We start from the raw sequence: 54429 nt of genomic DNA on the forward strand, positions 1-54429 counted from the left end.
ACCCCGCCCCACCCGGACGCAATCGCGGCCAAGGTGACGGGCGAACCCGATCCCTGCGCGCGCCGGGCGACGATCATCGATCAGTACGTCGCGGATCAGGCCCGTTCGCTGGAAACCACGGACCCTGAGCAACTGTCCGCCCTGCGCCGCCTGGCGGTCGACATGTACCAGAACTCCCACGACATGGCCCGCCCGCGCGGCGCGCCCGAGGTCGACTTCCGGGCGCTGTGTGACGCCCGACCGCAAGCGGATCAGGCGCGCCCTCCGGCCCGCTGAGCTCTCTGATCCGGCCTACTGCAGTTGGCGGGTCGTTCCGGCGGCGACTCCACGCCGACAAACTCCGGATAGACCTCGCGCAGCAGGGCCTGCTGCGGCGCGTCCTCGACCCGGATCAGATACCATTCGCCGCCGTCCTCGATGGCGAGGGTCTGCGTGTCCGCCCGGAACCGCCCGGCGCCCTGAATGGTCATCTCGGTCCAGGTCGGGATCAGCAGATAGGTCCGCCCGGCGGTAGGCGTCATCAGCGTCTCCGCAGCGGCCAGATCCATGCCGTAGCCGTCAATGTGAACCCCATCCAGCATCCCGGCCATGGCCTGTCGCATGGCGGGCTTGATCTGGTCGCGCGACATGCCGAAACGGGCCGCTATCGCATCCTGCAGGAGGATCGGGATCACATCGACCGCCCCGACCAGATCGCCCTGCCCGATCAGACCGGTCAACTGGTCGATGCGAACCTGAATCGCCGCCCGGTCTTCGGCCTTGACGGTCTGGGCGCCCACCGGAACGGCGGACAGGCTGATGGACAGCGCCGCGACGAGCAGCATCAAGGTCGAACGGATCATCGGTTTCCCCCGGCGGCGCCTGATCGCCGCCCTGCGGGTCTAACCTAGCATCAGGCTTGGCGACCGACAGGCCCGCGCTGGCTGTTTCATCCCCTTCAATTCCTGACGGCTTTCCCCTATATTGGTCCTGTTCGGCTTCGGCCGGACTATGGCGATAAACGTGCCTGTAATAAGCGGACCGGACCCGGGTGCGATTCCCGGCGGCTCCACCATTCTCTCCCGGTTATCAGCGGGTTAGTGCGGGGCCGACTAGCATCGACGGACGTGTAAAGAGGATTGCTTTCGCTCGTCCTGACCCACCGTATCGGGTCATTTTCTAACTGCGAACGATAACTTCGCTGGGGAATACGCTGTCGCCGCGTAATGCGGTTCCGGTAATTCCGAACTAACTCCTGGGGGTTCAGATCCTCAGGCGGGGCCCGGAGGGCGCCTGGCAACAGAAGCCCTCCACTTCCTCACCGTTTGAGAAGCGCCCTCCTCACTTCAGAGAGATGGCGGGCGCCTGGCAACAGAAGCCCTCCACTTTCCACGCTCTCAAGGCGCCCTCTTTCTTGCAGGAAAGGATGGGCGGGAGCCTGGCAACAGAATCCCTGCGCTTCCCCCTGGATCAGAATAATAGCCGCGCTGGGGATAGAATCCCGCCGCTAACCCTCTTTGCCGTCTTCCGCACGCGCCCGTCGGGGGTTATCACCGCCGCAGGACAGCGAGACCCCGACCTGATGGCTGAAGAAACGCCCCCCGTGGACGACATGCACTACGAGCAGCTGGCGCAAGACGCCCTGCGCGGGGTGATCAAGGCTGCGCTGGACCGGGCCGCGGGGCCGGACGGCATTCCGGGCGCGCACCATTTCTACATCACCTTCAAGACGCGGGCGCCTGGCGTCAGCGTTCCGCCGGACGTGCTGGCCAAATATCCGGATGAGATGACCGTCGTCCTCCAGCATCAGTACTGGGACCTGAAGGTCGAGCCGACGAAGTTCTCGGTCATGCTGAAATTCGGCGGCATGCCCAAGGTGCTGGCCATGCCCTTCACCGCCGTGACCCGCTTCTACGATCCGTCAGTGCAGTTCCTGCTGCAGTTCGAGGCCCCGGCCACGGTCGACGAAATCGCCGCCGAGGTCGCGGCGGCCGAGGCCGAGGAAACCCCGGTCCCCCCGCTGGGCGGCGATGACGCGCCAAAGGTCATCTCGCTGGACCAGTTCCGCAAGAAGTAACCCCTTCCCCTCTCCGCGCGATGGGCTAACGTCCCCTGACTGGAACAGCGGGGGTTGCGCATGCTTCGGGGTTTGATCGTCGTGCTGACGGGCGTTCTGGCCTTCGCCATGCCCGCCGTCGCCCAGACCCGCGCGCCCTCGCCCCCGCCAAGCCGGTTCGACGGCTGGACCGCCGCCATTATCCAGGCCGACTGGCGCGACGGACGCGGCCGGCCGATCCAGGCCTTCGACAACGCCCGCCGCGATCTGGTCCGGGCCTTCCAGCGCACGGGCTTCAGCCGCGCCGACATGGTCGATTTCAGCCTCGAGAAGACCGCGCCTGACGCCGTGCTGCGCGGCGTGCGCGAGGCCGCGGCCCGCACCACCCGCGGCTGCCTGATCTATTTCACCTCGCACGGCGCGCCGGACGGCATGGTCTTCGGCGATGCCCCCCGCATGTCGCCGGACATCATGGCCAACATGGTTCGCAACAGCTGCGGCGAGCGGCCGACGGTGGTGATCGTCTCGGCCTGCTATTCCGGCATTTTTCTCAACGCCCTGCAGGGGCCGAACCGGATGATCCTGACCGCCGCCCGCCGGGATCGCCCGTCATTCGGCTGTGGCGCGGACGAGCGCTATCCGTGGTTCGACGGCTGCATTCTGGAGGCCCTGCCCAACGCGCCCGACTTCCTCGCCCTCGCCGCCGACACCCGCGCCTGCGTCAGCCGCAAGGAGGCCGAGAACGGCGTGGAGCAGCCTTCGGAGCCCCAGCTGTTCGTCGGCTCCAACATGCAACTGCGCCTGCCGACCCTGCGGTTCACCGACAGAACGCTTTAGCGCCCCTCTCCCGTCGGGAGAGGGCTTCTTTGAGCCTACGTCCAAAAACGACGCATCGACCTGCCGGGGTTCGTCACCTCGGGTCTTTGACATCGCCGCACACGCGTAGAAACCCAAACCCATCACCCCGCCTGACGGGAAAAGTGCACCTTTGTGCACTCAAAAAATATTTGAGTGCACTGCTCAGCGGCGCGGGAACACCCGGATCGTGATCCGCTCGCGCTCGCCCTCGCGGCGCTCGACCAGCAGACGTGCGACCTGGCTGTCGTCGTGGAACAGATAGCCCTTGATGGCGTCCAGCAGGGCCTTGGCCAGATTGTCCAGGTCCATCCACGGCGGATCGCCGACGTGCTCCATCACGATCTCGACGACATAGTCGCCCCAGGCCGGACGCGAGGACCACTCCTTGCGCATGAACTCATAGACCAGCGGCTTGTAGTATTTGGCCTGGGTGGTCAGTCCCTCGATGGCGATCTCCACCGCCTCTCCGCTCTCGCGGGCGCGAACCTTTCCCGTGCCGATCCAGCCTGCGGTCATCAGAGCCCGCACTGCGTCGGGGTCGGTCCCATCACGTGGGCGGCGCGGATCAGCACCGGCTCATTGATCTGTTCGTCTGTCGCCGGCAGGGCCTGGATACGCCGGGCCACATCAAGGCCTTCGATCAGATGCCCGAACACGCCGAAACCCTGCCCGTCCGGGTTCCGACCGCCGCCGAAGTCCAGCGAGGGCGTGTCCTGCGTGACCACGAAGAAGCTGGTGGTCGCCGTGTCCGGCCCGTCCCGCGCCATCGACACCGCGCCCGCCGTGTGACGCAGGCCGGTGTCCCGCGTCCGCTCCAGCGGGATCGGCGGCTGGCTGGCGTCGTCCGAGCCGTGGACGGTGGCCGCCTGAATGACGTCGATGGGGTTGGGGTTGGCGTTGGTCGCCGCAACCACGGTGCGGAAGAAGCTTCCGTCCGTATAGGCGCCCCGCAGCGCGGCCTTGATGAAGTTGCAGCCGGTGACCGGCGCATGTTCCAGATCGACGGCGATCGCCATGGTCCCCGCCGTGGTATCCAGACGCACGACATGCGGCGACAGCGGCGCCTGCCGCGCCCCCGCGAGGCCCAGCGCCAGTGCGGCCATTCCATAAACGGCGGCGTTCATGCGGCTCTCCTGTCCTTGTTCCCGCGCCCTCCCGTGCTACACCCCCGCGCATCTTCCCGCCACGCCTGAGAGAGCCCTCCGCGATGAGCAACGTCCGCACCGAAACCGACACCTTCGGCCCCATCGAAGTCGCCGCCGACCGCTACTGGGGCGCCCAGGCGCAGCGCTCGCTGGGCAACTTCAAAATCGGCTGGGAAAAGCAGCCGCTGCCGATCGTCCGGGCTCTGGGCATCGTCAAGCGCGCCGCCGCCGAGACCAATCGCGATCTGGGCAAGCTGTCGCCGGAACTGGCCGACGCCATCATCGCCGCCGCCAATGAGGTGATCGAGGGCAAGCTGAACGACCACTTCCCGCTGGTGGTCTGGCAGACCGGCTCGGGCACCCAGTCGAACATGAACGCCAACGAGGTCATCTCGAACCGCGCCATCGAGATGCTGGGCGGCGAGATGGGGACCAAGAAGCCGGTCCACCCGAACGATCACGTCAACATGAGCCAATCGTCGAACGACACCTATCCGACGGCCATGCACGTCGCCTGCGCCGAGCAGGTGGTCAACGACCTGATCCCCGCCCTGAAGCACCTGCACGCCGCCCTGAAGGCCAAGGCGGACGCCTGGCAGGGCATCATCAAGATCGGCCGCACCCACACCCAGGACGCCACCCCCCTGACCCTCGGTCAGGAGTTCGGCGGCTACGCCCAGCAGGTCGAGAACGGCATCAAACGTATCGAGCAGACCCTGCCGGCCCTGATGGAGCTGGCGCAGGGCGGCACCGCCGTCGGCACCGGCCTGAACGCCCCCATCGGCTTCGCCGAGAAGGTGGCGGAGAACATCGCCGCCATCACCGGCCTGCCCTTCACCACCGCCCCGAACAAGTTCGAGGCCCTGGCCGCCCACGACGCGATGGTGTTCTCGCACGGCGCGATCAACACGGTCGCCGCCTCGCTGTTCAAGATCGCCAACGACATCCGCTTCCTCGGCTCCGGCCCGCGTTCGGGTCTGGGCGAGCTGTCGCTGCCCGAGAACGAGCCGGGCTCGTCGATCATGCCGGGCAAGGTCAACCCGACCCAGTGCGAGGCCCTGACGCAGGTCTGCGTGCAGGTGTTCGGCAACAACGCCGCCCTGACCTTCGCCGGCTCGCAGGGCCACTTCGAGCTGAACGTCTTCAACCCGGTCATGGCCTACAACTTCCTGCAGTCGGTCCGGCTGGTCGCCGACGCCGCCATCAGCTTCACCGACAACTGCGTCGTCGGCATCGAGCCGCGTGAGGACAACATCAAGCGCGGCCTCGAGAACTCGCTGATGCTGGTCACGGCCCTGAACGGCAAGCTGGGCTACGACGCCTGCGCGAAGATCGCCAAGACCGCGCACAAGAACGGCACCACCCTGCGCGAGGAAGCCGTCGGCGGCGGCTACCTGACGAACGAGGAGTTCGACCAGTACGTTCGTCCCGAACTGATGATCTCGCCCTCGTAAGTCGAACGATCAGGACGCCCGATGAAGCTGATTTTGCTGGCGTTCGCGGTCTTCATCGTCTGGATGACCGTCCGGGCGATGAACCGCGAGAAGGCGAGCCGCGACCGGATCAAATCCGTCACCGCCGCCGTCGCCACGGCGCACGGGGTCACCGACCTCTTCGTCTCGCCGGATGACGGCAGCTTCGTCGGCCTCTCGCCCGACGGCGGACAGGTGATCGTCGGCAAGGGTGAGGCGGTGCGGGTCCTCCCGACCGCCTCGCTCCTCGCCGTCGAAGGCGTCCGGGACGAGACGGTTCTGATCCGCGCCGAGCCGGACGGCGATCCTGTCAGTCCCGCCCCCGTCGCCGAGCAGGGTGTCAGCGACAATCCCGAGCGCATTCGCCGGCTGGGCCTGCGCCTGACGACCGGGGATGAGGTGGTCAGCGTCGCGTTCTACGAAGGCGGCCGCCACGGCGTCAGCCCGGATAACGCCCAGTTCCGCAAGGCCGCGGCCCGCACCGAGGCATGGTTCCGCAAACTGTCGACGGCGATGCGGCTGGCGCGCAGCTGATTGGCCAGAACGCCGATTTCAGCTAGTCTGGCCGCCATGGGCAAGGTCGAGTTGAAGATAGAGATCGATCAGTCGCTCCTCGACGAGGCGCGTTCCGTTGATATCGACATCCAGACACTGGCGCTGGACAGTATCCGTCGCGCCGTCGCGATGAGGCAAGCTGCCGAGACCGATGTCGGGGACGCCAAAGCGTGGGCTGAGGAGAACGCCGCAGCATTGGAGATGCATCGCGAACGCATCGCCCGGTTCGGCATCTTTGGCGAAGACCTCCGCAGCTGGTGATCCGCCAGTTCGACATCATCGAGAACCCGTCACCGCGCTCGCGTCAGATCGCACCGTACTTGATGCTGGTCCAGTCTCACCTCTATGACGAAGGCCCGACCGCGGTGGTCGCCCCTTTGCTAGACATGCCGGAACCCGCACGGGTAACGCGCGTCAGCCTGTCCGTTCAGTTCGACGGAAAGCCTTATCTGCTGATGCTTTCGGAACTCGGATCCGTCGAAAGACGCACTCTGGGCCGTTCGCTCGGCTCCCTGCGCGACCGGGAAGATGACATCCGCCGCGCGCTCGACCGGCTGTTCACCGGCTTCTGATCAGCGCTTGTCGCGGATCGTCCGGCCAACAGGCGCCAGAGCCAGCTTGGCCAGTTCCAGATCCTTCAGGGCGAAGGGAATGCCGATGATGGAGATGAACTCGGCCACCGCGATGAGCAAGTGCGACAGGGCGATGTACCAACCCGCCACAAGGAACCAGATCACGTTCAGGACCACGGCGAGCCCGCCCGCGACCGGGTGCGGATTATCCTGCCAGACAACCTCGCGCCCGAACGGCCAGAAGCTGTAGCTGGCGATCCTCCAGGCCGCGAAGGTCCAGGGCAGGCCGACGACGGTCAGGGCCAGCAGGGCGCCGCCCACCAGCCACAACAGACCGGCCAGCCAGCCGCCGAAGAAGAACCAGAGCAGGTTGAGGATCAGACGGATCATGACCTCAACATAGGCGAACGGCCCGCCGGGACCAGCGGGCCGTCCATGAATTCGGGGTAACCCGAACGCGGTCTCAGTGCGGCTTCTCGGTCCAGCGGGCCTTGGCCTCGTCCTTGGTCACGTTCAGATGGACGTGCTCATCCACGTGATCCACCCAGCTGACCGGGATCATGTGGTGCTTGAAGCCGCCGGCGAGATCGAGCTTGGCCAGTTCGATCTGGTCGCCGACGACGTGATCGACCCGACCGACGTGCTCGCCGTCCGAGCCGACGACTTCGAGGTGTTCGCGGATTTGGCTGGCGTCTACCATGGGACTCTCCTCAGACTATGAGGCTGGACAACCATCCTGATCACGGCCGGTTGCATCATGGAGGCGTCATGGGCGAGATCGTGAATTTGAACCGGTTCCGGAAGGACCGGGCCAGGGCCGAGGCGAAGGCGACCGCCGCGACCAACCGCGCCACACATGGCCGCACCAAGGGCGAAAAGACGAAGGCGGACAAGGAACGCACCCGCGCCGAACAGCTTCTGGATGGATCGAAGCTGGAGGACTGAGATGGGCGGCTATGCTCCCCGGACGCGCGCCGGACTGATCGCCCTGATCGCCATGCGTCGGGCGACCGCCGAAAAGATCCACCGCAAGAAGCTGTCGGAAGCGAAGACGCCCGAGCAGGTCGAGACGCTCGTCGAGGCGGATCGGAAGCAGAAGAAGGCGGGCTGGTTCCGGCGCTAGTGTTTGGGCGCGCGGATCAGCAGCGCCTGTCCCGACAGCACCAGCAGCAGACCGATCAGCGCCGGCCAGCCGAAGCGGGCGCTCTCGAAGATCACCGACACCAGCATGGCGATGGGCGGCGTCAGGGCTGAGATGTAACTGGCCATGGCGTAGCCGATCGAGCGCGCGATGGTGAAGTACAAACCGAACGCGATCACCGAGCCGAACAGCGACAGGTAGAGCAGCGAGCCGATGTAGGCGGGCGTGGGGGCGACCGTGAACTCCACGCCTGTCGCGAGGCCGTAGATCACCAGAAGCCCCGTGCCGTAAGCCATGGCCCAGGCGGTCGACGGGATGGCCTGCGAGCCCTTCTGCTGGCCCCGCCACGCGAAAAAATTGCCGAAGGCCGAGGCCGTGGTGGCGATCAGGGCCAGGCCCACGCCGACGGCGGCGCGCTGATCGAAGCCCGCGCCCAGAACCTCGCCGCCGGACAGAACCGCCACTCCGGCGATCCCCAGCAGCGCCCCGCCCCATGACGCAGCCGCCGCCTTCTGGCGCGCGATCAGGCGGAACAGGACCAGGTTGATGAAGGTCAGCGAGGCGAAGGTCACAGCGACGATGGCCGAAGCGACATGCTCCTCGGCCGCGTAGGTGAAGCTGTAGCTGAGCGAAAAGGCGAACGCCCCCTGCCCCAGCGCCGCCAGATGCTGCGCCTTGGTCAGTTTCAGGTTCTGCCGGAAGACCACGCAACCGAGGAACAGTACCGCCGACGCCAGACCAAATCGCCAGACGATGGAGGCGATGTTGGGGACCTCGCCCAGTTGCAGGGTGATGGCGAACCAGGTCGTGCCCCAGATCATCGCGCAGATGATCACGCCGCCGATCCCGAGCAGGGTCGTGCGGCTCAGGCGGGGACGCGAAACAGGCGCTTCGGCGGGATCGGACATCGCCCCGCAATGCCCGCGTGGAAGACGCCGCACAAGCACGGTTCTGGCGAGGCTCGCATAAGGCGCGCTTGTGCGGCGCAGCTTCCGGCCGCGTTCTGCGTTAGGCTGGATGAAACCGGAGATGTCTGATGCGTCGCGCCCTGCTTATCCCGATCCTGCCGCTGGCCCTGATGGCCTGCGCGCCTACGCCGTCAGGCGAGCCGCAAACGCCGCCGCGGGTTGGACACGGCATGACGGTCGTGAACGTCACCGCCACCTATCGCGAACGCATTCTGCTGCCGCCCGGCCATGTGCTGAAAGTTCGGCTTGAAGACGTCAGCCGCGCCGACGCGCCCGCCGAGGTTCTGGCCGAACACGCCGAGCCCCTCAACGGTCGGGCCCCGCCCTATCAGGCGACGCTGGGCTTCCCGTCCAGCCAGATCGACCCTCGACACACCTATACGGTGCGCGCCGAAATCCGTGATCCGTCCGGCGCCCTGCGGTTCACCACCGACACCCGGCACGCGGTCCTGACCCATGGCGCCCCGGCCCGCGCCGACATCGTGCTGGTCGCCGTCCGCTGATCGCCTTACTGAGGACGGATGCTGAAGAAGCGCTCCGTCTCCCTGTCCGGCCACGCCACCTCGGTGGCGCTGGAGGCCGAATTCTGGTTGGTGCTGGATCAGGTGGGCGCCGCGATGGATCTGTCCCATGCCGGTCTCATGAAGCGCATCGACGAGACGCGCGGACGCACGCCGCTGGCCTCCGCCTGCCGACTTCTGGCGCTCGCCTGGGCCGGCGGCGATCACAGCTTTGCGGGTCAGGTTTCGACCGATTGACTTCGCCCATGGCGAGCGCATCGTCGGCCTCTCTTCATGGAGCCCGGCCGTGGCCATCACCTTCGACAAGTCCCTTCTCCCCGCCGCCGTTTTCGGCGGTCTGATCGCTATCGGCATGATCGGCGGCGGCGCCCTGATCGGGTCCGGCGTCGTCAATGCCCAGGTGGGCAATCGGCAGGTTACGGTTCGCGGCGTGGCTGAACGGAACGTAGTCGCCGACCTCGCCGTCCTGACCCTCAGCTTCAAGGCGGCCAACGACGATCTGCCGACGGCCCAAGCCCAGATTGACCGCGATCTGGCCAGCGTGCGCGCTTTCCTGCGTGGACAGGGTTATTCGGACGCACAGATCACCATCGGTCGGATGCAGGTCACCGATACGAAGGCGCGGGAGTACGGCTCGTCCGAGAACACGATCCGCTACATCGTCAGCCAGAGCGTCACCGTGCGGACCAGCGACGTGCAGCGTGTGGCGACCACCGAACGGGCGCTGAATGATCTGGTGCGGCAGGGCGTCCAGCTGGACTTCGCCGCCCCCAACTATGTCTTCACCAAGCTGAACGACGTGAGGCCCTCGATGATCGCGGAAGCGACCGCCTCGGCCCGGTCGGGCGCCGAGCAGTTCGCCCAGGATTCCGGCGCGCCGCTCGGCCCCATCCGTCAGGCGACGCAGGGCTCGTTTGAAATCCTGGCCCGCGAGGACATAGACAACGAGGCCACCTCCCTGAACAAGCGCGTCCGGGTGGTGGCCACCGTCACCTATCAGCTACGCTGATCAGCCCGCCGGAGCCGGCGCCGGGTCCGGATTGGGCGTCGCCGGGCGCTCGATCGGCGGCGGGGCCGGCAAATCCGGCATCTTCGGCGCGTCCGGCAGGTTCAGATTGATGTCGACATCCGTCGCCTTGGGTGTCTCGATCTCTCCGCCGCGGTTCAACACGACAAAGGCTATGACGGCCACCACCACGAGCAGTCCGCCGACCAGGAAGGCGATGACGGCGCCTCCGCCGCGTCGCTGGGGCGGATTGTTGATGGTGGTATGATGCACGACCTCCGGGCGACCGGGGGGCTGATCGGTCATGGCTCAGTTCCCCGGGGTCGCGGGAGCCGAAACCTCCGGCAGGTTCACATCGACACTCACTTCCTTCTTCTCGGCGCCCGGCAGGCCGCCCCGGAAGACGAAGAAGGCGATGACCAGAACCGCGACCAGAAGCCCGCCGATAATGAAGGCGAGACCCGAGTTGCCGCCGCCGCTGCTGTTGGTGTTCTCAGCCATATTGGGTTCCTCCTTGTTGACCCTTATCCCGGTGCAAGGAACGGAGGCCTGACCGTAACGGTTCCGAAGAGGGTCGTTCGCGACGGCTGACAAGAGCGCCCGGTCTCCTTATGTTCTCCCCGGTCCATGACTGATTCAGCTCCTCCCCGCATTTCCGACCTCGCCCGTTCGCAGGGCCCTGGGGGCCTCACGCCCTCGGCGGCTTCCGACTATCTGACGGGGCTGAACCCCGAGCAGCGCGACGCGGTGGAAACCACCGAGGGCCCGTTGCTGGTTCTGGCCGGCGCAGGCACCGGCAAGACGCGGGTGCTGACCACCCGACTGGCGCACATCCTGGCGACGGGCCGAGCCAAGCCGTGGGAACTGCTGGTCGTCACCTTCACCAACAAGGCCGCGCGCGAGATGCGCGAGCGGATCACCCACCTGATCGGGCCGTCGGCCGAGGGCCTGCGCTGGCTCGGCACCTTCCACTCCGTGTCGGCCCAGATCCTGCGACGGCATGCCGAACTGGTCGGGCTGAAGTCGAGCTTCACCATCCTGGATACCGACGATCAGGAGCGGGTGTGCAAACAGCTGCTCGAGGCCGCCAACCTCGACACGAAGCGCTGGACGCCCAAGTCGCTGAACACTCTGATCGACCACTGGAAGAACCGCGGCTGGACCCCGGACAAGCTGCCGCCGTCAGAGGATTTCGCCAACGGCAAGGGTCAGGCCCTGTACGCCGCCTATCAGGCGCGACTGGCCAGCCTGAACGCCTGCGACTTTGGCGACCTGCTGCTGCACAACCTGACCATCCTGTCGAAACACGCGGATATCGCTGAGGAATATCGGCGTCGCTTCCGCTACATTCTGGTGGATGAGTATCAGGACACCAATGTCGCCCAGTACCTGTGGCTGCGCCTGCTGACCTCCTCGACCGGCAACGTCTGCTGCGTCGGCGACGACGACCAGTCGATCTACGGCTGGCGCGGGGCCGAGGTGGACAACATCCTGCGTTTCGAGCGGGACTTCCAGGGCGCCAAGGTGATCCGGCTGGAGCGAAACTACCGCTCGACCCACCACATCCTCGGCGCCGCCTCGGGGCTGATCAAGGCGAACCGGAGTCGCTTGGGCAAGACGCTCTGGACCGAGGACAAGACCGGCGACAAGGTCCGGGTGCGCGGCGTCTGGGACGGTGAGGCCGAGGCCCGGCTGATCGCCGACGAGATCGAGACCGCCCGCAAGCAGGGCGTCTCCTACAGGGACATGGCGGTATTGGTGCGCGCCTCGTTCCAGATGCGGGCGTTCGAGGAGCGGTTCGTCATGCTGGCGATCCCGTACACCGTCATCGGCGGCCCGCGTTTCTTCGAACGGGCCGAAATCCGCGACGCCCATGCCTATCTGCGCCTGATCCTGTCCGAGGATGACGATCTGGCCTTCGAGCGGATCGTCAACGTGCCCAAGCGCGGGCTGGGCGACACCAGCGTGCAGAAGGTGCTGCAGATCGCCCGCGAGAACGGCGTCTCGGCCATGGCCGCCGTCCGTCACCTGATCGGCACGGACGAGCTGCAGGCCCGCACCCGCACCGCCTTCTCCAACTTCATCCGCGACATCGACCGCTGGCGGACGCTGGGCCAGACGACCAGCCACTGGGAGCTGACCGAGGCTGTTCTGGAAGAGAGCGGCTATACCGACATGCAGAAGGCCGACCGGGCGACCGGCCAGACCCGGCTCGACAACCTGAAAGAGCTGACGCAGTCGATGCAGCAGTTCGACGGCCTGACCGCCTATCTGGAGCACGTCTCGCTGGTCATGGACCTGGACCGGGGCGAAAGCGCCGAGTCGGTGCAGATCATGACCCTGCACGGCGCCAAGGGACTGGAGTTCCCGCTGGTCTTCCTGCCGGGCTGGGAGGAAGGCGTTTTCCCCAGCCAACGCAGCATCGACGAGAAGGGCGAAAAGGGGCTCGAGGAAGAACGCCGCCTGGCCTACGTCGGCGTCACACGGGGCAAGGAGGATGTCCGCATTTCCTTCGCCGCCAACCGTCTGGTCTATGGCCGCTGGACCAGCCAGCTGCCCAGCCGCTTTGTCGACGAACTGCCCATCGAGCACGTCGAGCCCCAGTCGGACACCGGCTACTACGGCGCCTCGACCGGCATGAAGGAAGCCAGGAGCCGCTGGGACGAGGCGCCATCGTTCGGGTCCGGCTATTCCTCGCCGGGGTGGAAGCGCGGACAGGCCTTCACCGCCAACCGCGTGCCCAACGCCCAGCCTGCCCGTCAGACCCTGTTGGAAGGCGACGGCCGACTGGTCGCCACCGCGGATCCCAAGGCCGGTTCGGGCTGGACGCGCGGCGACCGGGTCTTCCACCAGAAATTCGGCTACGGCGCCGTGAAGGCCATCGAGGGCAACAAGCTGGTGGTGGCCTTCGACAAGGCGGGCGAGAAGAAGGTCATCGACACCTTCGTGGAGAAGGCGTGATGATACGCGTCGTCACGGCCTCCCTGCTGTAGCGTCGTCACCCGTGATCCGAATTCCGGCGCGCGGCACAAGGCGGCTGGCCGTTTCGGGATTTACCCGCGACAACAGTCATCACCTGTGAGCACGGATGACTCGCCGATGATGAACCGCCGCACCCTGCTCGCCGCCTCGGCCGCCGTCGCGGCCCTGCCCGCCCTGCCCGCCCTCGCGCGCCAGACCGCGTCCGCGGGCTTCGTGCGACGCGAGGGGACGCAGTTCACCCTCGACGGCAAGCCCTACCGCTATGTCGGCGCCAACCTCTGGTACGCGGCCTGGATCGGGCATGAAGGGCGTCTGGCGCGCGAGCTGGACGCGCTGGCGGCCGACGGCGTCACCAATCTGCGCATCGCCGCCTCGGCCGAGTTGTCGCCGCTGAAGAACGCGGTGCGGCCCGCCTTCCACGATCAGGACGACGCCTACAATGAAGCGGGGCTGGACCACGCCATGGCCGAGATCGGCAAGCGCGGCATGAAGGCGGTGCTGTACCTGACCAATTTCTGGGAATGGTCCGGCGGGATGGCGACCTATCTGCTGTGGAGCAACGGCGGGCGGTACGTCGATGCCGACGCCCCATGGCCCGACTTCCCGGAGTTCGTATCGGGTTTCTACCGCAGCCCGGAGGCCGTCGCCCGCTATCACGCCCACCTCCGCAGGATCGTGACCCGGGTGAACTCCGTCACCGGCAAGCCCTACGCCGAGGATCCGGCCATCATGGGCTGGCAACTGGCCAACGAGCCGCGCCCGGGCGGCACGGACGGCACTGTCGATCGCACCCTGCCGGACTTCCATGCCTGGATCAGCGGGACCGCCCGCCTGATCAAGTCGCTGGCGCCGCACCACCTCGTCTCCACCGGCGGCGAGGGCCTCAAGGGCTCGATGGAGCGTCCCGGTCTGGTCCTGTCGTCACAGGCGGACGACACCATCGACTATCACACCGCCCATGTCTGGCCTGGCAACTGGGGCTGGCTGGATCGCACGGACTTGCCCGGCACCCACGCCCGCGCCGTCGCCCTGTCGACCGAGTACGTCGCCCGGCACGTGGAACTGGCCAAACAGGCCGGCAAGCCGCTGGTGGTCGAGGAGTTCGGCTATCCTCGCAACGGCGACGTCTATGATCTGGGCGCCTCCACCTCAATGCGGGACGATCTCTACGCCGCTATTCAGGACGCGGTTCTGGCCAGCGCGCGCGAAGGCGGCCCTCTGGCCGGATCGAACTTCTGGGCGTGGAACGGCGAAGGCCGCGCCCGGCACCCGGACTTCCGCTTCCGCAGCGGCGACACCGCGTTCCTGGGCGATCCCCCGCATGAGCCGCAGGGCTGGTACGGCGTGTTCGATCAGGACGTCTCGACCCGCCGCATCATCCGCGACCACGCCGCGGCGCTGGCCGCCCTCTAGCCGCGCAGGACCGCCAACCGGTCCGGGTTCTTGCGCAGGTATTTGACCGCCTGACGCCGGAGGTTCTCGATCTCCGGCTTCAGATGCGCGCCCATTCCGCCGTCGTCACCGCGCAGCTCGCCGAAGACCGCCAGCGCGAACGCCCAGCTGCGGGGCGACAGATACCCGGCTCCACGGCTGCGCCAGCCCTGACTGAAGGCGTCGCCGTACTGCTCGAAGCTGAAGGCCGAGTTGGCCCCGAACACGCCCAGCCCGGTGAAGGCCACCGTCAGGTCCGTCATCAGCTCATGGGTCTCATCCTCGACCAGATCGGCCTGTCCCGCGAGCAGGTAGTGGGCCAGCTCATGCGCCAGTGTGGCGACGAGGTTGATCGGGTCGTCCAGCAGGTCCGGGGCGTAGGTGATGACCACCCGTCCGTCCGGCTCGACGCGGAAAGTCCCGTTCGGCTCGTCCCCACCGGTGATCGAGACAAACTCCGACACCCGCTCGCCTGTGAACCGGCGCGGCTGGGCCTCCAGTTCGCAGGGCCAGTTGTCGCTGAGCCCCATGATGTCCTTCACGCAGGCGAAGACATGTTCGGCGCGGGCATGACCCGTCGCATCGCTCGGCGGAAAAAAGTCGCGCGTCGGCAGGGCGACCGGCGTTTCCGCCAGCGGCATCTCTTCCGCGAACCGGTCCAGCAGCGTTCGCCATGTCTCGATGTGCCAATCCTCGATGTCCGCATCGAGAAAGCGCTTCGCGCCGAACAGCCCCGCCAGCATCCCCAACCCTTCGTTAAGCCAGAACACCGACTCTGGAGGGGTGCGTGAGTCCCGTCCAGCCAACGATGCGACCGAACCGGCCCCCGCCTGGTGGGAGACGGCGATCTGCGTCGGCCTGATCGCCATGCTGACCGGCGCCCTGATCGGCCCGGTGTTCGCCCCCTTGCAGCAGGAGACGCCGGTTCTGCGTCTGGTCTGGCTGCCCGCCTATGCTGCCATCGGCGGCCTGCTGATCTATCGGATGGACCGGGTCTGGCGGGCGTGGCCGGCGGCGATCCTGATCGCCATGCTGGTCGGCCTGTGCTTCGCCTCGAAATACTGGTCCATCGACTATCACACGACCAGCCGCCGCGTGATCGCCCTGGCCATCAGTTGCGTCTTCGCCCTGTATCTGGGCGCGGCCTTCCGGGGACCGCACCTGCCGCGTCTGCTGATGATCTCCAGCCTCATCATGGCGGTCGGCAGTCTGGTCATGGTCTTCGCCTTCCCCGCCATCGGGGTGCACCACGACGTCAACGCGGGCCTCTGGCGAGGCCTCTGGTACGAGAAGAACCAGATGGGCGCGGTCATGGTGATCGGCGCTACGGCGGCGGCGGCCTGTCTCGCCTCCGACGATCCGCGAAAACTGATGCCCGCGATCTCATTCGTCCTGTCCAGCCTGCTGGTGCTGGCGACCCAGTCCAAGACCTCCCTGCTCTGCCTGATGCTGGGCGTAGGCTGCGTCGGCGGCTTCTGGGCCCTGCGCAAGGGCGGGGCCGCCTTCACCGTGGTCGCGGTCTGGAGCGCCGTGGTTCTGGCGTGTCTGGGCCTGTGGATCTGGGAGACCCATTCGGTCGCGGTGCTGGAGGCGCTGGGCAAGGACCCGTCGCTGACCGGCCGCACCGACATCTGGGCCAGCCTGATGCGCCGCGTGGCCGAGCGCCCGTGGACCGGATACGGCTACGGCGCCTTCTGGGGCCGGATCGGCGAAAGCCCGCCCGCCGACTGGGTGCGCAAGGAAACCGGCTGGATCGTGCCGTCGGCGCACAACGGCTGGATCGACCTGCTGGTGCAACTGGGCTGGCCCGGCGCTATCCTGGTCGGCGGCCAGCTGGCCCTGACCTTCGTGGTCACCCTGTTCCGCAGCGCCGGGTCGGGCGCGCGCGAGGGCTGGTGGGCGCTCGGCTTCCTGCTGGCCTTCTTCATGCTCAGCCTGTCGGAATCGATCCTGCTGACCCATCAGAGCCTGCCGTTCGTCCTGTTCATGGCCGTCATGACCCGCGCCTTCCTGCCATCGTCCACAACAGAGGCGGTCGCGCTTGCTCCAAAGGCGCGTCGGGCCTACCAGACCGGCTCCCGAATCGCCGCACACTCGATGAATGGCCAACTCCGCCGACCTCCTTTCGCTGTTCGATGACGAGCCGACGCAACCGCGTCCGGCCGGGCCCGCTCCTGCGACCCAGCCTGCGCCCGCGTCCGCGCCCGTCGCCGCCTCGCCCGTGACGCCGCCGACGCCCGCGCCGCCCCCCGCGTCTGCACCGGCCGCAAAGCCCGCCGATCCCGTTGTCGCCGCCGCAGCGGCCGCGACCGGCTATTCCGCCTCCTCGATCGAGGTGCTGGAAGGGCTTGAGCCCGTCCGCAAACGCCCCGGCATGTACATCGGCGGCACCGACGAACGCGCCCTGCACCACCTGTTCGCCGAAGTCCTCGACAATGCGATGGACGAGGCCGTGGCCCGCCACGCCAAGCTGATCACGGTCGAGCTGGACGCCGACGGCTTCCTGTCGGTCCGCGACGACGGCCGGGGCATCCCCGTCGATCCGCACCCCAAACACCCCGGCAAGTCGGCGCTGGAAGTCGTCATGACCGTCCTGCACTCGGGCGGCAAGTTCTCGGGCAAGGCCTACGAGACCTCGGGCGGCCTGCACGGCGTCGGCGTCTCGGTCGTCAACGCCCTGTCGGATCATCTGGACGTCACCGTCTGGCGCGACGGCTTCGAATGGAAGCAGTCCTTCTCGCGCGGGCTCGTGCTGGGTCCGATCCAGCAGGTTCAGACCTCGAAGAAGCGCGGCACCCTGATCCGCTTCCACCCCGACCCGGAAATCTTCGGCGTGGGCGCGGCGTTCAAGCCCGCCCGCCTGTTCCGCATGGCCCGGTCGAAGGCCTATCTGTTCCGCGGCGTCGAGATCAAATGGACCTGCGCGCCCGAGCGGATCACCGACGCGACCCCGGCGAGCGCCCTGCTGCACTTCCCCGGCGGTCTGGCGGATGCCCTGGCCGAGCGTATCGGCGAACTTGAGACGGTCACCCCGACCTTCGCGGGCCGGGTCGAACGCAAGGGCGAGACCGGTGCGGTCGAGTGGGCGGTCACCTGGTCGCCCATCGGTTTCGGCGAGGCCGACAGCTTCGTCAGCTCCTACTGCAACACCGTCTCCACGCCCGACGGCGGCACGCACGAGGCGGGCTTCCGCGCCGCGCTGGTCAAGGGTCTGAAGGCCTATGGCGAGCTGACGAACGAGAAGCGCGCGGGCTTGATCACGGCGGAAGACGTCATCGCCAACGCCGGCGCAATGATCTCGGTCTTTATCCGCAATCCCGAGTTCCAGGGCCAGACCAAGGACCGCCTGTCCTCGCCGGAAGGCCAGAAGCTGGTCGAACAGCTGCTGCGCGATCCGCTGGACCACTGGCTGACCGAAAGCCCCAAGCAGGCCAACACCCTGCTGGCCTACATCATCGAGCGCGCCGAGGACCGGCTGAAGCGCCGTAAGGACAAGGAAGTCCAGCGCGCCTCCGCGACCCGGAAGCTGCGCCTGCCGGGCAAGCTGTCCGACTGCTCGCGTCAGGGCGCCAACGGCACCGAACTGTTCATCGTCGAGGGCGACTCGGCCGGCGGCTCGGCCAAACAGGCGCGGGACCGCACGACCCAGGCCATCCTGCCCCTGCGCGGCAAAATTCTTAACGTTGCGTCGGCCACGGCTGACAAGCTGCGGGCCAACGTCGAACTGTCCGATCTGGCGCTGGCGCTGGGCGTTCAGCCCGGCAACCGGTTCAACATCGATGACCTGCGCTACGAGCGCATCGTCATCATGACCGACGCCGACGTGGACGGCGCCCACATCGCGGCCCTGCTGATCACTTTCTTCTATCGCTCCATGCCCGAAGCGATCCGTCAGGGCCGCCTGTTCATGGCCCTGCCGCCGCTCTACCGGATTCAGGCCGGAGCCCTGTCCGAATACGCCCGCGACGACGCCCACCGCGACGAGCTTCTGGCCACCGTGTTCAAGGGCAAGAAGGTGGAAATCGGCCGGTTCAAGGGTCTGGGCGAGATGATGGCCTCCCAGCTGAAGGAAACCACCATGGACCCGAAGAAGCGCACGTTGGCGCGGGTCGAACTGCCCGAGGACGAGTCCGAGATTGAGGATCTGGTCGAGCGCCTGATGGGCAAGAAGGCCGAGGCCCGCTACCAGTTCATCCAGGACAACGCCCGCTTCGCGGTGGCTGACCTTGACGTCTAGCCGCATCAAGCGCCCAAAGGCGGCTTCCTAGCCCTCAGGCGACGCAGGACAGGCGGAACGCTCGCCATAGCGATCGACCATGCCGTGCACGCCGCTACGGGTGATGCGGAGCGCGGTCAGCCGGTCGAACTCGCACTCCGGCATGTCCGCGGCCTCCGGATAGCCCAGCCCTCTGGCGATCAGGGGTATGGTGTTGCTGTGGCCCACCACTAGAACGACGGCGTTGCGGGGCAATGCCCGGACACGCGCGATCACCGCATCCACATGCGCGGCCACGCCGTCTTCAAAGCCGATCACCTCCGGCGTCAGCGAGGCGTAGTGGGCCAGCGGCGCCGCGGTCTCGGCGGTCCGTCTCAGGGGGGTGGTGATGATGTAGCGCGGCTGCGCATTGGCGACATTCAGCATCAGCATGGTCGCCCGCCGCCGCCCGGCCTCGGACAGTGACGGATCGGCCCCGCCCTCCTCAGCCTTCTCGGCATGGCGCACCAGAATGACCGTCTGCGCGGCCGCTTCGGTGGCGGCGAATACAGACATCAGCACGGCGGCCAGAAGCAGCAGACGTTTCATGAGACACTCCCCCATTCCCGTCGAAACTGCGCCGCCCCCATGCGCCTGTCGAGATGTCTCAGTGCTCGGCCCAGTCCCCTGGCGGTTCCAGGAAGGCGCGCTTTCCGCTGACGTCGGCGTAGGTCATGCACAGGTCCTCGAACACCCGGTTCCAGGCGAAGCGCTCGACGGCCTTCTGGCGCGCGGCGGCGCCGATGGCCTCGATGTCGCGCTCGAACAGCGCCTTAATCGCCTCGGCATAGACGCCCGGCTCGGCCGCTGAAGCCAGTTGGCCAACCGAGTTGTCGACCGTCTCCTTCACGCCGCCCGCATCGACGCCGACCACCGGACGACCGCAGGCCATGGCCTCCAGCACGATCAGGCCGAACGGCTCCTTGTCGTTGGCGTGCACGAAGGCGTCGCAGGAGGCGATGATCCTGGCCACGGCCTTCGGATTGGCCTCATACGGCAGGGAGATGACCCGTTCCTCTGCGGGCAGTCCCTGCCCTGCCCCGACCAGCACCAGATGATAGGGATCGCCCAGCTTCTGCACGGCCTCGATCAGGACGCCGATGTTCTTCTCGCGCGCCGGACGTCCGGCGAAGCACAGCAGGCGCGCGGACGCCGGAAGGCCCAACTTCTTCAGCAGCCACTCGCGATCCCGGCGGTCGGGACGGAAGGTGTCGATCTCCACGCCCAGCGGCTGGATGACGATGTCCCGGATGCCCGCCTCTTCCAGACGACGGGCGATATAGCGGCTGGGCGACACGACGCGGTCGAACTGGCCGAACAGACGGGCCCAGCGCTTCTCGACGGGCTTCTTGGCCCATTCGCCGAAATGCAGCGCGGCGAGGCCCGCGGGGTCGGAGTGGCAGAAGCCGACGACCGGGCAGCCGGCGCGTTGCCCGGCCTCCAGCGCGCCCTGCCCCGGCGTATAGGGGTCGCCCGCCTCGATCAGCGAGGGGTTCAGCGACGCCACCCAGGCGGCCCAGCGCCGCACCGAGGTCGGCCAGCGATAGCCGTCGCCGAACGGCAGCTTGGTGGCGTGAAGCTGAATGATGCCGTCGTCACCGGCCTTGTGGTGCTGGCCCGGAACCACCAGCGAATGGGCGACGCCCGGCCGGTTCTCCTCCAGCCAGGCCTTCTTCGACAGGAGGTATCGTTTCACCCCGCCGGACTTGGGGGCGTACAGCATGGTGGTGTCGACGAAGCGAGGGCGTTCATCCTCCCCGGCCAGCTTCGTCGCCTTCAGGGTCCGGGAGACTTCCTCATCCCAGCCCGGAATAAGGCGCAGCTCGCCCTCCTGGACTTCCAGACCCGCCAGACTCATCAGTTCCCGCTCCGTTGCGCTGATACCGGAAGCGCCAACGCGCTGGACCCGCTTCTGGATGCGACGGGCCTTGCGGACGCGGGACATATGAGACTTCACCATACCAGCGCCCGTAGCTCCGCTGGCGATCAAGCTCAAGCGTCGTCTTCAGTCCCCGGATCATCCGCGGTCGGAACACCCCTGCGGGTCAGCGCCTCGCGCAGCAGAATCTCGACCTGGGCGTTGACGGAGCGCAACTCTGCAGATGCAAGCTTCTCGACCGCCGCCATCACGCCCGGGGACGCGCGCATCAGGAAGGGCTTCCTGGGCTTGCCCCCCATGATCAGCCGTACAGGGTGCCGGTGTTGACGACCGGCTGCGCTTCCCGGTCCGCGCACAGCACGACCAGAAGGTTCGAGACCATCGCCGCCTTGCGGTCCTCGTCCAGATCGACCACCCCGCGCTCGCCCAGATCGTTCAGGGCGGCCTCGACCATGCCGACGGCGCCCTTCACGATCAGGCGGCGGGCGGCCAGAACAGCCTCGGCCTGCTGGCGCTTCAGCATCGCGCCGGCGATTTCAGGGGCATAGGCCAGGTGGGCCAGCCGCGCCTCGTCGATGGCGACGCCGGCGACCTTCACCCGCCCAACCAGTTCATCGCGCAGACGGGCGGCGACATCCTCTGCGTCCGACCGCAGGGTCAGCTCCGGCTCGGACTCCTCCTCGCCGTGGTCGTAGGCGTACAGCGAGGTGATGTCGCGCAGGGCCGTGTCCACCTGGATATTCACGAACGCCTGATAGTCATCCACGTCGAACAGGGCCTGCGCCGAGTCCTCGACGCGCCAGACGACGTTCGCCGCGATTTCGATCGGGCTGCCGCGCTTGTCGTTCACCTTCAGCTTGTCGCTGGTCAGGTTGCGAACACGCAGGCTGATTTTCTTGCGCGTATACCAGGGCAGAACCCAGCGCAGGCCCGTCTTGCGATCGGTGCCGCGATATTCGCCGAACAGCAGGATCGCCGAACCCTCATTGGGCTGAAGCGAATAGAGGCCGCACATCAACAGCAGACCGACCGTGGCCAGAGCGATTCCGGCGATCACGAAGACAAGATTCTCGGGATCCTGCGCGATCAGCGCCGGACCGCCGACGGTCAGGGCCAGCCCGATCAGCAGCACCAGCACGCCATTGGCGGTGGCCGCCGGGCGTTCCGTGGATTTCGAATGGGTGGTGGTAGTCATGAGCCCCTCTCCAAAGTCGATATGAAAATGATATCACTTTGATTTCGCATTTGGCAACTGGCCACCGTCCTGAAGCGGGACAGGAAATGCCTTCGGCCTTGCATTCGCCTCAAATTCGAGAAACTTGAGGCACGCTGGTACGGTCCCTGTTAGAGGATCACCTGCGTCTCTGGCGTGTCGTCCACAGGGGTTTCTTTCGAATGCGTATTCTACTCGCGACCGCGGTGGCGATCGCTCCCCTGCTGGCAGCGTCCCAGGCGGCGGCCGACGTCGTGATCAGCACGTCGCGGACCACGCCCATCCGGACCTCGACCGCGACGGGCACGGGTCCCGACAATATCGAGATTTCGAACGCCGGCTCGATCGTGCTGACCACAGGCACGGCCGTCACGATCGATTCCAGCAATAATCTGGTGATTTCGGCCGGCGGCTCGATCAGCATGACCAACGCCGCCAGCGGCGCGACGGGCGTTCTGGTGGATCCGGGTCTGACGACGAACATCCGCGTCGACGGTTCGATCACCCTGACCGATTCCATCACCGACTACCCCGACACCGACAGCGACGGGGACTTCGACGGTCCCTGGGCGACCGGCTCCGACCGGTACGGCATCCGCCTCCAGGCGGGCGGCGACACGACGGGCAACCTGATCATCGGACAGGCGGGCGCGGTCGCGGTCGAAGGCAACAATTCCTACGGTGTCTCGGTCGAAAGCAACCTGGTCGGTCGTCTCGATAATTTCGGCCTGATCCGGATCATGGGCGATAACTCGATCGGCCTGCGCACGCTGGGAACCGTCACCGGCCCGGTCAATCTGCTGGGCACCATCACGGCGCGCGGCGCCGACAGCTCGGCCGTCCTGATCGGCAACGATGTTGATGGTCGCCTGACCTTGCAGGGCAGCATCGACGCGTCCGGCTATCGCTACACCACCCGCGGCAGCGATGAGTTCATCGCGAAGCTCGATGCTGAAGACATGCTCCAGGGCGGCCCGGCCGTGCTGGTCACAGGCAATGTCTCGGGCGGCGTGGTGGTGGATCGCCCGCCGACTGAAGCGGACGCGAACAACGCCGACGAGGACGGCGACGGCATTCCCGACGCCAACGAAACCACGGGCAACATCAACAGCTTCGGCTCGGCCGCGGCGATCCAGGTCGGCTCGACGACCGACTCCATCACCCTGGGCGTCGCGGGCACGGGCACGAACGCCTACGGCTTCATCAACCGCGGCACGGTCACCGGCCAGGGCGTCTATGACGGCATCGCCGCGAACGCCATCGTGTTCGGCGGCAATCCGGGCCAGGCCGTGGTCATTGACGGCGGCGTCCGCAACGAAGGCACCATCGCCAGCCTGGCATATGAGGCCAACGCCACCGCCGTGCGGTTCGGCGAAGGCTCCTCCACCCCGACCTTCTTCAACAACGGCGCGATCACCGCAGGCATGTCCAGCGATGTGGCCGCGACCGGGACGACCATCCAGATCGACGCCGGCGCAAACCTGCCCTCGATCAACAACGACGGCACGCTTCTCGCCTCCACGGGCGGCGGCGTGGCCGATGTCTACGGCATCCGCGACCTCAGCGGCACCTTGACCTCGATCACCAACACCGGCTCGATCCAGGCCGTCTCGAGCGCCAACGAAGATGGTGACCCGATCACCAGCCAGCGCGTCGCGATCGACGTTTCCGCGAACACCACCGGCGTCACCTTTATCCAGGACGGCATCGCCAGCACCCCCACCGACGCTGATCCGGATACGGACGGCGACGGCGTCACCGACACCAATGAGCCGATCACGATCGGCGATGTGCGGTTCGGCTCGGGCGCGGACGTTCTGGATGTCCGCAACGGCTATATCGACGGCGACATCTCGTTTGGCGCGGGCGCCGACGTGCTCAACATTTCCGGCGGCGGTCTGGTCCGCGGCGCCATTTCGAACGCCGACGGCGATCTCGCTGTCAACATCAGCGACGGGGTGCTGGAAACCCGCCAGACGGGCGTTCTGGATGTCTCAAGCCTGAACATCGGCGCCGACGGCAATCTGATCGTCACGATCGACCCGGCGGCGAATAACGCCTCGGGCGGCATGAACGTGTCGGGAACCGCCACCCTGGCCAACGGCGCGGGTCTGGGCGTGCGTTTCAACTCGCTGCTGGACGGCCCCGCCCGCTTTGACCTGATCAACGCGGGCACCCTGAACGCCGGCGCGATCAATATGGACTCGTTCCAGGAAAACTCGCCCTATCTCTACGTCGTTGAAGGCGGCATCGATAACGCGAACAACACCGTCTACGCGGACGTGCGCCAGCGCACGACGCAGGAAGCCGGCCTGATCTCGGTGGAAGCGTCGATGTACGACGCCTTCTACAGCTCGCTGAGCCGCGACGCGGACATGCGCGCCGCCTTCCTGGCCCAACTGGGCCGCGATGAGTTCATCAACCTGTACGAACAGCTCCTGCCCGATCATTCGGGCGGTCCGCTGGTGTCGCTGGCGTCGGGCGTTGACGCCGTGACCCGCGCCCTGACCGGCCGCAACGCCTCGGCCGCGCCGGGCGAGACCAGCGCCTGGGTGCAGGAAATCAACTTCTACGCCGACAAGGAAAAAACGGACTCCTACGGCTTCCGCTCGGAAGGCTTCGGCATCGCGGGCGGCGTTGAGCGCGGCACCGGCCTGGGCGCCCTAGGTCTGTCGGTCGCCTTCACCTCCTCCGACCTCGAGGATCCGGAATCGGAAGCCGAAGAGGTCCTGACCGCCAACTTGCTGGAGCTGGGCCTCTACTGGCGCGCCCAGGGACAGTACTGGACGACCTGGGCCCGTGCGGCCGCCGGTTACGCCACCTTCGAGTCCGAGCGTCGGTTCGTCGGCGCGGGCCTGAACCTGACCAGCACCTCGGACTGGAACGGCTTCACCCTGTCGGCCGCCGCGGGCGCATCCTACGAGCGCAACTTCGGTCGCTTCAGCATCCGCCCCGAAGGCTACATCGAGTACTTCTCGCTCAGCGAGGACGGCCACCTTGAAGAAGGCGGCGGCGACGGCTTCGATCTGGACATCGACGACCGCGACGGTCACCTGTTCTCCGCCACCGCCGCGATCAATATCGGCATGTCGATGGGCCAGAACAGCTGGCTCAAGCCGGAGCTGCGCCTCGGCTGGCGCCAGAACATCTCGGTCGATCCGGGTGAGACCATCGCCCGCTTCCGCTCGGGCGGTCCCGACTTCACCCTGTCGCCCGACACCATCGAAGGTGGCGGTCCGATCGTCGGCTTCCGCCTGAACGTCGGCAACGAACTGGGCATGCTGTCGGTCAGCGCCGACGCCGAAATGCTCGACAACTACGTCCGCTACATGCTGTTCCTGCGAGCCAGCTTCCGGTTCTAGGGCCGGTCAGGCCTCAAACGACAAAAGGGCCGTCGGGATCACCGGCGGCCCTTTTTCTTTTTGCAGAGCCAGCCTAAAAGGCCCCTCGCTTCGCGCGACCGGGCGGCTAGCTCAGCTGGTCAGAGCACCTCGTTTACACCGAGGGGGTCGGGGGTTCGAACCCCTCGCCGCCCACCATATTCCGCTCATCGCCGTCAGACTGTGTTCACCAATCGCGGGTTAACCCTGCGCGGTCGGGAGAATCGCCATGCAGTTCATCAAACGCGCCACCGCCCTGTCCGCCGTTCTGGCCGGGGGACTGATGCTTCAGGGCTGTCTTGTGGGAGCCGTGGTGGACGCCGGGGTGGCCGTCGTCGGGACCAGCGCCAAGGTCGTCGGCGCGGGCGTGGACGCCGTCACCACCTCCGACGAAGAGACCCGCGCCAAGCGCGAACGCGACCAGCGGCGCTGGGAACGCGAGCAACGCCGCTGCGAACAGCGCCAGCGCCGCGGTCAGGACTGCTAGCCGGACCGGCCCCGGGGTCGTAGGCTCCCGCCATGATCCCCATCCTGCTCATTCCCGGCCTGATCTGTACGGCCGAACTGTTCACGCCCCAGCTGCCGGCCCTTTGGTCGCATGGCCCGGTGACCGTGGCTTCCACGCTGGAAGGCGACACCATCGGCGCCATGGCCTCGGCCATCCTGCGCGACGCCCCGCCGACCTTCGCGCTCGGCGGGCTGTCCATGGGGGGCTACATCGCGCTGGAAATCCTGCGACAAGCCCCTGAGCGGGTGGTGAAGCTGGCGCTGCTGGACACCTCGGCGCGACCGGATACCGCCGAACAGACAAGGCTGCGCAAGGGGATGGTCGAAACGGCCCTGAACGGCGGCTACGGCACGGTTCTGGCCATGACGCTGCCGAACCTCGTGCATCCCGATCATCGCGGCCATCAGGCTCTGATCGACACCCTCACCCGAATGGGTCGCGCGGTCGGTCCCGAGGGCTTCGCCCGGCAGCAAGGGGCCATCATGGGCCGGGTCGATTCCCGCCCGTTCCTGTCCGCGATTGCAGTCCGCACACTGGTGCTTGTCGGTGAGCAGGACGCCCTTACCCCGCCGGAAATGGCGCATGAGATGGGCGCGGCGATCCCCGGCGCGAAGACCGTGACCATCCCGAACGCCGGCCACATCTCGACCCTGGAACAGCCGGAGGCCGTCACCACGGCGCTGGTCGAGTGGCTGAAGGCCTAAAGGCTGAGCACGCAACGCTCGTTGATCGTCGGGCGCGCGACCTGGATACGGCACAGCCCGGGCCACTCCGGCTTCAGCTGCGCGGCGAACCAGAGGCACAGGTTCTCCAGCGACGGCAGCTCCAATCCCGCATGCTCATTCAGCATTCCGTGGTCCAGCTTCTCGGCGGCGGCCTTCAGCGCGCGGTCCAGCGCACCCAGATCGGCGACCCAGCCGTGCTCGACGTCCAGCACCTCGGACCGCACCGTCGCCTCGACCGTGAACGAGTGGCCGTGGACGCGGCGATAGATGCTCCCCTCGGGTTCATTGGGGAAGTGGTGGGCCGCGTCGAAGGTGGCCTGCTTGGTGATCTCGAAGACGGGCATTAGCGGACGCCGATGTACTTGTGGGTCTGGACGCTCAGGCGCCATTGGGGGTGGGTCAGGCAGTATTCGATGGCGGCGGCGGTGTTGGCCGCCTGATCCGGGCCATCCATCGGCTGCAGCCAGAAGCGCTCGAAATCGAGTCCCTCGAACCGTTCGGGCATGGCCTTGGCCTGCGGATAGACCAGCTTCAGTTCCTGTCCCTTGATCTGGATCACCTCGGCGTCCGCCTTGGGGCTGATGCAGACCCAGTCGATGCCGTCCGGCGCGGCGAGGGTCCCGTTGCTCTCGATGGCGATCTCGAAGCCGCGCGCGTGAAGCGCGTCAATCAGCGGGGCGTCCAGTTGCAGCAGAGGCTCACCGCCGGTGCAGACGACCAGCTTCGGATCCCCCGCCCGCCCGCGCCACATCCCATCGACGTGGGCGGCCAGCAGGTCAGCCGTGGCGAACTTTCCGCCGCCGTCGCCGTCCGTGCCCACGAAGTCCGTGTCGCAGAAGGTGCAGACGGCGGTGGCGCGATCCCGCTCCAGCCCGTTCCACAGATTGCAGCCGGCGAAGCGCAGGAAGACCGCCGGGCGGCCGGCCTGACCGCCCTCCCCCTGCACCGTCAGAAAGATTTCCTTGGCCGCGTAGCTCATTGACCGGCGACCCACTCCGCATGACCCGCCGCCCGCAGTTCGCAGGCCGGGCAGTCGCCACAGCCATAGCCCCAGTCGTGATGGTGCTCGCGGTCGCCCCGGTAGCAGGTGTGCGACGCCTCGACGATCAGCTCCACCAGCGCCGCCCCGCCGATGCGGTCGGCCAGCGCCCAGGTCTGCGCCTTGGTCAGATGCATCAGGGGCGTGTCGATCACCACCGGCTTGTCCAGCCCCAGGCTGAGCGCCCGCGCCATCGCCTCGATGGTGTCTCGGCGGCAGTCGGGATAGCCCGAGAAGTCAGTCTCGCACATGCCGCCGACCAGCACCTCCAGCCCGCGCCGGTCCGCCAGCGCGGCGGCGCAGGTCAGGAAGACCAGATTGCGCCCCGGCACGAAGGTCGTCGGCAGCCCGCGCGCATCCATCTCTATCGCGCGCTCAGCGGTAAGGGCGCTCTCGGCGATCCTGCCGTAGCCGGTCAGGTCCACCACGTGGTCCGGCCCCAGCCGGTCCGCCCACCCCGGCAGGACCTTCGCCATCCCCTCGCGCACGTTCAGACGCGCTTCCATCTCGACCACATGCCTCTGGCCGTAGTCGAAGCCCACGGTCTCGACCCGGTCGAACCGCTCCAGCGCCCAGGCGAGACAGGTCGCGCTGTCCTGCCCTCCGGAGAACAGGACAAGGGCCGATTTTGCAGGATTTGGGGACAATTCGCTCATGACAAACCTGCGGTCGGCCGGTCGGCCGCGCGCATGGACAAGGGGATGGGGCCTGATTTCGGCGGACGGCCTTCTACACCCGCGCCGGTCCAAGCGCAAAAGTGGCGACAAGAGGGCGAACGATCCGCTCTTAACCCTTCTGCAAACCGTTCTGACGCAATGTCCACCGGTCCCAGTGGAGTGCCGGCCAGTATGCCGACAATCGAAACCCTTACCGAACGCGCCGAGGCGATAACGCCCGAGACGCCGGGCAGCGATGTCTTCGCGCGCTTCGAGCGTGAGCCCGACACCCTGGTGATCCCGGTTGTCGATGGGGACCGCCCGGTCGGACTGATCGAACGGAACGCCTTTCTGCTGAAGATCGCGGGCGCCTTCGGACACGCGCTTTACGCCGGTCGCCCCGTCATTCACGTGATGGACGCCGATCCCGCCGTGGTCGAGGCCGGCGTCGCGATCGACGCCTTCTGCGACATCCTGCTCAAGGGCGGCCCCAGCGCCCTGATGCGCGGTTTCATCGTCACCCGGAACGGCAAGTATCACGGCGTCGGAACCGCCATATCGCTGCTGCAGGCGGTGAACGAGCGCCAGCGCCTCCAGAACATCGAACTGTCCGACACCCGCACGCAGGCGCTCGCCGCCGCCCGGGCCAAGAGCCAGTTCCTCGCCATCATGAGCCATGAGCTGCGCACGCCGATGAACGGCGTGCTGGCCGTGGCCGAACTCCTGCGCCGTCAGCCGCTCAACGCCCAGGCGCACGCCCATGTCGCCACCATCGTGGAGTCGTCCGAAACCCTGCTGCGCATCCTGCAGGACGCGCTGGACCTGTCGCGCGCCGAGGCCGGCGAGCTGGAGCTGAACGCCGAACCGACCCCCCTGCGGGCCATGATGGACGACGTCGAGGCCATGTGGGCGCCGCGCGCCTCGCAGGACAATGTCACCCTGATGGTCAGCTATGAGGGCGACACCGAGCTGGCCGCCGTGCTCGATTCGATCCGGATCAAGCAGGTGTTCAACAACCTGATCGGCAATGCCCTGAAATTCGCCCGTAACGGCGTGGTCGAGGCCGGTCTGAAGGCCACGGCGAGCGGCGAGCGTATCCGGCTTGAAGCGCGCGTGCGCGACGACGGCCCGGGGATCGACGCCAGCCGTGTCGACGCCATCTTCGAACCCTTCGTGCACGGATCAGGGCCGGACGGCGCCGGTCTGGGCCTGTCGATCTGCCGTCAGATCGTGGACCGCATGGACGGTCGCATCTGGGCCGAGAACAATCCCGGCCGCGGCGCCACCTTCGCCTTCGATCTGAACGTCGAGCGCGCCGAGATGGAGGCCGCTCCGGCGTCCAACGTCGAGAGCCTGTCCGAACTGGACCTGCAGGACACCCCTCACATCCTGATCGTGGACGACAATGCGACCAACCGCGTGGTGGCCCAGGCCCTGTGCGAGATGTTCGGCTGCACCTCCGAGACCGCGGAAGACGGCGTCGAGGCGGTCGAGGCCGTTCAGGAACGCCGCTTCGATCTGGTCCTGATGGACATCAAGATGCCCCGCATGGACGGGGTTCAGGCCACCCAGGCCATCCGCGCCCTCGACGGTCCGGTCAGCCGCATCCCCATCGTGGCCCTGACGGCCAACGCCGATCCCGAGGACGCGCGCAAATATCTGACCATCGGCATGGCCGCCGTGGTCGAGAAGCCGATCAAGCCGGAACGCCTGCGCATGGCCATGAACGCCGCGCTGGAACAGGCCGCCATGACCGAAATGGGCGAAGCCCCGGACGCCCGCTCGGTCGCCTGACCGCTTCGCGGCCGCGCGAAACACGCCCTCCCGCTTGCACGGAATCGCTTGCGGGAGAGACATAGGGCCCATGTCCGTCTCCCCGCTCGTCGCCCTGCTGCCGCAACTCGCCTCGGCGTCCGCCCATACGCACGCCCTGGGCTTCACCTTTGACGGCGTCACGGGCGACCGCGTCCGGCTCAAGGTCCCCTGGCGCGAGGATCTGGTCGGCGATCCGGACACGGACGTTCTGGCCGGAGGACTGGTCACCAGCCTGCTGGACCACGCCGGCGGCATGGCTGTCTGGGTCGGTCTGGACCGGTTCGAGCCCATCGCCACCCTCGACCTGCGCGTGGACTACATGCGCGCCGCACGCCCCCGCAGCGGCCTGATCGCGGAGGCACGCTGCTATCGCCTGACCCGGTCCATCGCCTTCGTCCGCGCGTGGGCGTTCGAGGATGACATCGAGGATCCGGTCGCGGCGGCCCAGTCGGCCTACATCCTGAACTCGAGCGACGGGCGCGGCGCCGGGGCCAATCTCAAGCCCCGTCGGGAGACCGACGCATGAGCGACCTTCTCGAGACCCTGCCCTATGCGCGGTTCCTGGGCCTTCTGACCCGGCGCGACGGGGACCTTCTGACCGTCACCATGCCGTTCGCGGACCGACTGATCGGCAACCCCGTCCTGCCAGCCCTGCACGGCGGTTCGACCGCCGCCATGCTGGAACTCACGGCCGTGGCCCAGGTCGCGGTGCTGTATCCGCGCCTTGAACTGCCCCGGCCGATCAATGTGACCGTGACCTATCTCCGCTCTGGACGCCCGCAGGACGTGTATGCCCGCGCCCGGATCAGCAAGGCCGGGCGGCGCGTCGCCCATGTGCAGGCTGAAGCCTGGCAGGACGACCAAGCCAACCCCATCGCCAGCCTGAGCGCACACTTCCTGGTAGCGCAACACGACCTTTAGTTGCGTTAATTGACATCTTATGGTTGTAGCTCTTCGTGGCATTCCGCCACGGAGAGAAACAGCCATGTCCAGACAATCCATCGGTGAAACCCTGGCCGGCCGCCTGTTCGCGGCGGAAGCCGCGATTGATCAGGCGCTGGCGGAAACCGCCTTCCTGGCGGCCGCCCTGCCCGCGGCCCGGGCCGACGCCTTCCTGTCCGCCGTCGCCGGTCAGAAGGTGTTTGACGGCGCCGCCGCCAGCATCAGCTCGCTCGCAGAAGCCCGCTCCCACCTGGTGCAGACCCATACGGCGCTGGCCGCCCTCGCCCGGAAAATGGGCCTTGACGTCCTCGCGGTCGGCCCTCTCGACAAGCCCGGAGAGCAACCCCCGATCGGCGGCGGCGGCGGCGTGCGCCCCGCCGACGCGGCCATGGTGAACAAATCCCTGACAAACAAGGCAAACAAAATCCTACCGAACACCACCGCTCCGTGTTAAGACACCGCTTACCGTGTTTTTTATTGTTTGGAGGGTGTGATGGATAAGGCTCAAGTTATCGCCAGCGTCGCGGGCGACCTGAATGCGACCGAACAGGCTGTCGACGCCGCGATCGCCCAGGCGACCACGCTCGTTCAATCGATGATCGGCGCCCGCACCGCCCTCGGCGTGTCGCCGGTGGCCGGCGCCGAGGCGCAAGCCAAGGCCATGGAAGTCATCGCCGCTCTCAGCGCCGCCCGCTCGGCCATCGTGGCCAGCCACGAAGAGCTCGCCAAGGACCACCGCCGCATGGGTTGGGGCACCTACGCCATCGGCGTTCTGGACAAGCCGGCTGAAACCGGTCCGGAGCAGAAGCCGGTCGGACGCCTCCGCGCGGTTTAATTCGGCGTAATGTCCGCTGCCGGTCATTCCGGTTTGCGCAGACTCGATGCAAAGTCGCCCTCATGCCGAACGGCATGGGGGCGATTTCATGTTTGACACCCTCGCATCGCAAATCGGCTTCGCAATCGCGGTGCTGGTCGCTGCGTTTGCGTTTCTGAAGGGCGACGAGCCGGAGCGTGTGGGCGCGGGCGCCTACATGCTTGGGCTGTTCGCCTCGCAGCTTGTGCAAGACAAGGGCGCCACCGGTGGCGTCCAGTGGCCGCTTATGGCCATTGACGCGGTCTTCCTGGCCGTTTGTGTCGGCCTCGCCTGGAAGAGCCGTCGCGCGTGGCCGATCTGGGTCTGCGCCCTGCAGTCCCTGACCGTCATGAGCCACCTTTTGACCCTCATAGATATTCGCCCGGCGCCCGGCGCCTTCTTCGCGGTCATCAATCTGGCCAGCTACGGTGTCCTCGTTGCGATCGCCGTGGGCACCTTCTGGGCCTGGCAGGAACGCCGCGCCGCCGGTCTGGAGTAGCCACGGGTCGTCCATCATGGCTGAAATTCGGAACCAGACCCTCACCGGCATGCGGCACATCGTGGCCGGTCTGCCGCCTGAGCCGAGCGTCCGCGACTGAGCCGGCCCGGCCGCACCCGGACCCTGCTGGCCGGCCTGCTGATCCTCGGCGGGGGCGGCTTGATCTGGCTGCGAAGCCCCGCTCCCGAGCGGGTTCCGTCCGTACCGACCGCCACCGCCCTGCCCGCCCCCTGTCAGGAGAGCCTGTTCGACGGCCAGACCTATGTGGTTTGCATCCTGCCGCCGACCCGGTACGCGATCTCCATCGTTCATAACGACGGTCAGGCCGACCCGACCGCGACCGTCATGGATGCGGTGCGCGCCCGGACCGCCGCCGGCCGGCCGCCCGTTCTGGCCATGAACGCCGGGATGTATGACCCCGAACTGAACGCCATCGGCCTGCTGATCGAAGGAGGCGTGACCCTGTCGCGGCTCAACCGCAACGACGGGCCGGGGAATTTCCACCTCAAGCCCAACGGCGTCTTCGCCGTCGACCGCGCCGGTCGCGCCCGCGTCGTGGACGCCGCCCGATGGAAGACCGCCCCCGACACCGCCTTCGCCACCCAGTCCGGCCCCCTGCTGGTGATCGACGGAGCCCTGCACCCGGCCTTCTCCGCGGACGGGGCCTCCCGCTATCGCCGCAACGGCGTCGGCGTACAGGCCGACGGGACCGTGGTGGTCGCCATATCGCGCGACCGGGTCAGCTTTGGCGCCTTCGCCCGCCTGTTCCAGGAGGCTCTGGACTGCCCGAACGCCCTGTTCCTGGACGGCGCGGTCTCCACCCTCGCCGGACCCTCGGCCCCCATCGTCGGCGGCGCAGCCCCCGCGGGCCCCGTACTCATGGTTGACGCGAAAGACTCATAGGTGGATATTCCTAGCGATCCACAGGATTCGTTGGCTTGCCGCTTTCCCACACCCAGATCTGGACCGCCATCGACCGTCTGGCGCGTCGCGAGGGCATCAGCGCCTCCGCGCTTGCGAAGCGAGCGGGTCTGGACGCCACCAGCTTCAATCCCTCCAAGCGGTTCGGCCCCGGCCAGCCGCCCCGTCCGCGCTGGCCCTCGACCGAAAGCCTGACCCGCATTCTTGAGGTCACCGGCCTCTCGCTCGGCGACTTCGCCACCTTGGCCCAAGACGCGCCCGAGCGGCTGGAGACCATCCCCCTGCTCGGCATGGCCCAGGCGGGTCAGGACGGCTTCTTCGACGACGCGGGCCTGCCCGTCGGCGAGGGCTGGGAGCAGACCGCGCTGCCCCGCCGGTCGGACAGCCTGCTCAGCCTGCGGATCGTCGGCGACTCGATGGCGCCGCTCTATCGGGCAGGCGACAAGGTGATCGTGGACCGCGAGGCGTCCGATGTCCGACGCGGCGACCGGGTCGTCGTGCGAACCACCGGCGGCGAGACCTTGGCCAAGGAGGTCGCGGCGCTGACCGCGAAATCGGTCACCCTGGCCTCCATCAATCCCGCCTACCCGCCGCGTGCCGTCAACCGCGCCGACATCGTCTGGATGGGCCGTATTCTCTGGGTCAGCCAGTAACGCTCAGGCAGCGAGCCGCCGCCCGGCGAGCGCTAGCGCCGAAGACGCGCTCAAGCAGCGAGCGCCTGCGGCGCGAGCGGTAACGCCCCAAAAGAAAAGAGCCGCCCCTTGCGGAGCGGCCCTCATCTTCATCGGGGGAGGATGGGTTTAATAGGTCGAGACATAGTGGGCGTTCACCCAGCCGCCACCGGCGATCTGGACCCACTCACCCTGCGAGCCGACGGCCGAGAACGGCTGACCGGCCGACAGTCGACCCACGGTGCGATATCGCGTGCCCGGGCCCGAACGGATGTTCAGGTTCGACGTGGCGCGATACTGGGCGCCGCTCTGGGCGGCCTCGGCGCGGGCGCGCTGCTGGTTACAGCCGATGTACGACCCCGCGGCCGCACCGGCGGCGGCGCCGCCGACGGCGCCGAGGGCGCGTTCATTGCTGGAGATCTGGCTACCGGCCAGACCACCCACTACCGCGCCGATCAGGGCGCCGGCGCGCTGGCGACCGCCGGGGGCGTCACAGTTCGTGATGCCGTTGGCCTGCTGGGCCGAGGCGACGGTCGGAAGAGCCATCGGAGCCAGACCACCCAGCATGGCGGCGGCGGCGATAGCGACGGTGAATTTCTTGTTCGACATGGCTCTGCTCCTGTCATCGAGTTGGTCGATGGAGGGAGAATGCCCAACTCAAGCTGAAGGCTCCCGGAGCCCTGTCGTTATATTCGGTTCATCTTCGTTGCCGACCGGCGCTGGCCGATGACCCGCGCGGCGGACGCGGCGTCCGGCACGACCAGATGCGTGCGTCCCGGGAACTGGAAATCCATCACCCGCGCCCACAGGTGCAGATAACGGTCCTCGCTGATGAAGATCGAGACCGCCTCGCGCGTCTGCTTCGGAAAACGGGCGGCGAAGGTGGCCACGTCGTCCACGGTGATGTCCGTCGCCCCTTCCGGCAGCAAAAGGGTCCAGTCCCAGCCGCGGATTTCCGGGCGGGTGTCCAGAATCGCAAGCGCGTCTTCCATCGCCTGCCGGGCCGACCGGCCTGTCAGGTCCAGATGGAACACCTGTTCGGCGTCATCGATACGATACGTCACCGTGCCCTCCTGATCCGACCATCCCTGAAGGCTCCGCCTTAAGGACTCGCGGATGAAGGGATACGGACTATCCCTCAGCCAGAACGCCGTTCGCGCCCGCTTCAATCAGGGCGATGGTCTGCGGCAGGCCGTAGATGGCGGCGAATGAGCCGAAGCGCGGCCCCTGCGACGCGCCCAGCAGCACCTCATACAGCGTCCCGAACCACGCCCGCAGCGGCTCGAAGGCGTGCGCCTTGCCCACAGCATAAACCTCGTTCTGGATCGTCTCGCCGTCCGTCGTGTCCGCCGGAAGCGCCTTCAGCCGTTCCGCCAGATCCAGCAGCGCGGCCTTCTCCTGTTCGGTCGGCAGGCGGTACGACTTCGTCGGCTTCACGAAGTCCTCATAGTAGTTCAGGGCATGGCCCATCAGCCGATCGAGCGTCGGCTCATTTTCCGGCGTCGCCTCGGGCAGATATTTGGCGAAATACGCCCACAGCTGTTCCTTGGACGAGGCGTTGGCCACGCCGACTAGGTTCAGCAGCAGGCTGAACGACACCGGGCTGGCGACCTTCGGCGGGTTGCCCGCGTGGATCGACCAGACGGCGTTGTCGATCTGCTTGGCCGGCTCCTGCGTCTGGAACTGGTCGATGAACGACAGATAGTCGTCGATCGCGCGCGGAATGACGTTGAAGTGCAACGACTTGGCCGACTTCGGCGACTGGAACATGTACCAGCTCAGCGACTCGGGCGTGCCGTAGCGCAGCCACTCGTCCATCGTCAGGCCGTTGCCCTTGGACTTGGAGATCTTCTTGCCTTCGATGTCGAGGAAGAGTTCGTAGTTGAAGCCTTCCGGCGGCGTGCCGCCCAGGGCGCGGCACAGCTTCGACGACTCGCGCACGCTCTCGATCAGGTCCTTGCCCGACATCTCGTAATCGACGTCCAGCGCCACCCAGCGCATGGCCCAGTCGGGCTTCCACTGCAGTTTCACATGACCACCGGTGACCGGCACTTCCGTCCGGTTGCCGGGCTCGCCCGCCGGGTCCTCGAAGGTGATGGTCCCGGTCTCGACGTTGCGCTCCAGCGTCGGCACCTGCAGCACATGGCCGGTGATCGGGCTGACCGGCAGGAAGGGCGAATAGGTCGCGCGCCGCTCCTCGCCCAGCGTCGGCAGCATGATCGCCATGACCGCGTCGAACCGCTCCAGCAGGCGCAGCAGCACTTCGTCAAACCGGCCGGACCGATAGGTCTCGGTCGAGCTCATGAAATCGTAGTCGAAGCCGAAGCTGTCGAGGAAGGCCTGCAGGCGGGCGTTGTTGTGCGCGCCGAAGCTGTCGTGGGTGCCGAACGGATCGCGCACGCGGGTCAGCGACAGGTGCAAGTCCTCGCGCAACATTTCCGGGTTCGGAATGCCCTCCGGCACCTTGCGCAGGCCGTCCATGTCGTCACTGAACGCGATCAGGCGCGTGGGCCAGTGGTCACCGGTCAGGGCGCGGAAGGCGTTGCGCACCATGGTCGTGCGCGCCACCTCGCCGAAAGTGCCCATGTGCGGCAGGCCCGACGGACCATAGCCGGTCTCGAGGATCACGGGACGCTGAAGCGCCGGGAAGGTCGCCAGCGCCTCGTCCGCCTTGCCAGCGTCGATCAGCAGTTTCGCCGCATCCCGCTCGGCGTCGCTCAGCCGCTTCTTCAGAACGTGGTTCAGAAGATTGCGGGCCTGTTCAAACGGCCACGACCTGGCGTCGCGCGCGAGATGTTCGATGTTCTGCAGCATGGGAGGGGCTTTGCCGCCTCAGGGCGCTGCGGTCAACGCTTCCGCACCGTCCCCGCCACCACGGCCGCGCCGGAGGCCACGATCAGCAGGTCCTCGATCAGCCCGCTTTTCGTCTGGCCGATCCGGCGCATGGCCTTTTTGCGGCCCGCCAGTGTCAGATAGGCCAGCGGCACGGCGGTCAAAACCGCGACCAGCCCGCCGGTCCGCTCCCGCCCCTTCGGCGCCAATGCGCTACCGGCGATCCCGGCGCTCATCACCCGCGCCAGCAGGCCCAGAAACACCGTCCGGTCCGGCGCCGACTTCATCTTGTCGCCGTACAGTTCGCCCGCCCCCATCGCCAGCGCCCCCGCCGTGAACAGCGGATGGGTCAGCAGGCGCAGCTTTCCGGGCGTCTTTCGCTTCGCCAGATGGGCGGCGGCGAGAGCGGCCATGGGCGTCATCGACCGGGCGCTGGCGACGGCGCCGATCAGGGCGGAGGGGAGCAGGTCAGGGGTTTTCATACCGCCCCAACCGACGGGAGGCGCGCCGGTTCAATCCGGCAGGACGATCAGCCTTCGGCCTCAGCCTGCGCGTCGCCCGATCCCGCTCCCGGAAGCGCGATGCAGCGCTGGCGCGTGCCGCCGTCTGCGGTCTGTTCGACGCGCGGGGCGACGCTGGCGACGGTCGTGCCGTCCGCCTGATAGGTGGCGAGGAACTGACAGCCGGTCTGCACGTCGGTCAGCACATAGATGCCCGGCTGGTCGGTCGGCATCTTCGTCAGATTGGTCGTCACCACGCCGCGCAGCGCGCCGACGGGATCATTGGCCGCCTGCTGGATCTGGTCGGCGCGGGTGTTGATCTCGTTCGCCGTGGCCGAGGCCTTGGCGGCGGTGTCCTCGATCTCCTGCAGGGTGGAGACCGCTTCATCACAGGCGGCGACGAGACCCAGTAGGGCGGAGACGGCGAGAACGGGGATCAGCTTCATGGGTCCATCCTGCCCGATCCCCGCCTTGTGGTCAGGCTGACACAAGGTCTCAGCCCCCATCCTGTTCCCTGCCTTGACCGCGCCTCAGACGCATGGCCTTTGCGCCGCCTGATGAAGACCGCTGATTTCGACTTCCACCTGCCCGACGACCACATCGCGCTGCGCCCCGCCGAGCCGCGCGATTCCGCCCGCCTGCTGGTGGTGCGTCAGGATGGGCTGGACGACCGGATCATCCGCGATCTGCCCGACTTCCTTCGTCCGGGCGACGCCCTGGTGTTCAACGATACCCGCGTGATCCCTGCCCGCCTGTCCGGCGTGCGCGAGCGGCCCAACCCCGGGGTTGGGGGCGCGGACGGCGGCACCCTGACCGTCGAGGTCGAGGCCACCCTGCACCACCGCGACGCCCCCGACGTCTGGTCCGCCTTCATGAAGCCGGGCAAGCGGATCAAGGCGGGCGACCGCATCGTCTTCTCACCTCCCCTTCCCCTCGAGGGGGAAGGGGTCGGGGGATGGGGTGGAGGCAGTCCGCTTCAAGATGAGGCGCATGAGGCCGCATCGAACCCGACGTCGCAAATCTCCCCCCATCCTGCCACCACCCCCACCCAACCCTCCCCCCTCGAGGGGGAGGGCTTGAACGCGGTCGTGGTTTCAAAAGGCGACGACGGCCTCGTCACCCTGAAATTCGATCTGACCGGCCCGGCGCTGGACGACGCCATCCGCGACGTCGGGGTCATGCCCCTGCCGCCTTACATTGCAGCAAAGCGCCCCGAGGACGACCGCGACCGGTCTGACTACCAGACCGTCTTCGCCGAACACGACGGCTCGGTCGCCGCCCCCACGGCGGGGCTGCACTTCACCCCGGCCCTGCTGGAGGCCCTGAAGGCGCGCGGCGTCTCGAACCACGCCGTGACCCTGCACGTCGGCGCCGGCACCTTCCTGCCGGTCAAGGCGGACGACACCGCCGACCACAAGATGCATTCCGAGTGGGGCGAGGTCTCGCAGGAGATCGCCGACGCCCTGAACGCCGTCCACGCGAGCGGCGGCCGCATCGTCTGCGTCGGCACCACCTCGCTTCGCCTGCTGGAAAGCGCGACCGGCGAGGACGGCGTGGTCCGCTCCTTCCACGGCGACACCGCCATCTTCATCACCCCCGGCTACCGCTTCCGCGCCGTGGATGTGCTGATGACCAATTTCCACCTGCCGAAGTCGACCCTGTTCATGCTGGTCAGCGCCTTCGCGGGGCTGGACACCATGAAGGCCGCCTACGCCCACGCCATCCGCGACGGCTATCGCTTCTATTCCTACGGCGACGGCAGCCTGCTGTTCCGGAGCCCCGAGGCATGACCGCCCTTCCCCGCCCCCTGATCCAGAGCCTGGAGATGCTGGCCGCCACGGCCGAGGCGCTGGATCTCCGCAATGACTGGATCGTCTTCGGCGGCGCCGCCATGGCTCTGTCCGGCGTGACCGATCAGCCGGTCCCCGACATCGATATCCTGACCTCGCAGGAGACCGCCGAGGAGCTGATCGATGCCTTCGGCGGCCAGATCATCACCCCGCCCGCCCCCGACCGCTTCCGCTCGCGCCTGCTGGCCCGGATCGACGGCACGCCAGTCCCCATCGAGATCATGGTCGGGCTGGAGGTGAAGACCGACGACGGCTGGGCCCCGGTCAACTTCCGCACCCGCGTTGACCGCCCGGTTCAGGATCGCCACATCCCGACCCCACGCACCGCCGAACAGGCCGCCATGGCCCGCCGCTTCGGACGCCCCAAGGACCTGCAGCGCGCCGAGGCGCTGGACAAGCTGACCGACTGATGACCTTTCCGTTCGAGATTTCCAAGACTGACGGCCGCGCCCGCACCGGCGTCCTGAAAACCGCGCGCGGCGACATCCGCACCCCCGCCTTCATGCCCGTCGGCACCGCCGCGACGGTGAAGGCCCTGACCGTGGATCAGGTGAAACAGACCGGCGCCGACATCCTGCTGGGCAACACCTATCACCTGATGCTGCGCCCCGGCCCGGAGCGGATGGAGCGCCTCGGTGGCCTCCACAACTTCATGCGCTGGGACAAGCCGATCCTGACCGACTCGGGCGGCTTTCAGGTCATGTCCCTGTCGGGCATTTCGAAGCTGACCGAGGAGGCCGTGACCTTCTCCAGCCACATCGACGGCTCCAAACACGTCCTGACGCCGGAACGCTCCATCGAGATCCAGGCCGACCGTCTGGGCTCCGACATCGTCATGCAGCTGGACGAATGCGTCGCATGGCCCGCCGAGGAGAAGCGCGCCCGCGAGGGAATGGAGCTGTCCGCCCGCTGGGCCCTGCGCTCCAAAAACGCTTTCGCCACGCGCGACACACAGGCCCTGTTCGGCATCCAGCAAGGCTCGACTTACGAGAACCTGCGCAAGGAATCTTCCGAGCGGCTGCAGGAGATCGGCTTCGACGGCTACGCCATCGGCGGTCTGGCCGTCGGCGAAGGCCATCAGGCCATGTGCGAGGTGCTGGACTACGCGCCGGAGTTCCTGCCCAAGGACCGCCCCCGCTATCTGATGGGCGTCGGCAAGCCGATTGATCTCGTGGAGGCCGTGTGGCGCGGCGTCGACATGTTCGATTGCGTCCTGCCCACCCGCGCCGGTCGCCACGGTCAGGCGTGGACCTGGAACGGTCCGATCAACCTGAAGAACGCCCGCTTCGCCGAGGATCAGGATCCGCTCGATCCGGAAGTCCCCTGCCCGGCGTCGCAGGACTATTCAAAGGCTTACCTGCACCACCTGATCCGCGCCGACGAAATTCTCGGCAAGATCCTGCTCAGCTGGCACAACATCGCCTTCTTCCAGGCCCTGACCGCCGCCATGCGCGAGGCCATCTCGGAAGGTCGCTTCGACCAGTTCCGCAAGGACTTCCACGCGCGGCACACCTCGAACTGAGGGTGTGAGGCATCGGGTGTCGGGGGCGACCGCGGTGCCGCAATACGCACACCCAACACCCTACCTGCGCGGCCTGAACCAGGCCGGGGCCGCCGGCGGGGCGCAGTTGTGCTGCATCCCCACGCCCTTCAGGAAAGCCCGGCGCATCCGCCCGGCCTGCACCGCCGACTTCACCCGCAATTCGGCGCGCTTGGCCCCGGTCAGCCGCCGGACCCATGACCGCTGGGGAATGAAGTCCGTGGTCGCGTCCCGGATCGCGTCCAGAGCCTCTTCCACGACCTCCTCGGTCACGATCTCGGTCAGATTGGGCTGGTCCGGCCGACGCGGCTCATCACTGTCCGGCCCCAGCGCCTCGTTCAGCCGCGCGATCTCGGCCCCGATGGTGGAGCACTGGTTCAGATTGCGCAGGTCATAGGGATTGGCCTCCGCCTGCAGCAGCACGGTCGGGATGTACTCCCGGCGCAGGTTGAAATCGGCCAGCGGCGCTGTCGCCGCATTCCCGAACCCGTCCCCGAACTGCCGCGCCCCCTGCATGGCCGCATCGCCCGCATTGCAGGCGGTCAAAGCCAGAACAGGAGCGAGGACAGGGAGAAGCAGGTACAGACGGCGCATGCCGCCTATCAATCACGCCGCACGGCGCGATGAAAGCCTGCACTGTGGGGGAGAACCGATGGTACGTCCTCTCGGGCTCGAACCGAGGACCCTCTGATTAAAAGTCAGATGCTCTAACCAACTGAGCTAAGGACGCACATCGTGTCACCGGGCCGCGTCTGCGAATCCGGAGGCGCGGCTTTTCCAACATGTCGCCGCGCGGGTCAAGGTCCACTCGACAGGTTCGTGACGGACCGGCTACGCAAGGCGCATGACAGCGCCCGCAAAGCCCCTCTCCGGCATCCGCATTCTCGAGTTCGACGGCCTGGGTCCCGTCACCTTCGCGGGCATGGTGCTGGCCGACATGGGGGCCGAGGTCCTGCGCCTGACCCGCAGCGCCTCGGCGGGCGCCGCCGTATTCAGCGACGTCGGCGGCGAGGTGCTGCACCGGGGCCGCGCCGCCGTCGGGGTGAATCTGAAGGACCCGGCGGACCACGCCCGCGTCCTCGATCTGGTCGCCGGCGCCGACGCGATCATCGAGGGTTTCCGGCCCGGCGTGATGGAGCGGCTGGGGCTGGGGCCTGACGTGCTGGCCGCGCGCAATCCCCGACTGGTGTTCGGCCGCGTCACCGGCTGGGGCCAGACCGGGCCCATGGCCGATCAGGTCGGCCACGACATCAACTACATCGCCCTGTCCGGCGCCCTGCATCCGATGGGTGAGCCGGACCGCCCGCCCCGCGCGCCGCTGAATCTCGTCGGCGACTACGGCGGCGGCGCCATGTTCCTTGTCTCCGGCCTGCTGGCGGCCCTGTTGCAGGCGAAGACCACCGGGAAGGGCTCGGTCGTGGACGCCGCCATGACGGACGGCTCGGCCCTGCTGACCGGCCTTTTCCACGCCTTCCGCCCGCGCGGCCTGTGGAGCGACGCGCGCGGCGCCAACCTGCTGGACGGCGGCGCGCCCTTCTATCGCTGCTTCACCTGCAAGGACGGCCGGTTCGTCGCCGTCGGCGCGCTGGAGCCCCGGTTCTACGCCGCCCTGATCGCCGGGCTGGGCCTGACGCCGGAAGAAGCGCCGCAGTTCGACATGGCCGACTGGCCCGCCCTGCATGCCCGGTTCGAGGCCCTGTTCGCCGCGCGCGACCGTGACGACTGGGCCGATCATTTCGCCGGAACCGACGCCTGCGTCACGCCCGTGCTGACACTGGGCGAGGCCCCGGTTCATCCGCACAACGCCGCCCGCGCCACCTTCGTCGATCAGGGCGTGATCCAGCCCGCGCCCGCCCCGCGCTTCGACGGTCAGGCCAGCCCGGAGCCCCAGCCCGCAGGCCTGTCGCTCGACGAAGCCCTGACCCGCTGGGGCTGGATTCAGGCCACGTCGGCCTTCACCTCCGGGCGGTGAGCCCCCGCGCAGGCCTCCGCCAGCGTTCGGGTCAGCGCCGTCGGGTCGATCGGTTTGGTCAGGAAGGCCGCGACGCCCGCCGCCTCCCACGCCTGCCGGTGCACATCCAATGCATTGGCGGTCAGGGCGATGATCGGGGTGTCGGCGTTCACCCCGCCGGTCAGACGGATGCGCCGCGTCGCCTCCAGCCCGTCCATCACCGGCATCTGCATATCCATCAGCACGGCGTCGAAGCGCTCGACCAGCGCGGCCTCCACGGCCTGCGCGCCGTTCTCCACCAGCGTCAGCCGACAGCCGTGCGGCTCCAGCAGCAGGGTCAGGATGCGGCGGTTCACTTCGTGGTCGTCCGCCGCCAGGATCGACCGGCCGGTCAGCGCACCGACCTCGGCCTCATCACGACGGGCCTCCGTCGGACGGGTCTGCGACACCTCCATCGGCAGGGTCAGGATGAAGGTCGCTCCCTGCCCTTCCACGCTGCTGACCGTCAGGGCGCCGCCCATGATCTCGGCCAGCTTGCGGCTGATGGACAGGCCCAGACCGGTCCCGCCATAGCGACGGGTGGTGCCCGCCTCGGCCTGCTCGAAACTGTCGAACACATGCGCCAGCCGGTCCGCCGGAATGCCGCAACCGGTATCCGACACCGTCACCGTCAGGGCCGCCCCGTCCCAGTCCACGACGACCGCGATCTCGCCCTGCTCGGTGAACTTCACCGCATTGGACATCAGGTTGAACAGGATCTGCTGGAACCGCAGCGGGTCGGTGCGAACACACTCGGGCACCCGGTCCGCCGCCTCGACGGTCAGGCGCACCCCGTTCGCGGCGGCGCGCGGCTCCCATAGCCGGGCCAGTGAGATCAGGCGCGCGCGAACATCCACATCGTCCGTCTCCAGCACCATCTTGCCGGCCTCGATCTTGGACACGTCCAGCACGTCGTTCAGCAGGCCCATCAGCACCTCGCCCGCGTCGGTCAGCATCGACACATGCTCGGCCTGCCGCTCGGTCAGCTCGGTCCGACGCAGCAGGTTGGCGGCCGAGATCACCGCGTTCATGGGCGTGCGGATCTCGTGGCTGATGACGGCCAGAAAGTCTGACTTGGCCGCGCTGGCCTCCTCGGCCTTCTGGCGGGCGTTCTGCTCCATCACCTTGGCCGAGCGCAGCAGTTCGGTGGTGGTGCTGCTCTGCCGCACCGCCACGACCAGATGGCTCATGTACAGCACACAGCCCAGCGCGATCAGCAGCTCCTGCCATCGCCCGGTCAGGGTCGCGCTGATCACCGGCAATCCCAGGAAATAGGCGCCGTGCATGGCCACGGCGGAGAACAGGATCGGCCGGGCGTGATGCATGTGCAAACTGACATGCAGCAAGCCGCCCGCCACCTGCACAAGGGCGAAGGCCCGCCCGACCTCGCCCCCGTTGAACCACAGCCAGGCCGCGATGCTGGAATAGATGATGACGCCCACGGCGGTGGTGGCACAGGACAGCACGACATACGCCCTGTCCGGAACCCACTCGGGGTTCAGGCGGAACCGGCGAAACACCGCCCAGTCGGCCACCTGGCTCAGCAGGACCGCGAAGAACCAGACGACGGGCCAGAGGCTGGGCAGGAAGAACCAGGCCGTGATCCCGATGAAGGCGGCCAGTCCAATCCTTGTTTTCAGCTCCTTGAACCGAACCTGCGACACGAGAGCGTAGGCGGTGGCGGACATTTTTTGTTTTCTCCCCGCCCTGAGGTTGCGGGAAATTGGAAAAGGATTGGTTGCCGTCGAAAATCACCGGTCTCCGTTCGGTCCGGCGCGGCCGCGAAGGTTGCGCACAGAGGATGCGCGCCGGTGCGAAACACTCTATGGAACAGGACCAGCGGCCGAGCGTTAGACGGCCTGATCCCGGGGGAGACTTCTTCGACCATGAAACGCCTTGCCGCCCTGCTGGCCCTGACGACCGTTTTCGCCGTCGCCGCCTGCGATGACCCGCGTCCGTCCGAAGACGCCGGTCTGGCCGACAAGGCCGCCGAGCAGGCTCCGCCGCCGGTCGTCGAGGAACCCGTCGTCCAGCCCGAACCTCCGGTGACGCCGCCTCCGACCGATTCTACGGCCCTGCCGCCCGAACAGCGCACCTCGGAAGAATCCGTTCAGCCCGAAAGCGAAACCCTGTTCTATTGAACAGGGTCAAACGCGCCGAATGCGCGTGAGAACGACCGTGACGCCGACGGCGGGGGAGCGCCGTCCCGATGAGCGGGCCGCACGCCCCCTGATGAAGGTTTGAGTTTGACGCCGAGGCCCGCCTTCTTCCTTCTCAGCCTCGCGGGCGTGACAATCGCGTCCACCGCCGCGGCGGACCCGCGCGCCCAGATTCGGGGCGAACTGGACGGAACCCTGCGCGAGCAGCTCGTCCGGGCCGTCGGCGAGGTGGACGACGCCCCCTCCAACCGCTTCGAGGCCCGTCGCCGCGCCCGCAGCGCCATGGAGTCCGCCGAGGCCCTGCTGCGGTCCGAGGGCTACTACCAGCCCATCCTCGAGGACATCGTCGAGGGCGAGGACACCCCGGTCGCCATCGTCAATGTGACGCCCGGCCCCCGCTTCACTCTGACCGATCCCGCCGTGAACTGGGTCGCGCCGGAACCGAGGGCGGAAACGGCGGCCACGGTCATCGGCGACATCCGCCTGACCGCCGGTCAGCCGGGCCGCGCGGTCGATGTCATCGCCGCCGAAGGGCGACTGGTCGCCGGTCTGGTCCGCAACGGTTACGCCGACGCCCGCGCCGAGCCGCGCCGGGTGGTGGTCGACCACGCCGCCCTGACCGTCTTCCCGACCTACAACATCGCCGCTGGCGATCTGGTGCGGCTGGACGGTGTTCGGCTGGAGACGCGCGGTCCGACCAACCCCGATTGGGTCGCCGGTCTGGCGCCGTGGAGCGACGGCGCCGTCTATGACCCCGAGGACGTGGCCGAGCTGGAGCGTCGCCTGCTGGAAACCGGGGTCTATGACGGTGTCGGCGTCGCGCTGGCTCCGGCGGATCAGACCCTCGCCGACGGTCGCCGCCCGGTGATCGTCAGCCTGACCGACCGCCCCCGCCGCATTCTTGAGGCGGGCGCCACCTTCTCCACCGCCGACGGCTCCGGCGTGGATCTGCGCTGGACCTGGCACAACCGCTTCAAACGCGCCGACACCCTTGTCTGGGAAGCCCGGGTCGCCGACGTCGACAGTCGGCTGGGTGTCGATCTCAGCCTGCCGCACTGGCGCGAACCCGGCCAGACGCTGAAGCTGTCCGCCGCCCTCGTGAACGAGGACACCGACGCCTACGAACGGACCGCCTTCACCACCGCCGCCGATCTGCAGCAGCGCATCGGCAAGACCTCGTGGTTCAGCTACGGCGTCGGTCTGGACGTCGGACACTACAACGAGACCCGCTTCGACCCGCTGACCCAGCTGCCGATCAATTTCGACCGCGACCTCTACATCCTGACCGGGCGGGGCAGCTTCTATCTGGACCGGTCCAATGATCCGCTGGACCCGACCACCGGCTGGCGGTTCACCGGCTCGGCCCAGCCCACCGCGGTGGGCGGCGAGGACACCGTCCTGTTCCTGCGTGTCGAAGGTCAGGGCACGGCCTATCTGCCCCTGCAAAAGAACGGCAAGACCGTGCTGGCGGGACGGGTCCGTCTGGGCTCCATCCTCGGTGGCGAGGAACTGACCGTACCGTCCGATCGCCTGTTCTATTCCGGCGGCGGCGGATCGGTTCGCGGATACGAGTATCAGGGCGTCGGCCCTCGCCTGCCGGACAACACCCCCCGCGGCGGGCTGAGCCTGTTCGAGACCTCGCTGGAGATTCGCCGCGATGTCTGGCGCAGCTTCCAGGCCGTGGCCTTCGTCGACGCGGGCGCTATCGGCTTCCAGGAGACGCCGAACTTCAACAACCTGCGCTACGGGGCCGGGGTTGGCGTGCGGTACAAGCTGCCCTTCGGTCCGATCCGGGCTGACATCGCCTTCCCGCTGGATCGTCGTGACGGCGACGCGGGCTTCCAGATCTATGTCAGCATCGGGCAGGCGTTTTGACCGACCCGACCCCGCCCGAAGAGAAACCTCCGGCCGACGCGCCTGACTCGCCCGTCGAAAGGGCGAAGCGCAAGCGCACGCGCCTTCAGGCCCTCGCCTTCTTCGGCGGCATGGGGCTGGCTGTTCTGGCGGGCCTGCTGATCCTCCTGCTGGTCGGCGGGCGGATGTATCTGGTCAGCGATGCGGGCCGCGAGCTGGTCACCAGCTTCGTCGCCGGCAAGAAAATCGGCCGCTACGGCCGGATCAATGTCGAAGGGGTCAAGGGCGACCTGTTCGACGACTTCACCATCGACCGTGTCACCGTCACCGACGCCAGGGGCGTATGGCTCGAAGCGCGCGCGGTGCATGTGGACTGGACCTGGTGGCCGCTGATCACCCGGCGCTTCCACGCCACGGAGATCGAGGCTGACGTCATCCGCCTGATCCGCCGTCCGGAAGTCGAGCCGCCGACCGGACCGGGCGGTCCCCAGCCGATCAGCATCGACATCGACCGCTTCGCCGCCAATGTCGAACTGCTGGAGGGCTTCAGCAAGGAGTACGGGCGCTGGACCCTGTCGGGCGAGGCCAACATCCCCCGCACCGGCGCCAAGCAGGCCGTCGTCAACGCCGACAGCCTCAGCCGCCCGGGCGATCATCTGCGCCTGAACGCCACATTCGGCGGCCCGCTGACCGAAACCCGCCTGAACCTGCGCGCGTCCGAGGCCCAGGGCGGCCCCATAGCGGGCGCACTCGGCTATTCCCCGGATCAACCCTTCCAGGCGAGCGCACTTATCAACGGCGAGATCATCGACGCTGTCGTGCGCACCGGCGACTTCATCCCGCTGACGGTCAAGGGCCGCTACGGCAAGGACACCGCCCGCGTCAGCGGCTTCTTCGACTTCTCCGGCTCCGACCTGCTGGAGCCCTTCGTCCAGCGCGTCGGCCGCACCGCGCGCTTTGGTTTCGCCATCACGCCGGACACCGACAACGACGGCCAGCAGGGCTTCGGCTGGACGCTCATGTCCGAGAACCTGAACTCGCGCGCCAGCGGCCAGATCAACATGAAGGACCGCCGCAGCCGCGACGGCATCCGCATCGAGGTCGCCACCCCGTCGCTGAACCGTCTGGTCGGCTCCCCGTCCGCGGGCCCCGCCTCCTACGTCGCGACCTTCAAGGGCGACTCGGCGAACTGGTCGCTGGACGGTCAGGTCGATCTGGTCGGCGTCGAGGCCTCCAGCTATCGCGCCGGGCGAGTGCGCGGCCCGCTGAACGCCGCCATGCAGAATGGTCGCATCGTGCTGGACGGCGACATCCAGGCCGATGGCGGCTCGACCGCCGGTATCATCGGCAGCCTGCTGGGCCCGCGCCCCCGTGTTGCTTTCGAGGCCGCGCGCCAGACCGACGGCGCCATCCTGCTGCGCAAGATCGAGGCGCGAGGGCAGGCCCTGACCCTGACCGGCTCGGGCGGGCGCAATCTGCTGGGCGGCCTCGGCTTCCGGGGCGAGGCGCGCATCACAGACGCCTCGAAGATTCACCGCGGCGCCCGCGGCGCCTTCGGCGGTCCCCTCTCCGCCTCCATGGCCCGGACCGGCGCCCCCTGGCGGCTCACCTTCGACGGACGCGGACGCGGCCTGGCCACCGGTCAGGGCGAACTCGATCGCCTGCTGGGCGCCACGCCCCGCCTGCAGCTGACTGGCGCGATCAATCAGGGACGGATCGACGTGGAGCGCGCGGCCCTGACCGGCGCACAGGGCTCCGCCTCCGCGCGCGGCCGGATCGAGGGCAACGGCGGGCTGCGGCTCGCGCTGGACTGGAACGCCCGCGGCCCCTTCGGCGTCGGCCCGGTCGAGATCGATGGCGCCATGACCGGGGATGGGGCCCTCACCGGCACGCTCGCCGCCCCCCGCGCCGACCTGCGCGCCGCCTTCGCCCGCGTGAACGCCGGTCCGCTGAAACTGACCGACGCCAACCTGACACTCAGCTTCCGCAAGGGCGCCGACGCCTCGGACGGCAGTATCGCCGTCACCGCCGGATCGAACTACGGCCCGGCCCGCGCCGCCGGGAACTTCTATCTGGGCGGGACGCGCATCCGCCTGACCGAGGTTGATCTGGACGCAGGCGGGGTCACTGCGCGTGGCGACATCGCCCTGTCCAACAGCATTCCGTCCAGCGCCGACCTGACCTTCACCGCCCGCCCCGGCGCCTTCCTCGCCTCCGGGGAAGCCAACGGCCGCGTGCGCCTGACGGAGGGTGGCGGCGCCGAGACCGCGATCCTGGACGTGTCGGGCCGCAACGTCCGCTTCGCCGGCTCGCCCTATGTCATCCGCACCCTCGATCTCGACGGACGCGGCACGCTGGAGCGTCTGCCCTTCACCCTCAAGGCGGACGTGGGCGGCCCCACGCCCCTGTCGTTCGACGGTTCCGGCGTCTACGCCCGCGACGGCCAGTCCCAATCGGTCGCCCTGCAAGGCGGCGGCTCGGTGCGCGAGATCGACTTCGCCACCCGCAGTCCGGCCGTGGTCGCCCTGTCCGGCGACGGCAGGGTGGTGCGGGTGGACCTGTCGGTCGGCGGCGGCGTCCTGACCGGCGACCTGCGTCAGGACTCCCGCGCCGCCATCATCGAGGCCAATCTGACCAGCGTCGATCTCGGCGCGGTCGCCCCCGACATGCGCGGTCGCGTCACCGGCCGCCTGTCTCTGCGCGGCTCCGGCGACGACCTGTCGGGCTCGGCCAACGTCACCCTCAATGACCTGCGCAGCATCGACGCTCCGCGCGGGATGGAAGTCGACGGCACGCTGAACGCCGTGCTGGTCAACAACACCCTGCGCCTTCAGGCCCGCGCCGTGGACGAGGACGCCGTGCAGGCCAGCGCCGACCTGACCTTGCCGGTCGAGGCCTCGGCCGCGCCCCTGCGCCTGGCCATCGCCCGCACCCGCCCGATGGAGGGCACGGTGAACATTCAGGGTCAGGTCCAGCCGATCTGGGACCTCTTCCTGGGCGGCGACCGTTCGCTCTCGGGTCAGATGACCGCCAACGCCACCCTCGGCGGCACCCTGGCCGAGCCGCGCATCAACGGCCGTCTGGACCTGCAACAGGGCGCCTTCCGCGACAACGGCACCGGCCTGCGCCTGGCGGGCGTGACCCTGAACAGCCGCTTCGACGACACCACCGCCCTGATCGAGACCTTCTCGGCCAATGACGGCGCCGGCGGTCAGGTCAGCGGGGACGGCCGTATCGGCCTGCGCGAAGGCTCGGGCTCCAGCTTCCAGCTCCAGCTGCGCCGCTTCCGCATCATCGACAACGACATCGCCGAGGCCCGCGCCTCCGGCCCGCTGACCGTGGTGCGTGGTCAGGACGGCAACATCCGGCTGGCCGGCGAAATCTCCGTCGACGAGGCCCGGATCGAGGCCAACCCGCCAGGCTCCAACGGCATCGTCCGGATGGATGTGGTCGAGATCAACCGCCCCGGCGGCGACATGCCGGAAGAAGAACAGACCCGCTCTCGCGGCCCGCAGATCGGCATGGACATCGCCATCCGCTCGCCCGGCGGCGACGTGCGGGTGGTCGGTCGCGGCCTGAACGTCGAGATGGGCGTCAACGCTCGCGTCACCGGAACCATCTCCCAGCCGGTCCTGACCGGCACGGCGCGCGTGGTGCGGGGCGACTATGACTTCGCGGGCAAGCGGTTCGTGTTCGACCAGACCGGCACGGTCACCCTGTCGACCCGGCCCGAACAGATTCGCCTGAACCTGTCAGCCACCCGGGAAGACCCGGCCCTGACCGCGACCATTCGCGTGACCGGCACGGCGGCGCGGCCCGAGATCGCCCTGACCTCCACCCCCGCCCTGCCGCAGGACGAAATCCTGTCCCAGGTGCTGTTCGGTCGTTCGGCCTCTCAGCTGTCGGCCTTCGAGGCGGCCCAGCTGGCGGCGGGCGTGGCCGCGCTGGCGGGCGGCGGCGGCTTCGATGTGATCGGGAACCTGCGCGAGCTGGCGGGTCTCGATCGCCTGTCCTTCGGCGGCGAGGCCTCCAGCCTGACTGTGGCCGGCGGGCGCTACATCACCGACGACGTCTATCTGGAGATCATCGGCGGCGGCGAGGACGGGGCGGAAGTGAACGTCGAATGGCAAGTCCGTCGCAATCTGACGGTCAGCTCGAAATTCGGCGGACAGGGCGACGCCAGCCTGTCCATCCGTTGGCGCCGGCAAAGCCGGCAGCCGGGCGGCGCATCAAACGACCGCCGCCCGAACCGTTAGTCTCAGTAGTCTTCGCGGTTGGCTTCGGCGAAGCGGATCTTGTCCAGCTTCGACGCGCCGCGAATGCCCGCCGTATGCAGCAGCAACTGGATCGCGGCGATACCGTAGGTCAGCACGACCTTCAGGACGTCGAGCGGGGGCTTTTCGACCGGGCTGGGCAGCAGTTGCAGGAGCAGGCCGCCGACGATCAGCACGGCGAACAGGATCGGAATGATGATGTTGGGCTTGGCCCATTGCACGAAGGCCAGAATGGCCTGGATCACCACCAGACCGATAGCGAAGTAGAGCATCACCTGCGTCATCGTGCCCACCATGCCGGCGGCCATGGGGTCATTGGCGGCGGCCGCGGCGGCGGCGGCGGCGATCTCGTCCTTGCGCACGATCATCTGGACGACGGCGACGGCGCCGACGACGGCGCCGATGGCGACGCCGATGGCGCTGGCGCGCGCCGCCCGCAGGGCCTCGGCCTCGGTGGTGATGGGGGCCGTCGGATTGATGGCCTTGAGCCAGTTCTGCATGGAGTTCCTCCCGGAGTTGAACCCCGACCCTAGCCTGATCCGACGACGAGTCGTAGCCCGACCTCGCTTCACCTTTCCCTCGCGCCCGGCTAGGTTCCGGCCGATGCGGATTCTGCCTCCTGAACAGTCCGTGCTCGACCACGTCGCGGCACGCGAAGCCGTGATCATCGGACGGGCGGTGGAGTGGGCGAACGTCAACTCCGGCAGCCGTCATGCCGCCGGGTTGAGCGCGGTCCTGGCCCTGCTCGAGGCCACGGCCCGCGCCCTGCCCGCGACCGTCGAGCGCATCCCCACGCAAGGCTCGACCACCGTCGCCGACGACGGCTCGGTGCGCGAGGAGGCTCACGCCGACGCCCTGAAGATCACCTGTCGCCCCGACGCGCCGCTCCAGGTGGTGCTGACCGGCCACTACGACACCGTCTTCCCCGAGACCTCGGACTTCCAGACGGTCGTGAGCCGCGCCGACGGGGCCCTGAACGGTCCCGGCATCGCCGACATGAAGGGTGGCATCTCGGTCCTGCTGGCCGCCCTCGAAGCCTTCGAGACCCATCCGGATCGGGAGCGTGTCGGCTGGACCGTCCTGCTGTCGCCCGACGAGGAGATCGGCTCGCCCGCATCCGCCCCCCTGCTGGCGGGACTGGGCGCGCGCGGCCACGTCGGCATGACCTATGAACCCGCCCTGTCGGACGGCACGCTGGCGGGCGAGCGCAAAGGCAGCGGCAACTACCATCTGATCGTCACCGGCAAAGCCGCCCACGCGGGCCGGGCTTTCCATGAGGGGGCCAACGCCGTCGCCGGGGCCGCCATCATCGCCGCCCGACTGCACGCCCTGAACGGCCAGCGCGACGGCGTCACAGTCAATGTCGCGAAGATCAGCGGCGGCGGCCCGCTCAATGTCGTCGCCGACAACGCCGTGGTCCGCTTCAACGTCCGCGTCCCGGACGCACAGTCCTCGGCCTGGATTTCGGAGACGGTCCGACAGATCACCGCCGAGCCGCCCTTCCCCGGCCTGACGCTTGACCTGCACGGCGGCATGACCCGCGCGCCAAAGCCGATGGACGCCTCCCAGACCGCCCTGTTCGAGGCGGTGAAGGAAGCCGGCGCCCTGCTGGGCCAGACCATCGCGTGGAAGCCTTCGGGCGGCGTCTGCGAAGGCAACAACCTGCACGCCGCGGGTCTGCCCAACATCGACACCCTCGGCGTCCTTGGTGGGGACATCCATTCGGATCAGGAGTTCGCCTGGCCCGCCAGCTTCGTCGAGCGCGCCCAACTGAGTGCGCTCATCCTGTGCAAGATCGCCTCGGGCGAGATTGACGCCCTGAAACTGAAGTCCCTGCGTCTGGAGACGATGTAACCCCATGCTCGTCGTCAGACCCGCCGGCCCCGCCGACCTCGACCACCTGCTCGAACTGGCCATCCTGTCCGGCCCCGGCTTCACCAGCCTGCCGGAAGACCCGGACCAGTTGGCCGAACGCCTCGACCTCAGCCGCGACAGCTTCGCGGGCGGCATGGAGCCGCATGAGCGCTGGTACACCCTGATGCTAGAGGAATCCGAAACCGGCGACGTTGACGGCATCGGCTCGGTGAAGGCCTCGGTGGGCCTCAAACGCCCCTTCTTCAGCTTCCGGGTCGTCAGCAACGCCCAGTCCTCGCCGTCGCTCGGCATCAAGCTGGAACAGAAGACGCTGGTGCTGGTCAACGAATGCACCGGCTGGACCGAGGTCGGCTCCCTCTTCCTCAAGGCCGACCGGCGCAAGGGCGGCGCGGGCCGCCTGCTCAGCCAGTCGCGCTACATGCTGATCGGCACCGAGCCGGAGCTGTTCAACGAGAACGTCCTGGCCGAGCTGCGCGGTGTCTTCACCCCCGACGGCGCCTGCCCCTTCTGGGACCATGTCGCCCACAAATTCTTCCCGATGGACTTCGATGAGGCGGACCGGATGACAGGCTCCACCGACAAGCAGTTCATCCTCGATCTGGCCCCGCGCCATCCGATCTATGTCGAACTCCTGCCCGAGCCCGCTCGTGCGGTGATCGGCAAGGTGCACCCGCAGGGCGTGCCCGCCATGGCCCTGCTGGAGAGCGAGGGCTTCCGCCCCAACGGCCTGATCGACATCTTCGACGCCGGTCCGACCGTCTCCTGCCAGCGCGATAACATCCGCACCGTCCGCGACGCCCGCGCCCTGACCGTCGCCCTCGCCGACGAGGTCGAGGCCGAACTGCCCGCCCTGATCTCGACCGACAGCGTCGGCGCCTTCCGCGCCGTCCGCCAGCGCGCCCACCTTGAAGGCGACACCGCCACCCTCACCCGCGAAACCGCCGACGCGCTGAAGGTGCGTGCTGGCGATACTGTTCGCGTAAAGACCTGACGAAAGCAGACCCGAATGACGCATTTCATCAACGGCGAATGGTTTGACGAAGGCCACGCGCGGTTCAACTCTACCGATCCGGCGACGGGCGAGGTCGTCTGGGAAGGCTGGGACGCCTCGCAACTTGTCTGCGGCGACGCTACCGATGCCGCCCGTGACGCCTTCCCCGACTGGGCCGACCGCCCGCGTCAGGACCGCATCGACGCGGTGAAGCGCTATCAGGCCGTGCTCAAGGACCGCGCGCCGCAGATCGCCGAGGCCATCAGCCGCGAAACCGGCAAGGCCCTGTGGGAGACCACCACCGAACTTCAGGCCATGCAGGGCAAGGTCGACATCTCGATCCGCGCCTATGACGAGCGCACCGGCGAGCGCACCGCCGCCACCGCCTTCGGCTCCGCCACCCTGCGCCACCGCCCGCACGGCGTCGCGGCGGTTCTCGGGCCGTTCAACTTCCCCGGCCACCTGCCCAACGGCCATATCGTCCCGGCCCTGCTGGCGGGCGACACCGTGGTCTTCAAGCCG

At 67.8% G+C, this 54429-nt stretch carries 61 protein-coding genes, 2 tRNA genes and 1 other RNA gene (2 of these 64 running past the window's edge); 39 read left to right on the forward strand and 25 right to left on the reverse strand.

Annotation, left to right across the window (positions count from 1 at the left end):
• Positions 1-276, forward strand: the 3' portion of a protein-coding gene (locus tag ACODRV_RS09440) for a hypothetical protein (protein ID WP_141627079.1). 63 nt of this gene lie to the left of the window's left edge; the window shows 276 of its 339 coding nt (coding positions 64-339); its start codon lies off the left edge, out of view; its stop codon occupies positions 274-276.
• On the opposite strand, the gene ACODRV_RS09445 is transcribed toward ACODRV_RS09440, so the two are convergent.
• A complete protein-coding gene (locus ACODRV_RS09445) occupies positions 252-842 on the reverse strand; it encodes a hypothetical protein (protein WP_488908151.1) in 591 nt (196 codons plus the stop codon). The two genes, ACODRV_RS09440 and ACODRV_RS09445, sit on opposite strands and share 25 nt — an antisense overlap.
• A 90-nt stretch (positions 843-932) precedes the next feature.
• Here ACODRV_RS09445 and ssrA point away from each other — a divergent pair.
• The 3 genes from ssrA to ACODRV_RS09460 all read left to right on the forward strand — a co-directional run bounded on the left by ssrA (position 933) and on the right by ACODRV_RS09460 (position 2872).
• Positions 933-1294, forward strand: a transfer-messenger RNA (tmRNA) gene (gene ssrA, locus ACODRV_RS09450).
• A gap of 267 nt (positions 1295-1561) precedes the next feature.
• Positions 1562-2056 carry an SspB family protein gene (locus ACODRV_RS09455; RefSeq protein ID WP_141627081.1) on the forward strand — a complete coding sequence of 165 codons (495 nt, stop codon included), beginning with the start codon at positions 1562-1564 and terminating at the stop codon, positions 2054-2056.
• Between the two features lie 60 nt (positions 2057-2116).
• Positions 2117-2872, forward strand: coding sequence for a C13 family peptidase (locus ACODRV_RS09460; RefSeq protein WP_141627082.1), 756 nt, complete (start codon positions 2117-2119; stop codon positions 2870-2872).
• A gap of 183 nt (positions 2873-3055) precedes the next feature.
• Here the strand turns inward: ACODRV_RS09460 and ACODRV_RS09465 are convergent, their stop codons facing one another.
• Positions 3056-3409, reverse strand: coding sequence for a RusA family crossover junction endodeoxyribonuclease (locus ACODRV_RS09465; RefSeq protein WP_141627083.1), 354 nt, complete (start codon positions 3407-3409; stop codon positions 3056-3058).
• On the reverse strand, positions 3409-4017 hold the full coding sequence (locus tag ACODRV_RS09470; RefSeq protein ID WP_488908152.1) for a peptidylprolyl isomerase: 609 nt from the start codon (positions 4015-4017) through the stop codon (positions 3409-3411). Before ACODRV_RS09470 ends, ACODRV_RS09465 begins: the two co-directional genes overlap by 1 nt.
• Before the next feature lie 83 nt (positions 4018-4100).
• Here ACODRV_RS09470 and fumC point away from each other — a divergent pair, with 83 nt between their 5' ends.
• The 4 genes from fumC to ACODRV_RS09490 are packed head-to-tail and all read left to right on the forward strand — an operon-like array spanning position 4101 to position 6637.
• The gene (gene fumC, locus ACODRV_RS09475; RefSeq protein ID WP_488908153.1) at positions 4101-5492 is read left to right on the forward strand and encodes a class II fumarate hydratase; all 1392 of its coding nucleotides are present in this window, start codon (positions 4101-4103) and stop codon (positions 5490-5492) included.
• 21 nt (positions 5493-5513) lie between these two features.
• On the forward strand, positions 5514-6044 hold the full coding sequence (locus ACODRV_RS09480; protein WP_488908154.1) for a hypothetical protein: 531 nt from the start codon (positions 5514-5516) through the stop codon (positions 6042-6044).
• Complete coding sequence (locus ACODRV_RS09485) at positions 6045-6326, forward strand: type II toxin-antitoxin system CcdA family antitoxin (RefSeq protein WP_488908155.1); 282 nt, start codon at positions 6045-6047, stop codon at positions 6324-6326.
• A complete protein-coding gene (locus tag ACODRV_RS09490; protein WP_488908156.1) occupies positions 6323-6637 on the forward strand; it encodes a CcdB family protein in 315 nt (104 codons plus the stop codon). Before ACODRV_RS09485 ends, ACODRV_RS09490 begins: the two co-directional genes overlap by 4 nt.
• Here ACODRV_RS09490 and ACODRV_RS09495 read toward each other — a convergent pair whose 3' ends face one another.
• Together ACODRV_RS09495 and ACODRV_RS09500 are read right to left on the reverse strand one after the other, a co-directional pair.
• Positions 6638-7027 (reverse strand): YccF domain-containing protein, encoded by a 390-nt coding sequence (locus ACODRV_RS09495; RefSeq protein WP_141627089.1) that lies wholly within the window; start codon positions 7025-7027, stop codon positions 6638-6640.
• Positions 7028-7100: 73 nt separating this feature from the next.
• A complete protein-coding gene (locus ACODRV_RS09500) occupies positions 7101-7337 on the reverse strand; it encodes a DUF2171 domain-containing protein (protein ID WP_141627090.1) in 237 nt (78 codons plus the stop codon).
• 68 nt (positions 7338-7405) lie between these two features.
• Between ACODRV_RS09500 and ACODRV_RS09505 the strand changes: the two genes are divergently transcribed.
• On the forward strand, positions 7406-7582 hold the full coding sequence (locus tag ACODRV_RS09505) for a DUF4169 family protein (protein WP_141627091.1): 177 nt from the start codon (positions 7406-7408) through the stop codon (positions 7580-7582).
• Between the two features lies 1 nt (position 7583).
• A complete protein-coding gene (locus ACODRV_RS09510; protein WP_488908157.1) occupies positions 7584-7760 on the forward strand; it encodes a hypothetical protein in 177 nt (58 codons plus the stop codon).
• Here the strand turns inward: ACODRV_RS09510 and ACODRV_RS09515 are convergent.
• A complete protein-coding gene (locus tag ACODRV_RS09515) occupies positions 7757-8686 on the reverse strand; it encodes a DMT family transporter (protein WP_488908158.1) in 930 nt (309 codons plus the stop codon). The genes ACODRV_RS09510 and ACODRV_RS09515 overlap by 4 nt on opposite strands.
• A 128-nt stretch (positions 8687-8814) precedes the next feature.
• On the opposite strand from ACODRV_RS09515, the gene ACODRV_RS09520 reads away from it, so the two are divergent.
• Genes ACODRV_RS09520 through ACODRV_RS09530 form a run of 3 tightly spaced genes read left to right on the forward strand, consistent with a single transcriptional unit; the run spans position 8815 to position 10276 of the window.
• Positions 8815-9249 (forward strand): YbaY family lipoprotein, encoded by a 435-nt coding sequence (locus tag ACODRV_RS09520; protein WP_488908159.1) that lies wholly within the window; start codon positions 8815-8817, stop codon positions 9247-9249.
• A gap of 18 nt (positions 9250-9267) precedes the next feature.
• Positions 9268-9504: a ribbon-helix-helix domain-containing protein gene (locus tag ACODRV_RS09525; protein WP_488908160.1), complete on the forward strand. Its 237-nt coding sequence runs from the start codon at positions 9268-9270 to the stop codon at positions 9502-9504.
• 49 nt (positions 9505-9553) lie between these two features.
• Positions 9554-10276: an SIMPL domain-containing protein gene (locus ACODRV_RS09530; protein ID WP_488908161.1), complete on the forward strand. Its 723-nt coding sequence runs from the start codon at positions 9554-9556 to the stop codon at positions 10274-10276.
• Here ACODRV_RS09530 and ACODRV_RS09535 read toward each other — a convergent pair whose 3' ends face one another.
• Positions 10277-10579: a hypothetical protein gene (locus ACODRV_RS09535; protein ID WP_240811622.1), complete on the reverse strand. Its 303-nt coding sequence runs from the start codon at positions 10577-10579 to the stop codon at positions 10277-10279.
• 3 nt (positions 10580-10582) lie between these two features.
• Entirely contained in the window at positions 10583-10774 is a 192-nt protein-coding gene (locus ACODRV_RS09540; protein ID WP_141627094.1) for a hypothetical protein, read from the reverse strand.
• Positions 10775-10900: 126 nt separating this feature from the next.
• Between ACODRV_RS09540 and ACODRV_RS09545 the strand changes: the two genes are divergently transcribed.
• A complete protein-coding gene (locus ACODRV_RS09545) occupies positions 10901-13234 on the forward strand; it encodes an ATP-dependent helicase (RefSeq protein WP_488908162.1) in 2334 nt (777 codons plus the stop codon).
• A gap of 138 nt (positions 13235-13372) precedes the next feature.
• Positions 13373-14668, forward strand: a complete 1296-nt coding sequence (locus ACODRV_RS09550) for a glycoside hydrolase 5 family protein (protein WP_488908163.1) — start codon at positions 13373-13375, stop codon at positions 14666-14668.
• On the opposite strand, the gene ACODRV_RS09555 is transcribed toward ACODRV_RS09550, so the two are convergent.
• Positions 14665-15456, reverse strand: a complete 792-nt coding sequence (locus ACODRV_RS09555; RefSeq protein ID WP_488908164.1) for a hypothetical protein — start codon at positions 15454-15456, stop codon at positions 14665-14667. The genes ACODRV_RS09550 and ACODRV_RS09555 overlap by 4 nt on opposite strands.
• A gap of 13 nt (positions 15457-15469) precedes the next feature.
• On the opposite strand from ACODRV_RS09555, the gene ACODRV_RS09560 reads away from it, so the two are divergent.
• Together ACODRV_RS09560 and parE are read left to right on the forward strand one after the other, a co-directional pair.
• A complete protein-coding gene (locus ACODRV_RS09560; protein ID WP_488908165.1) occupies positions 15470-16825 on the forward strand; it encodes an O-antigen ligase family protein in 1356 nt (451 codons plus the stop codon).
• Entirely contained in the window at positions 16788-18923 is a 2136-nt protein-coding gene (parE, locus tag ACODRV_RS09565) for a DNA topoisomerase IV subunit B (protein ID WP_488908166.1), read from the forward strand. The genes ACODRV_RS09560 and parE overlap by 38 nt, the downstream gene beginning before the upstream one ends.
• A 27-nt stretch (positions 18924-18950) precedes the next feature.
• On the opposite strand, the gene ACODRV_RS09570 is transcribed toward parE, so the two are convergent.
• From ACODRV_RS09570 to ACODRV_RS09585, 4 genes are read right to left on the reverse strand one after another with little or no spacing between them, the layout of a single operon-like run.
• Positions 18951-19490: a SixA phosphatase family protein gene (locus tag ACODRV_RS09570; RefSeq protein ID WP_488908167.1), complete on the reverse strand. Its 540-nt coding sequence runs from the start codon at positions 19488-19490 to the stop codon at positions 18951-18953.
• A 58-nt stretch (positions 19491-19548) separates the two neighbouring features.
• Positions 19549-20886, reverse strand: a complete 1338-nt coding sequence (locus ACODRV_RS09575; protein ID WP_370450943.1) for a glycosyltransferase — start codon at positions 20884-20886, stop codon at positions 19549-19551.
• 47 nt (positions 20887-20933) lie between these two features.
• The gene (locus tag ACODRV_RS09580) at positions 20934-21089 is read right to left on the reverse strand and encodes a type II toxin-antitoxin system antitoxin (protein ID WP_488908168.1); all 156 of its coding nucleotides are present in this window, start codon (positions 21087-21089) and stop codon (positions 20934-20936) included.
• 32 nt (positions 21090-21121) lie between these two features.
• Positions 21122-22015 (reverse strand): SPFH domain-containing protein, encoded by an 894-nt coding sequence (locus tag ACODRV_RS09585; RefSeq protein WP_488908169.1) that lies wholly within the window; start codon positions 22013-22015, stop codon positions 21122-21124.
• A gap of 200 nt (positions 22016-22215) precedes the next feature.
• Here ACODRV_RS09585 and ACODRV_RS09590 point away from each other — a divergent pair, with 200 nt between their 5' ends.
• From ACODRV_RS09590 to ACODRV_RS09605, 4 genes are all read left to right on the forward strand, one after another.
• The gene (locus ACODRV_RS09590; RefSeq protein ID WP_488908170.1) at positions 22216-25395 is read left to right on the forward strand and encodes an autotransporter outer membrane beta-barrel domain-containing protein; all 3180 of its coding nucleotides are present in this window, start codon (positions 22216-22218) and stop codon (positions 25393-25395) included.
• A 100-nt stretch (positions 25396-25495) separates the two neighbouring features.
• A tRNA-Val gene (locus ACODRV_RS09595) sits at positions 25496-25572 on the forward strand.
• Between the two features lie 70 nt (positions 25573-25642).
• Complete coding sequence (locus tag ACODRV_RS09600; RefSeq protein ID WP_168196832.1) at positions 25643-25900, forward strand: hypothetical protein; 258 nt, start codon at positions 25643-25645, stop codon at positions 25898-25900.
• Positions 25901-25932: 32 nt separating this feature from the next.
• Positions 25933-26625 carry an alpha/beta fold hydrolase gene (locus tag ACODRV_RS09605; protein WP_141627106.1) on the forward strand — a complete coding sequence of 231 codons (693 nt, stop codon included), beginning with the start codon at positions 25933-25935 and terminating at the stop codon, positions 26623-26625.
• Here the strand turns inward: ACODRV_RS09605 and ACODRV_RS09610 are convergent.
• From ACODRV_RS09610 to queC, 3 genes are read right to left on the reverse strand one after another with little or no spacing between them, the layout of a single operon-like run.
• A complete protein-coding gene (locus ACODRV_RS09610) occupies positions 26622-26990 on the reverse strand; it encodes a 6-pyruvoyl trahydropterin synthase family protein (protein WP_488908171.1) in 369 nt (122 codons plus the stop codon). The genes ACODRV_RS09605 and ACODRV_RS09610 overlap by 4 nt on opposite strands.
• Positions 26990-27625, reverse strand: coding sequence for a 7-carboxy-7-deazaguanine synthase (queE, locus tag ACODRV_RS09615; protein ID WP_488908172.1), 636 nt, complete (start codon positions 27623-27625; stop codon positions 26990-26992). The genes ACODRV_RS09610 and queE overlap by 1 nt, the downstream gene beginning before the upstream one ends.
• Positions 27622-28332: a 7-cyano-7-deazaguanine synthase QueC gene (gene queC / locus ACODRV_RS09620; protein WP_240811808.1), complete on the reverse strand. Its 711-nt coding sequence runs from the start codon at positions 28330-28332 to the stop codon at positions 27622-27624. The genes queE and queC overlap by 4 nt, the downstream gene beginning before the upstream one ends.
• Positions 28333-28533: 201 nt before the next feature.
• Here queC and ACODRV_RS09625 point away from each other — a divergent pair, with 201 nt between their 5' ends.
• From ACODRV_RS09625 to ACODRV_RS09660, 8 genes are all read left to right on the forward strand, one after another.
• Complete coding sequence (locus ACODRV_RS09625; protein ID WP_488908173.1) at positions 28534-30135, forward strand: response regulator; 1602 nt, start codon at positions 28534-28536, stop codon at positions 30133-30135.
• A gap of 70 nt (positions 30136-30205) precedes the next feature.
• Entirely contained in the window at positions 30206-30682 is a 477-nt protein-coding gene (locus ACODRV_RS09630) for a PaaI family thioesterase (RefSeq protein ID WP_141627111.1), read from the forward strand.
• Positions 30679-31077, forward strand: a complete 399-nt coding sequence (locus ACODRV_RS09635; protein ID WP_488908174.1) for a PaaI family thioesterase — start codon at positions 30679-30681, stop codon at positions 31075-31077. The genes ACODRV_RS09630 and ACODRV_RS09635 overlap by 4 nt, the downstream gene beginning before the upstream one ends.
• A 64-nt stretch (positions 31078-31141) precedes the next feature.
• Positions 31142-31552 (forward strand): hypothetical protein, encoded by a 411-nt coding sequence (locus tag ACODRV_RS09640; RefSeq protein ID WP_488908175.1) that lies wholly within the window; start codon positions 31142-31144, stop codon positions 31550-31552.
• A gap of 39 nt (positions 31553-31591) precedes the next feature.
• On the forward strand, positions 31592-31933 hold the full coding sequence (locus ACODRV_RS09645; RefSeq protein WP_488908176.1) for a hypothetical protein: 342 nt from the start codon (positions 31592-31594) through the stop codon (positions 31931-31933).
• An 88-nt stretch (positions 31934-32021) separates the two neighbouring features.
• Positions 32022-32450 carry a hypothetical protein gene (locus tag ACODRV_RS09650; protein ID WP_141627115.1) on the forward strand — a complete coding sequence of 143 codons (429 nt, stop codon included), beginning with the start codon at positions 32022-32024 and terminating at the stop codon, positions 32448-32450.
• Between the two features lie 159 nt (positions 32451-32609).
• Positions 32610-33353, forward strand: coding sequence for a phosphodiester glycosidase family protein (locus ACODRV_RS09655; protein ID WP_488908177.1), 744 nt, complete (start codon positions 32610-32612; stop codon positions 33351-33353).
• Positions 33354-33388: 35 nt separating this feature from the next.
• A complete protein-coding gene (locus tag ACODRV_RS09660) occupies positions 33389-34024 on the forward strand; it encodes a LexA family transcriptional regulator (RefSeq protein WP_141627117.1) in 636 nt (211 codons plus the stop codon).
• 147 nt (positions 34025-34171) lie between these two features.
• Here ACODRV_RS09660 and ACODRV_RS09665 read toward each other — a convergent pair whose 3' ends face one another.
• From ACODRV_RS09665 to ACODRV_RS09685, 5 genes are all read right to left on the reverse strand, one after another.
• Positions 34172-34651 (reverse strand): SH3 domain-containing protein, encoded by a 480-nt coding sequence (locus ACODRV_RS09665; RefSeq protein ID WP_141627118.1) that lies wholly within the window; start codon positions 34649-34651, stop codon positions 34172-34174.
• Between the two features lie 77 nt (positions 34652-34728).
• A complete protein-coding gene (locus ACODRV_RS09670; protein WP_141627119.1) occupies positions 34729-35106 on the reverse strand; it encodes a hypothetical protein in 378 nt (125 codons plus the stop codon).
• A gap of 67 nt (positions 35107-35173) precedes the next feature.
• Entirely contained in the window at positions 35174-36856 is a 1683-nt protein-coding gene (locus tag ACODRV_RS09675) for a lysine--tRNA ligase (protein WP_141627120.1), read from the reverse strand.
• Positions 36857-36888: 32 nt separating this feature from the next.
• Positions 36889-37356 carry a hypothetical protein gene (locus tag ACODRV_RS09680; protein WP_488908178.1) on the reverse strand — a complete coding sequence of 156 codons (468 nt, stop codon included), beginning with the start codon at positions 37354-37356 and terminating at the stop codon, positions 36889-36891.
• Positions 37357-37403: 47 nt separating this feature from the next.
• Positions 37404-37820, reverse strand: coding sequence for a hypothetical protein (locus tag ACODRV_RS09685; protein ID WP_141627121.1), 417 nt, complete (start codon positions 37818-37820; stop codon positions 37404-37406).
• A 111-nt stretch (positions 37821-37931) separates the two neighbouring features.
• Here ACODRV_RS09685 and queA point away from each other — a divergent pair, with 111 nt between their 5' ends.
• From queA to tgt, 3 genes are read left to right on the forward strand one after another with little or no spacing between them, the layout of a single operon-like run.
• Positions 37932-39164, forward strand: a complete 1233-nt coding sequence (queA, locus tag ACODRV_RS09690) for a tRNA preQ1(34) S-adenosylmethionine ribosyltransferase-isomerase QueA (protein ID WP_141627122.1) — start codon at positions 37932-37934, stop codon at positions 39162-39164.
• The gene (locus tag ACODRV_RS09695) at positions 39161-39634 is read left to right on the forward strand and encodes a nucleotidyltransferase family protein (protein WP_141627123.1); all 474 of its coding nucleotides are present in this window, start codon (positions 39161-39163) and stop codon (positions 39632-39634) included. Before queA ends, ACODRV_RS09695 begins: the two co-directional genes overlap by 4 nt.
• Positions 39631-40746, forward strand: a complete 1116-nt coding sequence (tgt, locus tag ACODRV_RS09700; protein WP_141627124.1) for a tRNA guanosine(34) transglycosylase Tgt — start codon at positions 39631-39633, stop codon at positions 40744-40746. The genes ACODRV_RS09695 and tgt overlap by 4 nt, the downstream gene beginning before the upstream one ends.
• A 60-nt stretch (positions 40747-40806) precedes the next feature.
• On the opposite strand, the gene ACODRV_RS09705 is transcribed toward tgt, so the two are convergent.
• Positions 40807-41358: a hypothetical protein gene (locus ACODRV_RS09705; protein ID WP_141627125.1), complete on the reverse strand. Its 552-nt coding sequence runs from the start codon at positions 41356-41358 to the stop codon at positions 40807-40809.
• Between the two features lie 59 nt (positions 41359-41417).
• Positions 41418-41494 (reverse strand) — tRNA-Lys (locus ACODRV_RS09710).
• Between the two features lie 114 nt (positions 41495-41608).
• On the opposite strand from ACODRV_RS09710, the gene ACODRV_RS09715 reads away from it, so the two are divergent.
• Entirely contained in the window at positions 41609-42736 is a 1128-nt protein-coding gene (locus ACODRV_RS09715; RefSeq protein WP_488908179.1) for a CaiB/BaiF CoA transferase family protein, read from the forward strand.
• On the opposite strand, the gene ACODRV_RS09720 is transcribed toward ACODRV_RS09715, so the two are convergent.
• On the reverse strand, positions 42703-44442 hold the full coding sequence (locus ACODRV_RS09720) for an ATP-binding protein (RefSeq protein WP_488908180.1): 1740 nt from the start codon (positions 44440-44442) through the stop codon (positions 42703-42705). The genes ACODRV_RS09715 and ACODRV_RS09720 overlap by 34 nt on opposite strands.
• A gap of 198 nt (positions 44443-44640) precedes the next feature.
• Here ACODRV_RS09720 and ACODRV_RS09725 point away from each other — a divergent pair, with 198 nt between their 5' ends.
• The 3 genes from ACODRV_RS09725 (at position 44641) to ACODRV_RS09735 (ending at position 51023) form a co-directional block, all read left to right on the forward strand.
• Complete coding sequence (locus ACODRV_RS09725; RefSeq protein WP_488908181.1) at positions 44641-44895, forward strand: hypothetical protein; 255 nt, start codon at positions 44641-44643, stop codon at positions 44893-44895.
• A 105-nt stretch (positions 44896-45000) separates the two neighbouring features.
• Positions 45001-46788 carry an autotransporter assembly complex protein TamA gene (locus ACODRV_RS09730; protein WP_488908182.1) on the forward strand — a complete coding sequence of 596 codons (1788 nt, stop codon included), beginning with the start codon at positions 45001-45003 and terminating at the stop codon, positions 46786-46788.
• Positions 46785-51023 (forward strand): translocation/assembly module TamB domain-containing protein, encoded by a 4239-nt coding sequence (locus tag ACODRV_RS09735; RefSeq protein WP_488908183.1) that lies wholly within the window; start codon positions 46785-46787, stop codon positions 51021-51023. The genes ACODRV_RS09730 and ACODRV_RS09735 overlap by 4 nt, the downstream gene beginning before the upstream one ends.
• Before the next feature lie 2 nt (positions 51024-51025).
• Here ACODRV_RS09735 and ACODRV_RS09740 read toward each other — a convergent pair whose 3' ends face one another.
• The gene (locus ACODRV_RS09740; RefSeq protein WP_141627131.1) at positions 51026-51541 is read right to left on the reverse strand and encodes a hypothetical protein; all 516 of its coding nucleotides are present in this window, start codon (positions 51539-51541) and stop codon (positions 51026-51028) included.
• A 103-nt stretch (positions 51542-51644) separates the two neighbouring features.
• Between ACODRV_RS09740 and ACODRV_RS09745 the strand changes: the two genes are divergently transcribed.
• The 3 genes in view from ACODRV_RS09745 to astD are tightly spaced (at most 15 nt apart) and all read left to right on the forward strand, a layout consistent with a single transcriptional unit that may run on beyond the window.
• Positions 51645-52895, forward strand: coding sequence for a hydrolase (locus ACODRV_RS09745; protein WP_488908184.1), 1251 nt, complete (start codon positions 51645-51647; stop codon positions 52893-52895).
• A gap of 4 nt (positions 52896-52899) precedes the next feature.
• Entirely contained in the window at positions 52900-53907 is a 1008-nt protein-coding gene (locus ACODRV_RS09750; RefSeq protein WP_488908185.1) for an arginine N-succinyltransferase, read from the forward strand.
• Between the two features lie 15 nt (positions 53908-53922).
• Positions 53923-54429, forward strand: partial view of a succinylglutamate-semialdehyde dehydrogenase gene (gene astD / locus ACODRV_RS09755; protein ID WP_488908186.1) — the beginning only. Its footprint extends 948 nt past the window's final position; the window shows 507 of its 1455 coding nt (coding positions 1-507); its start codon is at positions 53923-53925; its stop codon lies beyond the right edge, outside the window.

The organism is Brevundimonas sp. FG8 (assembly GCF_057808845.1).

Coding starts and splice junctions, on each gene's coding strand:
- ACODRV_RS09445 (WP_488908151.1), bottom strand. CDS start 842: ATGATCCGTTCGACCTTGATGCTGCTCGTCGCGGCGCTGTCCATCAGC.
- ACODRV_RS09455 (WP_141627081.1), top strand. CDS start 1,562: ATGGCTGAAGAAACGCCCCCCGTGGACGACATGCACTACGAGCAGCTG.
- ACODRV_RS09460 (WP_141627082.1), top strand. CDS start 2,117: ATGCTTCGGGGTTTGATCGTCGTGCTGACGGGCGTTCTGGCCTTCGCC.
- ACODRV_RS09465 (WP_141627083.1), bottom strand. CDS start 3,409: ATGACCGCAGGCTGGATCGGCACGGGAAAGGTTCGCGCCCGCGAGAGC.
- ACODRV_RS09470 (WP_488908152.1), bottom strand. CDS start 4,017: ATGAACGCCGCCGTTTATGGAATGGCCGCACTGGCGCTGGGCCTCGCG.
- fumC (WP_488908153.1), top strand. CDS start 4,101: ATGAGCAACGTCCGCACCGAAACCGACACCTTCGGCCCCATCGAAGTC.
- ACODRV_RS09480 (WP_488908154.1), top strand. CDS start 5,514: ATGAAGCTGATTTTGCTGGCGTTCGCGGTCTTCATCGTCTGGATGACC.
- ACODRV_RS09495 (WP_141627089.1), bottom strand. CDS start 7,027: ATGATCCGTCTGATCCTCAACCTGCTCTGGTTCTTCTTCGGCGGCTGG.
- ACODRV_RS09500 (WP_141627090.1), bottom strand. CDS start 7,337: ATGGTAGACGCCAGCCAAATCCGCGAACACCTCGAAGTCGTCGGCTCG.
- ACODRV_RS09505 (WP_141627091.1), top strand. CDS start 7,406: ATGGGCGAGATCGTGAATTTGAACCGGTTCCGGAAGGACCGGGCCAGG.
- ACODRV_RS09510 (WP_488908157.1), top strand. CDS start 7,584: ATGGGCGGCTATGCTCCCCGGACGCGCGCCGGACTGATCGCCCTGATC.
- ACODRV_RS09515 (WP_488908158.1), bottom strand. CDS start 8,686: ATGTCCGATCCCGCCGAAGCGCCTGTTTCGCGTCCCCGCCTGAGCCGC.
- ACODRV_RS09520 (WP_488908159.1), top strand. CDS start 8,815: ATGCGTCGCGCCCTGCTTATCCCGATCCTGCCGCTGGCCCTGATGGCC.
- ACODRV_RS09525 (WP_488908160.1), top strand. CDS start 9,268: ATGCTGAAGAAGCGCTCCGTCTCCCTGTCCGGCCACGCCACCTCGGTG.
- ACODRV_RS09535 (WP_240811622.1), bottom strand. CDS start 10,579: ATGACCGATCAGCCCCCCGGTCGCCCGGAGGTCGTGCATCATACCACC.
- ACODRV_RS09540 (WP_141627094.1), bottom strand. CDS start 10,774: ATGGCTGAGAACACCAACAGCAGCGGCGGCGGCAACTCGGGTCTCGCC.
- ACODRV_RS09545 (WP_488908162.1), top strand. CDS start 10,901: ATGACTGATTCAGCTCCTCCCCGCATTTCCGACCTCGCCCGTTCGCAG.
- ACODRV_RS09550 (WP_488908163.1), top strand. CDS start 13,373: ATGATGAACCGCCGCACCCTGCTCGCCGCCTCGGCCGCCGTCGCGGCC.
- parE (WP_488908166.1), top strand. CDS start 16,788: ATGGCCAACTCCGCCGACCTCCTTTCGCTGTTCGATGACGAGCCGACG.
- ACODRV_RS09570 (WP_488908167.1), bottom strand. CDS start 19,490: ATGAAACGTCTGCTGCTTCTGGCCGCCGTGCTGATGTCTGTATTCGCC.
- ACODRV_RS09575 (WP_370450943.1), bottom strand. CDS start 20,886: ATGTCCCGCGTCCGCAAGGCCCGTCGCATCCAGAAGCGGGTCCAGCGC.
- ACODRV_RS09580 (WP_488908168.1), bottom strand. CDS start 21,089: ATGCGCGCGTCCCCGGGCGTGATGGCGGCGGTCGAGAAGCTTGCATCT.
- ACODRV_RS09585 (WP_488908169.1), bottom strand. CDS start 22,015: ATGACTACCACCACCCATTCGAAATCCACGGAACGCCCGGCGGCCACC.
- ACODRV_RS09590 (WP_488908170.1), top strand. CDS start 22,216: ATGCGTATTCTACTCGCGACCGCGGTGGCGATCGCTCCCCTGCTGGCA.
- ACODRV_RS09600 (WP_168196832.1), top strand. CDS start 25,643: ATGCAGTTCATCAAACGCGCCACCGCCCTGTCCGCCGTTCTGGCCGGG.
- ACODRV_RS09605 (WP_141627106.1), top strand. CDS start 25,933: ATGATCCCCATCCTGCTCATTCCCGGCCTGATCTGTACGGCCGAACTG.
- ACODRV_RS09610 (WP_488908171.1), bottom strand. CDS start 26,990: ATGCCCGTCTTCGAGATCACCAAGCAGGCCACCTTCGACGCGGCCCAC.
- queE (WP_488908172.1), bottom strand. CDS start 27,625: ATGAGCTACGCGGCCAAGGAAATCTTTCTGACGGTGCAGGGGGAGGGC.
- ACODRV_RS09625 (WP_488908173.1), top strand. CDS start 28,534: ATGCCGACAATCGAAACCCTTACCGAACGCGCCGAGGCGATAACGCCC.
- ACODRV_RS09630 (WP_141627111.1), top strand. CDS start 30,206: ATGTCCGTCTCCCCGCTCGTCGCCCTGCTGCCGCAACTCGCCTCGGCG.
- ACODRV_RS09635 (WP_488908174.1), top strand. CDS start 30,679: ATGAGCGACCTTCTCGAGACCCTGCCCTATGCGCGGTTCCTGGGCCTT.
- ACODRV_RS09640 (WP_488908175.1), top strand. CDS start 31,142: ATGTCCAGACAATCCATCGGTGAAACCCTGGCCGGCCGCCTGTTCGCG.
- ACODRV_RS09645 (WP_488908176.1), top strand. CDS start 31,592: ATGGATAAGGCTCAAGTTATCGCCAGCGTCGCGGGCGACCTGAATGCG.
- ACODRV_RS09650 (WP_141627115.1), top strand. CDS start 32,022: ATGTTTGACACCCTCGCATCGCAAATCGGCTTCGCAATCGCGGTGCTG.
- ACODRV_RS09665 (WP_141627118.1), bottom strand. CDS start 34,651: ATGTCGAACAAGAAATTCACCGTCGCTATCGCCGCCGCCGCCATGCTG.
- ACODRV_RS09675 (WP_141627120.1), bottom strand. CDS start 36,856: ATGCTGCAGAACATCGAACATCTCGCGCGCGACGCCAGGTCGTGGCCG.
- ACODRV_RS09680 (WP_488908178.1), bottom strand. CDS start 37,356: ATGAAAACCCCTGACCTGCTCCCCTCCGCCCTGATCGGCGCCGTCGCC.
- ACODRV_RS09685 (WP_141627121.1), bottom strand. CDS start 37,820: ATGAAGCTGATCCCCGTTCTCGCCGTCTCCGCCCTACTGGGTCTCGTC.
- queA (WP_141627122.1), top strand. CDS start 37,932: ATGAAGACCGCTGATTTCGACTTCCACCTGCCCGACGACCACATCGCG.
- ACODRV_RS09695 (WP_141627123.1), top strand. CDS start 39,161: ATGACCGCCCTTCCCCGCCCCCTGATCCAGAGCCTGGAGATGCTGGCC.
- ACODRV_RS09705 (WP_141627125.1), bottom strand. CDS start 41,358: ATGCGCCGTCTGTACCTGCTTCTCCCTGTCCTCGCTCCTGTTCTGGCT.
- ACODRV_RS09715 (WP_488908179.1), top strand. CDS start 41,609: ATGACAGCGCCCGCAAAGCCCCTCTCCGGCATCCGCATTCTCGAGTTC.
- ACODRV_RS09720 (WP_488908180.1), bottom strand. CDS start 44,442: ATGTCCGCCACCGCCTACGCTCTCGTGTCGCAGGTTCGGTTCAAGGAG.
- ACODRV_RS09725 (WP_488908181.1), top strand. CDS start 44,641: ATGAAACGCCTTGCCGCCCTGCTGGCCCTGACGACCGTTTTCGCCGTC.
- ACODRV_RS09740 (WP_141627131.1), bottom strand. CDS start 51,541: ATGCAGAACTGGCTCAAGGCCATCAATCCGACGGCCCCCATCACCACC.
- ACODRV_RS09745 (WP_488908184.1), top strand. CDS start 51,645: ATGCGGATTCTGCCTCCTGAACAGTCCGTGCTCGACCACGTCGCGGCA.
- ACODRV_RS09750 (WP_488908185.1), top strand. CDS start 52,900: ATGCTCGTCGTCAGACCCGCCGGCCCCGCCGACCTCGACCACCTGCTC.